The organism is Desulfonema magnum, from assembly GCF_017377395.1.
In the GTDB taxonomy this organism is placed as follows: Bacteria; Desulfobacterota; Desulfobacteria; order Desulfobacterales; family 4be13; genus Desulfonema_C; species Desulfonema_C magnum.
Window position 1 is genome coordinate 7,208,937 of sequence record NZ_CP061800.1, and the last position, 57,671, is coordinate 7,266,607.

At 46.8% G+C, this 57,671-nt stretch carries 47 protein-coding genes, 1 tRNA gene and 1 pseudogene (2 of these 49 cut by a window edge); 25 read left to right on the forward strand and 24 right to left on the reverse strand.

The features are described from left to right. The 3 genes from dnm_RS27640 to dnm_RS27650 all read right to left on the reverse strand — a co-directional run. On the reverse strand, positions 1–1,568 hold the 5' end (the start) of the coding sequence (locus dnm_RS27640) for an FG-GAP-like repeat-containing protein (protein WP_207680104.1). It extends 2,011 nt beyond the left edge of the window; only the first 1,568 of its 3,579 coding nucleotides appear in the window; the start codon lies at positions 1,566–1,568; the stop codon falls past the left edge of the window. A gap of 790 nt (positions 1,569–2,358) precedes the next feature. Then, positions 2,359–3,078: an EcsC family protein gene (locus tag dnm_RS27645; protein WP_207680105.1), complete on the reverse strand. Its 720-nt coding sequence runs from the start codon at positions 3,076–3,078 to the stop codon at positions 2,359–2,361. Positions 3,079–3,285: 207 nt separating this feature from the next. Then, positions 3,286–3,495, reverse strand: a complete 210-nt coding sequence (locus dnm_RS27650) for a hypothetical protein (protein ID WP_207680106.1) — start codon at positions 3,493–3,495, stop codon at positions 3,286–3,288. A gap of 292 nt (positions 3,496–3,787) precedes the next feature. Here dnm_RS27650 and dnm_RS27655 point away from each other — a divergent pair, with 292 nt between their 5' ends. The 10 genes from dnm_RS27655 (at position 3,788) to dnm_RS27700 (ending at position 12,575) form a co-directional block, all read left to right on the forward strand. Continuing rightward, entirely contained in the window at positions 3,788–4,408 is a 621-nt protein-coding gene (locus tag dnm_RS27655; RefSeq protein ID WP_207680107.1) for a hypothetical protein, read from the forward strand. Between the two features lie 28 nt (positions 4,409–4,436). Further along, positions 4,437–5,009: a hypothetical protein gene (locus dnm_RS27660; RefSeq protein WP_207680108.1), complete on the forward strand. Its 573-nt coding sequence runs from the start codon at positions 4,437–4,439 to the stop codon at positions 5,007–5,009. Then, positions 5,006–7,177, forward strand: coding sequence for an AAA-like domain-containing protein (locus dnm_RS27665; RefSeq protein WP_207680109.1), 2,172 nt, complete (start codon positions 5,006–5,008; stop codon positions 7,175–7,177). The genes dnm_RS27660 and dnm_RS27665 overlap by 4 nt, the downstream gene beginning before the upstream one ends. Before the next feature lie 87 nt (positions 7,178–7,264). Beyond that, a complete protein-coding gene (locus tag dnm_RS27670) occupies positions 7,265–10,456 on the forward strand; it encodes an AAA-like domain-containing protein (protein ID WP_207680110.1) in 3,192 nt (1,063 codons plus the stop codon). 25 nt (positions 10,457–10,481) lie between these two features. Next, entirely contained in the window at positions 10,482–10,760 is a 279-nt protein-coding gene (locus dnm_RS27675; protein WP_207680111.1) for a BrnT family toxin, read from the forward strand. Beyond that, on the forward strand, positions 10,744–11,013 hold the full coding sequence (locus tag dnm_RS27680; RefSeq protein ID WP_207680112.1) for a hypothetical protein: 270 nt from the start codon (positions 10,744–10,746) through the stop codon (positions 11,011–11,013). The genes dnm_RS27675 and dnm_RS27680 overlap by 17 nt, the downstream gene beginning before the upstream one ends. Positions 11,014–11,269: 256 nt before the next feature. Continuing rightward, positions 11,270–11,500: a type II toxin-antitoxin system HicB family antitoxin gene (locus dnm_RS27685; protein ID WP_207680113.1), complete on the forward strand. Its 231-nt coding sequence runs from the start codon at positions 11,270–11,272 to the stop codon at positions 11,498–11,500. Further along, positions 11,493–11,705, forward strand: a complete 213-nt coding sequence (locus dnm_RS27690) for a type II toxin-antitoxin system HicA family toxin (protein ID WP_246556121.1) — start codon at positions 11,493–11,495, stop codon at positions 11,703–11,705. Before dnm_RS27685 ends, dnm_RS27690 begins: the two co-directional genes overlap by 8 nt. Positions 11,706–12,129: 424 nt before the next feature. Next, the gene (locus tag dnm_RS27695; protein WP_207680115.1) at positions 12,130–12,333 is read left to right on the forward strand and encodes a type II toxin-antitoxin system HicB family antitoxin; all 204 of its coding nucleotides are present in this window, start codon (positions 12,130–12,132) and stop codon (positions 12,331–12,333) included. Continuing rightward, the gene (locus tag dnm_RS27700) at positions 12,333–12,575 is read left to right on the forward strand and encodes a type II toxin-antitoxin system HicA family toxin (RefSeq protein ID WP_207680116.1); all 243 of its coding nucleotides are present in this window, start codon (positions 12,333–12,335) and stop codon (positions 12,573–12,575) included. The genes dnm_RS27695 and dnm_RS27700 overlap by 1 nt, the downstream gene beginning before the upstream one ends. A gap of 46 nt (positions 12,576–12,621) precedes the next feature. Here the strand turns inward: dnm_RS27700 and dnm_RS27705 are convergent, their stop codons facing one another. Further along, a complete protein-coding gene (locus dnm_RS27705; protein ID WP_207680117.1) occupies positions 12,622–12,978 on the reverse strand; it encodes a hypothetical protein in 357 nt (118 codons plus the stop codon). Positions 12,979–13,142: 164 nt separating this feature from the next. Between dnm_RS27705 and dnm_RS27710 the strand changes: the two genes are divergently transcribed. The 4 genes from dnm_RS27710 to dnm_RS27725 all read left to right on the forward strand — a co-directional run bounded on the left by dnm_RS27710 (position 13,143) and on the right by dnm_RS27725 (position 14,859). Then, a complete protein-coding gene (locus tag dnm_RS27710) occupies positions 13,143–13,607 on the forward strand; it encodes a tetratricopeptide repeat protein (protein ID WP_276571916.1) in 465 nt (154 codons plus the stop codon). 122 nt (positions 13,608–13,729) lie between these two features. After that, positions 13,730–14,155 (forward strand): hypothetical protein, encoded by a 426-nt coding sequence (locus tag dnm_RS27715; protein WP_207680119.1) that lies wholly within the window; start codon positions 13,730–13,732, stop codon positions 14,153–14,155. Then, positions 14,152–14,574, forward strand: coding sequence for an HNH endonuclease (locus tag dnm_RS27720; RefSeq protein ID WP_207680120.1), 423 nt, complete (start codon positions 14,152–14,154; stop codon positions 14,572–14,574). Before dnm_RS27715 ends, dnm_RS27720 begins: the two co-directional genes overlap by 4 nt. 81 nt (positions 14,575–14,655) lie before the next feature. Next, positions 14,656–14,859 (forward strand): hypothetical protein, encoded by a 204-nt coding sequence (locus tag dnm_RS27725; RefSeq protein WP_207680121.1) that lies wholly within the window; start codon positions 14,656–14,658, stop codon positions 14,857–14,859. Here the strand turns inward: dnm_RS27725 and dnm_RS27730 are convergent. Continuing rightward, positions 14,843–15,052: a hypothetical protein gene (locus dnm_RS27730; protein WP_207680122.1), complete on the reverse strand. Its 210-nt coding sequence runs from the start codon at positions 15,050–15,052 to the stop codon at positions 14,843–14,845. The genes dnm_RS27725 and dnm_RS27730 overlap by 17 nt on opposite strands. 167 nt (positions 15,053–15,219) lie before the next feature. On the opposite strand from dnm_RS27730, the gene dnm_RS27735 reads away from it, so the two are divergent. Continuing rightward, complete coding sequence (locus tag dnm_RS27735; RefSeq protein WP_207680123.1) at positions 15,220–15,573, forward strand: type 1 periplasmic-binding domain-containing protein; 354 nt, start codon at positions 15,220–15,222, stop codon at positions 15,571–15,573. Beyond that, on the forward strand, positions 15,527–16,063 hold the full coding sequence (locus dnm_RS27740) for a hypothetical protein (protein WP_207680124.1): 537 nt from the start codon (positions 15,527–15,529) through the stop codon (positions 16,061–16,063). Before dnm_RS27735 ends, dnm_RS27740 begins: the two co-directional genes overlap by 47 nt. 153 nt (positions 16,064–16,216) lie before the next feature. Here the strand turns inward: dnm_RS27740 and dnm_RS27745 are convergent, their stop codons facing one another. Next, a complete protein-coding gene (locus dnm_RS27745; protein ID WP_207680125.1) occupies positions 16,217–16,387 on the reverse strand; it encodes a hypothetical protein in 171 nt (56 codons plus the stop codon). Positions 16,388–16,806: 419 nt separating this feature from the next. Next, positions 16,807–24,015, reverse strand: coding sequence for an Ig-like domain-containing protein (locus dnm_RS31425; protein WP_207680126.1), 7,209 nt, complete (start codon positions 24,013–24,015; stop codon positions 16,807–16,809). 659 nt (positions 24,016–24,674) lie between these two features. Here dnm_RS31425 and dnm_RS27755 point away from each other — a divergent pair. The 3 genes from dnm_RS27755 to dnm_RS27765 all read left to right on the forward strand — a co-directional run bounded on the left by dnm_RS27755 (position 24,675) and on the right by dnm_RS27765 (position 28,365). Next, positions 24,675–25,319, forward strand: a complete 645-nt coding sequence (locus dnm_RS27755; protein ID WP_207680127.1) for a radical SAM protein — start codon at positions 24,675–24,677, stop codon at positions 25,317–25,319. 4 nt (positions 25,320–25,323) lie between these two features. Continuing rightward, entirely contained in the window at positions 25,324–26,013 is a 690-nt protein-coding gene (gene queC, locus dnm_RS27760; RefSeq protein WP_207680128.1) for a 7-cyano-7-deazaguanine synthase QueC, read from the forward strand. Between the two features lie 336 nt (positions 26,014–26,349). Beyond that, entirely contained in the window at positions 26,350–28,365 is a 2,016-nt protein-coding gene (locus dnm_RS27765; RefSeq protein ID WP_207680129.1) for a fibronectin type III domain-containing protein, read from the forward strand. 362 nt (positions 28,366–28,727) lie between these two features. Here dnm_RS27765 and dnm_RS27770 read toward each other — a convergent pair whose 3' ends face one another. The 5 genes from dnm_RS27770 to dnm_RS27790 form a co-directional block, all read right to left on the reverse strand. After that, positions 28,728–29,477, reverse strand: a complete 750-nt coding sequence (locus dnm_RS27770; RefSeq protein WP_207680130.1) for a hypothetical protein — start codon at positions 29,475–29,477, stop codon at positions 28,728–28,730. Positions 29,478–29,961: 484 nt separating this feature from the next. Next, the gene (locus dnm_RS27775) at positions 29,962–30,417 is read right to left on the reverse strand and encodes a type II toxin-antitoxin system VapC family toxin (protein ID WP_207680131.1); all 456 of its coding nucleotides are present in this window, start codon (positions 30,415–30,417) and stop codon (positions 29,962–29,964) included. A 7-nt stretch (positions 30,418–30,424) separates the two neighbouring features. Beyond that, the gene (locus dnm_RS27780; RefSeq protein ID WP_207680132.1) at positions 30,425–30,724 is read right to left on the reverse strand and encodes a hypothetical protein; all 300 of its coding nucleotides are present in this window, start codon (positions 30,722–30,724) and stop codon (positions 30,425–30,427) included. Between the two features lie 641 nt (positions 30,725–31,365). Then, positions 31,366–32,436, reverse strand: coding sequence for an RIP metalloprotease RseP (gene rseP, locus dnm_RS27785; protein ID WP_207680133.1), 1,071 nt, complete (start codon positions 32,434–32,436; stop codon positions 31,366–31,368). 2 nt (positions 32,437–32,438) lie between these two features. After that, a complete protein-coding gene (locus dnm_RS27790) occupies positions 32,439–33,590 on the reverse strand; it encodes a 1-deoxy-D-xylulose-5-phosphate reductoisomerase (RefSeq protein WP_207680134.1) in 1,152 nt (383 codons plus the stop codon). A 422-nt stretch (positions 33,591–34,012) separates the two neighbouring features. On the opposite strand from dnm_RS27790, the gene dnm_RS27795 reads away from it, so the two are divergent. From dnm_RS27795 to dnm_RS27805, 3 genes are all read left to right on the forward strand, one after another. Continuing rightward, entirely contained in the window at positions 34,013–34,222 is a 210-nt protein-coding gene (locus dnm_RS27795) for a hypothetical protein (protein ID WP_207680135.1), read from the forward strand. Between the two features lie 941 nt (positions 34,223–35,163). Continuing rightward, on the forward strand, positions 35,164–39,621 hold the full coding sequence (locus tag dnm_RS27800) for an FAD-dependent oxidoreductase (protein WP_207680136.1): 4,458 nt from the start codon (positions 35,164–35,166) through the stop codon (positions 39,619–39,621). Positions 39,622–39,968: 347 nt separating this feature from the next. Then, positions 39,969–40,118 carry a hypothetical protein gene (locus dnm_RS27805; protein WP_207680137.1) on the forward strand — a complete coding sequence of 50 codons (150 nt, stop codon included), beginning with the start codon at positions 39,969–39,971 and terminating at the stop codon, positions 40,116–40,118. Positions 40,119–40,121: 3 nt separating this feature from the next. Here the strand turns inward: dnm_RS27805 and dnm_RS27810 are convergent, their stop codons facing one another. The 8 genes from dnm_RS27810 to rpmF all read right to left on the reverse strand — a co-directional run bounded on the left by dnm_RS27810 (position 40,122) and on the right by rpmF (position 48,377). Continuing rightward, on the reverse strand, positions 40,122–40,787 hold the full coding sequence (locus tag dnm_RS27810) for a CAAX prenyl protease-related protein (RefSeq protein WP_207680138.1): 666 nt from the start codon (positions 40,785–40,787) through the stop codon (positions 40,122–40,124). A gap of 2 nt (positions 40,788–40,789) precedes the next feature. Continuing rightward, a complete protein-coding gene (locus dnm_RS27815) occupies positions 40,790–42,169 on the reverse strand; it encodes a TIGR03013 family XrtA/PEP-CTERM system glycosyltransferase (protein WP_207680139.1) in 1,380 nt (459 codons plus the stop codon). Between the two features lie 7 nt (positions 42,170–42,176). Beyond that, positions 42,177–43,673 (reverse strand): sensor domain-containing diguanylate cyclase, encoded by a 1,497-nt coding sequence (locus dnm_RS27820; RefSeq protein ID WP_207680140.1) that lies wholly within the window; start codon positions 43,671–43,673, stop codon positions 42,177–42,179. A 348-nt stretch (positions 43,674–44,021) separates the two neighbouring features. Further along, the gene (gene fabF, locus dnm_RS27825) at positions 44,022–45,206 is read right to left on the reverse strand and encodes a beta-ketoacyl-ACP synthase II (protein WP_246556122.1); all 1,185 of its coding nucleotides are present in this window, start codon (positions 45,204–45,206) and stop codon (positions 44,022–44,024) included. Positions 45,207–45,366: 160 nt separating this feature from the next. Then, a complete protein-coding gene (gene acpP, locus dnm_RS27830; protein WP_337833589.1) occupies positions 45,367–45,597 on the reverse strand; it encodes an acyl carrier protein in 231 nt (76 codons plus the stop codon). A gap of 74 nt (positions 45,598–45,671) precedes the next feature. Further along, positions 45,672–46,418, reverse strand: coding sequence for a 3-oxoacyl-[acyl-carrier-protein] reductase (fabG, locus tag dnm_RS27835; protein ID WP_207680141.1), 747 nt, complete (start codon positions 46,416–46,418; stop codon positions 45,672–45,674). A 95-nt stretch (positions 46,419–46,513) separates the two neighbouring features. Further along, positions 46,514–48,175 carry an acyl-CoA dehydrogenase family protein gene (locus dnm_RS27840; protein ID WP_207680142.1) on the reverse strand — a complete coding sequence of 554 codons (1,662 nt, stop codon included), beginning with the start codon at positions 48,173–48,175 and terminating at the stop codon, positions 46,514–46,516. Between the two features lie 19 nt (positions 48,176–48,194). Further along, complete coding sequence (gene rpmF, locus dnm_RS27845; protein ID WP_207680143.1) at positions 48,195–48,377, reverse strand: 50S ribosomal protein L32; 183 nt, start codon at positions 48,375–48,377, stop codon at positions 48,195–48,197. A gap of 310 nt (positions 48,378–48,687) precedes the next feature. Here rpmF and gltX point away from each other — a divergent pair. The 3 genes and pseudogenes from gltX to dnm_RS27855 form a co-directional block, all read left to right on the forward strand. Next, positions 48,688–49,532, forward strand: a pseudogene (gltX, locus tag dnm_RS31480) (glutamate--tRNA ligase); the annotation flags it as partial. A 39-nt stretch (positions 49,533–49,571) separates the two neighbouring features. After that, a complete protein-coding gene (locus dnm_RS31485) occupies positions 49,572–50,102 on the forward strand; it encodes a hypothetical protein (protein WP_337833627.1) in 531 nt (176 codons plus the stop codon). A gap of 42 nt (positions 50,103–50,144) precedes the next feature. Further along, positions 50,145–50,218, forward strand: a tRNA-Gln gene (locus dnm_RS27855). 334 nt (positions 50,219–50,552) lie between these two features. On the opposite strand, the gene dnm_RS27860 is transcribed toward dnm_RS27855, so the two are convergent. From dnm_RS27860 to dnm_RS27875, 4 genes are all read right to left on the reverse strand, one after another. Beyond that, positions 50,553–52,772, reverse strand: coding sequence for an ATP-binding protein (locus dnm_RS27860; RefSeq protein WP_207680144.1), 2,220 nt, complete (start codon positions 52,770–52,772; stop codon positions 50,553–50,555). Positions 52,773–53,962: 1,190 nt separating this feature from the next. Beyond that, positions 53,963–56,017, reverse strand: coding sequence for a SpoIIE family protein phosphatase (locus dnm_RS27865; protein ID WP_207680145.1), 2,055 nt, complete (start codon positions 56,015–56,017; stop codon positions 53,963–53,965). A gap of 407 nt (positions 56,018–56,424) precedes the next feature. Next, on the reverse strand, positions 56,425–57,009 hold the full coding sequence (locus dnm_RS27870) for a nucleotidyl transferase family protein (RefSeq protein WP_207680146.1): 585 nt from the start codon (positions 57,007–57,009) through the stop codon (positions 56,425–56,427). Between the two features lie 23 nt (positions 57,010–57,032). Beyond that, a protein-coding gene (locus tag dnm_RS27875) for a response regulator (RefSeq protein WP_207680147.1) crosses the window boundary here: on the reverse strand, positions 57,033–57,671 show its 3' portion. Its footprint extends 210 nt past the window's final position; 639 of the gene's 849 nt are visible here — the last part of the coding sequence; the start codon falls outside the window, past its right edge; its stop codon occupies positions 57,033–57,035.

The following is a 57,671-nucleotide window of genomic DNA, read 5'->3' on the forward strand; positions in this document are numbered from 1 at the left end:
TTCTTTGTGTCATAATCAAACACTTCATCAGTTTTCAACGCATTTGTTCCCGCTTCGATAAGAAAGGAACTGTTATCCTCACCGCCATCACCCGCGACCAGAATATAAGTATGACTGTCATTGGCATCCTGATCGGTAACTGTGAAATCACCCACAACCGTGCCTCTGGACAGTTCTTCGCTCACGCTGTTTTTATCCAGAGTGATATCGGTCGGCGGATCATTCACATCGTTCACAATGATGGTAAATGTGTCTTCAAAGTCACCGCCGTTGTTGTCATCTGTTTTCACACGAATATGAAAGCTCTTTTCTGCTTCATAATCAAATTCTGTGAGGGTTTCCAATGTATTATTGTCGTCATTAATTCTGAAAAAACCGTTATTTTCGCTGCCGGAACCGGATACCAATGTGTAAAAATGGATATCATCTCTGTCAGGATCGTCAGTGCTGAAGGTTCCCACTTCAGTGCCTGCTGGCTGATTTTCATCCACGCTGGTTCCGTCAAGGGTGATGCCCGTAGGATCATAATTCGCATCCGTGATGGTGATGGTGAAAAATTTCTCCGTGGAATAGTCTGTGCTGTCTGTGGCTTTCACACGGATGCTGTAACTGCTCTGTATTGAGCGATCAAAAATTTTGGCTGTTTTCAGCTTGTCATCCCCGGGATCAATCTTGAAGGAAATGTTGTCATTGCTGCCTGTGCCGGATACCAGAACATAGGTATGGGTATCCTCGCTATCAGGATCATCTGTGGAAAAGGTTCCGACAATGGTTCCGATCTCCCGCCCCTCTGATACTCTGTTGCTGGTCAGGAAAATCGTCGTCGGCGGATTGTTTCCTTCCCCGGTGACATGGATCGTGAATTCTTTTTCATAAAACAGCCCGCCGCTGTCTGTTGTTCTTATCTCAATGTCATAAGTATTCTGCACAGACGCGTCAAATTCACCATCAAAGAATAACGCATTGCCACTGATTCGGAAGTCAGTGTCACCGGAGATAAGGGTGTATTCATGGGTGTCTCCGGTGTCAGGATCTTCGGTGCTGAGGAGAGCAATGGGTGTTCCTGTATCATGATCCTCTGTGACACTCGTATTGTTCAGAATGATATTTGTCGGATTATGATTTTCTGATTCAATTGTTGTTGTTGTGGTCGGCTCAGACGTTGTTGTCGTCGTTGTCGTCGATTCAAGCGTTGTCGTCGTTGTCGTCGATTCAAGCGTTGTCGTCGTTGTCGTTGGTTCAGGCGTTGTTGTCGTTGTTGTTGGTTCAGGCGTTGTTGTCGTTGTTGTTGGTGGTTCAAGCGTTGTCGTCGTGGTCGTTGTCGTTATTGAAGAACAAGGGGGACACTCTAAGCATGCATTTGCAAACGGTGTTCCTTGGGCTTCAGAACATGGAATCCAGGATCCCATAAGGTTACATACCGATTGCACACCATCAACACAACCGCATTCTCCTGGCGAACATGCATAAGCTCCATCTCCCGCACCAAATAGCAGAATCATTGAGATACTCACAAACAGAACATTTATGAGACGTATGTTCGTCCTGATAACAGATAATATTTTCATCGTTTTCCTCCTTTAAAAGACAGATCACTTCTTTTAGGTTTTTTGGAAATAAAATTTTTTGCCGGACAGGGTTTACAACCCTGTTCGGGATATTTTTGGATCACCTTTTGCAGGACGGGATTCTTTTCCGGACGGGGTTCACAACCCCGTCCGGAAAAAATATGAAAGTTTTGCAATTTTTTTCTAACACCTAACACTTAACACCTAACACGCTTTCATATAAAATTATGTCCTGTCTGAATTAATATAACATTTTTATCCCCAATTCAAGAGTTTCATTAAAAAGTCGGAAGGATTCTTTTAAAAAATATAACCCTCTGTGAACATTTGGGAAAAGGAGATATCTGATGATACACAGAAAGACACTTTTTCTTACATGCTATTTTTTTCTGTTCCTAGTTCCGCGTTTAGGCGGTGTGACACCGCCTAAACGCGGGTATGTTTCATTTTCAGCAGATAAAAAAGTTTTCGGGCTGTGACAGGACGGACGGGGCAGAAACCCGGCTTTTTCCCGCAGGGAGAGTGCTCCGTCCGGGAAAAAAAGCCGGGTTTCTTTGCAGAAAAAAAAGTTTTCGGGCCGTCACAAGGCAGACGGGGCAGACGGGGCAGAAACCCGGCTTTTTCCCGCAGGGAGAGTGCTCCGTCCGGGAAAAAAAGCCGGGTTTCTTTGCAGAAAAAAAAGTTTTCGGGCCGTCACAAGGCAGACGGGGCAGACGGGGCAGAAACCCGGCTTTTTCCCGCAGGGAGAGCGCTCAATGTATCAGGTTAAGGATGTAACATCCTGATTTTATTAAAACTGATCGGGCGACGGCCGAAAGACAAAACCTTTATTTTCGGGCGTTCCGGAATCATAAAAATTTCTGGTGGTGTTCCAATTGGTGAACTGAAGATAGTCATGCTTGTAATACGCTTCAGCAGCGTCAAGCAGACCGCTTGCGACCCATCCGTTGATTCCGGCACTGACGATGCCGCCTACGATGGGAATCCATTTTGTGCCGACTTTTGCCGATAATTTTGCAGCAAGCTTGCCCGCAACTTTGGCAAGCACTTTCTGCATGGCTTTTGAACTGCCTTTTAACGCTGTTTTGGAGACTATCTTTGCACCGGCTTTCATGGCGTAGGGAACTGATTTTTTACCAGCTATTTTTATGCCGACTTTTCCTGCCGCAATGCTGTCAACAGCATCGGCAGCTCCGCACCATACCGCAAGAATATTGGGGATGTCGTTTCTGTAATCCACTTCCTTTCCGAGAATGTATCCCACACCATAGCAGGCGCGTCCGGCCATTGACATCAGGTAGGCAATATCACCGGCTTCGAGTGCGAGAGCCCAGGGTCCTCCGCTTAATCCGGTAAGTCCGCCCACAGCGCCTACTTTGGCGACACTTTTTGCTCGCCAATCCGGCAGACTATGTTTCCGAGCGTCATATCGGAGTTTCATTCTGTCCGAGCTGTAATCCACCATCGCCATTTTTTTAATACCCTCAGCAATCACATTATCTAATGCCATTTTTATTCCTCCTTTACAGTTATTGTTCTCTCTCATGCTTTCAATATCTGTTGCCCGCTGATGAGTGCTTTTTGCGGTGGCGGAGAAAAAAAATTTTAGGAGGAAACTGTTTATTGCTGGCGATAAAAAAAACGGCGAGGACAATATGTTGTCCTCGCCGTTTTTGAAAAATTGAATTTGAGTGTTTTCCGAACTTCTCAGATTCAATCAGTACATCTTATGAAGAATATCATCAAGAAGATCGGCTGCTGCTGAGGTCGCTCCTTTTTTCACAGCTGCTTTTGAGATATCCTTCCCTTCTATCATTGCCCACAGACCGGCCATTATGGCTGTGGTGGCAATATGCACCCCATGCAATACAAAGTAAGCTTTGACAGCAGCTAACGCACCTGCACCGAGAATAAGCGGATGTGGCATTTTTTTCTCCTTTACATTGAAAGAGTTGTAAAATGTTTTTCTCATTTCCAGAGATTCGGCTTTCAAAAGGGTAAGCCGGGCAACCGGATTTTTTTGCGATGCAGGGAGATGATTTTTTTGAATGATGCCTTAAAAAGCTTGATTTTTTCGCTTTTTTTCATTATTAAAAAATGGAAGGCTGTCTGTTTCGCATGGTTCAAATTGAGAAATCACGCGGGAGCAAAAGGAAATACTTATTCATTGCTAAAACACCTATGAAATCGGCTTTATATAATGAAAGGAGAATGTCTCTATGAAATCAGATTCATCAGATATTTTGTCGTCACTAAAAAATCTGACACCAGATGAGTGGGACAGGCTGAGGCTGCGGCTTTGGAAGAGATTCGGAGGGCAGCTTCGCAGCATACCGGAAGCTCCGAGTCCTGACGACCTTCTTCATGACGCTGTTGTGGATCTTTCAGAAGAAAGAAGGCATTGCAAATTGGACAAAGTCAGTCTGCTGAACTGTCTGTTCGGTATTGTCAGAAGCAAGGTCAGCCATATTCAGGCGCAGTGGCAAAGAAATTTGGAAAAAAATCAGCAGACTGTCCCCATAGACGCTGAAAAACCCGACACACAGCCGCTTGCGGATTTTTATGGCAGACCGGCGGGACAAAATGATCCAAAGGAAGGATTTTCTCCTGAATCATCGGCAACATCAGAGTTGTATGATGACATACGCTCTCTGACAGAGGATGATGAACTGCTCAGGCAGATGGTGGAATATCGCTATAATCATCAGGATGACAATGCTCCCAAAGCACAGGAAATTGCCGACGCTCTGGGAGTGCCGGTCAGGGAAATTTACAATGCAAACAGACGACTGAAATCACTGCTGATAAAATTTAAACAAAGATCGGAACAGGAAAAATAATCAAACCTGATTCTCAAAGGAGGATATCATGTCTTTGAAACCAAATAAGATCAACCCTGATGCCCTTGCATGGCTGGAAAATTTTTCCGAGGAACTGGACGCTGATCCGGATATCATTGATGCCATGCCCATAGAAAATGTGCGGGAAGAATTACGCAAAATGGGCGCTGATGTCGGAGGATTTCATGCAAAGATGAAAAAAACGCTTGAGAAGCAGGTGAGCCTCTCGGATCGTCTGATAACGTGGATATCTGAGTTATGGGAGCCGCTCTGGGCAGGACAGCTTGTGACTGCTGATGATATTCCCAAACAGGAGCATTCTTTTGCAACAGAAGCGGAAGGTGAGATAAAAATTATCTGTGACTGGGAAAGCCAAGATGACGATACCCCGGCTCATATTCATCTGTCATGGGAAGCTGATTTCCCCGCGGATACCACATTATGGGTCAGGTTTGTCAATCCCGAGACACAGGAAATCCGTTATCAGGCTTGTTTGGGGACGGATCTGCTGGGGGATGAAATTTTCAAGAGCGATGAACTGGGGTTTGACCCTTCGCAAGAAAAATGGGCAATATCCCTTATGCTTACGGAGAAGGAATGATGTTTCACTTTGCATATCCGAACAAAGGCAGGGGAAAGGAATTTATTGGCTGCGGAAGATATGTGGCGTTGTCATACGAAAATGTGCCGGAACAGGGGTACAAACCTGCAAAGCCGGATAGTAAAAACATTGCAAATATCACAACGGCCGCATCATTGCTGGCTCCGGATTCATTGCATACAGGCAGGGGAATATATGAGATAAAAGATATCCAGGATGAAATCTACAGAGGCGATTCCCAGGACCTCGCATATCTGCTCGCGCTGATAAGCCGTTCCAGATCGGTCAGATCGGAGATTCCGAATGATATCTGGTGTACCGGAAGCATTGATATCAAAGATGGAAAATCTCCTTTCCTGGATGCTGTGACACCTTCGGGATTTGATGTAAAACTGAACGCATTCCTGTCTCCGGAAAATCCGGACAATTTATTTATTGTGCCGGTGTCAAATATTCAGCCGGGCCATGAGATACTTTTCAGGGAGAAAAATATCAATATGGTTTCGCTGGCTCAGTTCCGGGAGCATAGACTGTCGCTTCAGCACCCTTGCGAAAGAAAAACAGTTCTGACGGTTCACGGACATGAACTGAATTTGCTGACTGATCTTATTTTTCTTTCAGACGGAGAGAATATGTCTGACAACGGACTCCGGGTGGCACTGATTTATAAGAGACAGGCACAGCCGGATGAACATCTGCTGACGCTGCTTGAAAAGCATCTGGCTGAGGCCGGGCACCGGGTGTTCATTGACCGGCATATGAAAATCGGCGATGAATGGGAAAAACAGATTACATATGAGCTTAAAAATGCCGATGCTGTGGTGATTTTGCTTTCACCGATGTCCATATATAGTGAGATGCTGGCCTATGAGGTGGATATTGCTCATAAGACAGCGCTGGAGAGAGGAGGGAGGCCGAAACTGTTCCCGGTTCGGATTAATTTTGAAGACCCGCTCCCACAGGAATTGGCCAACAAACTTGCCCCGTTGCAATATGCGCTTTGGCGGGATTCTGACGATGATATGCCATTGGTCTGTGAGCTGCTGGACAGGCTGCCGCATCCTCCGGTCCCGTTGGAGATGATCGGCGGTGCCGTGCCTCTGGATTCCAAATTTTATGTGGTGCGCCAGGTGGACGAGGATTTTCAGACAGCATTGTCGCGGCGTGATGCGGTTGTGCTGCTCAAAGGCGGACGCCAGGTGGGGAAAACTTCTTTGCTGGCACGCGGATTGCAAAAAGCCCGTGATGCAGGTGTGCAGGTGTTGCTGACCGATTTCCAGAGATTTATTGATTCACAATTGGAAACCCTGGAATCCTTTTTTTTTGCTGTGGGAGAGATGCTCGCAGATCAGCTCGGAACAGATGTTTATCCCCGGGACACTTGGAAAACGCATCGTGCTCCGAATATCAACTTTGAAAATTATTTTCGTCAGCATATTCTTGGCAATACTCAGAAGCCTCTGCTGTGGGCAATGGACGAGGCGGACCGGCTGTTTCATTGCAGTTTCGGAAGCGAGATATTTGCCATGTTCCGGACCTGGCACAATGAGCGTGTGCTGAATCCGGGCGGAGCATGTTCCCGGCTCACCCTAGCCATTGCTTATGCCACCGAAGCCTATCTGTTTATCAAGGATCAGAATCAGTCCCCTTTTAATGTGGGAACCAAGCTGGTTCTGGATGATTTCAGCTTTAATGAGGTTGCAAATCTGCATAAGCGTTATGGTTCGCCCCTGATGAATGAGGAATTGAGAATTTTCTATCAATTGGTCGGAGGACAGCCTTATCTTGTCCGTCGCGGGTTGAATGAAATTGTGAGTCAGGATATGCGCTTTGATGAATTTGTGGCTAAAGCGGATGATGAATTTGTATCCAAAGCGGACCAGGATGATGGCGTATTTGATGACCATCTCCGGTGTATGCTGATGCTTCTCAATCGTGAGCCGGAGTTGAGCGATATTGTAAGCAAAGTAATAGTGGGAGAACCCTGCCCGGATTACGACTCATTTTACCGGCTTCGCAGCGCGGGCATACTCCGAGGAGATTCCAAAAATGATGTCCGATTGCGTTGCGAGATTTATTTGAAGTATTTGGGAAAACATTTGAGAAAAGTGGAAACGAAGAAATCTGGATCGGGTTTCTGGAAAAGACTGTTTTCTTTTGGCGGATAAAAAAAGCGGTATTGAAAAGTTGCCTTTAGGCCGCTTTTGCTTTCAGCTCCGACATTGATGTCGGGTCAAAGGAAAAACTGACTGACCATGAACATATCTGTTTTTATGTCGCCGGCGGCAATCTCAGAGAGGATGCCGCGTCAGGCAGATACGGACTTGTATGATGCCCTGAAAAATGGTGAATTTTGTTATGTGCTGACCAGCCGCCAGATGGGTAAAAGCTCGCTCATGGTGCGGGCTGCCCATCGTCTGCGGGAAGAGGGGGCGGCTGTGGTGATGCTCGAACTTTCGAGTATAGGTAACAATCTCAGTGTGGAGCAGTGGTATGACGGTCTGATGGTGAATTTCGGAAGGGAACTGAACCTGAACGACCAATTGGAAGCGTTTTGGGACAAACACCGGCATCTCGGTCCCCTGCAACGCCTGATGGAAGCGATTCACCGGGTTATATTGCCGCATTGCCAGGGGCCGGTTGTGATTTTTCTTGATGAGATTGATGTGGTGCAGAGTCTCCCTTTTTCCACGGACGAGTTCTTTGCCGGAATTCGGCAATGTTACAATGCTCGAACCCAGGACTCTGAGCTGAAACGTCTGACCTTTTGTTTGGTGGGCGTTGCAACGCCCACCGATCTGATTCAGGATGTATGCCTCACCCCGTTCAATATCGGCACACGGATTGATCTGAACGATTTTACGGCTGAGGAATCCGCACCGCTGGCGACAGGGCTGGGGCGGGATGAAAAAGAGGCAGATGCCCTGCTGAAACGGATTCTTTACTGGACAAACGGCCATCCTTATCTCACCCAGAAGCTCTGCAAGGTGATTGCCCGGGATGAATCTGTGAGCAAACCTGCCAGTGTTGACCGGATTTGTGAGGATATCTTCTTTTCCACCCGCTCCCGTGAGAGTGATACCAATTTGCAGTTTGTCCGGGATCGCCTGTTGCGGGGGGAGGGCGATCCTGCGGCAATTCTGGATTTGTACCGATATGTCCGGGCGCAGAAGAAAGTCCGTGATGATGATACCAATCCGATAATCAGTATTTTGCGTTTATCAGGACTGACCAAGGTGTTTGAAAATTTTCTGTGGGTGCGGAATCGTATCTATTTCCGGGCATTTGACAAAGACTGGATTAAGGCAAATATGCCGGATGCTGAAAAACACAGGCAAAAAGCTGCTTATCGGCGGGGTATGATTCGTACCGCTGCGATTGCTGTGATGGTTATTGCGCTGCTTTTCGGCGGCATGGGCTGGTATCTGGATGGTTATGTGTGGGAGCATGTTGAATATTACAATACTTATGCGAAACGCTATGGAATCATGGAAGGTGTGGGAAAACTCACGGATGAGCAGGTTCGTCACCGGGCGGTGTCGTTTAAGTTTATCCGTAAAGGGCGTTACAATCCGGTTTGGAAAGTTCAGGCTGTGGACAGCAAATGTGAATTAACCCCTCGTCATGGAGTAGGAACTTATCTCCATACACCTACACCATTAGAAATGTCTTTTAAACCATTTCGAGAATGTCAGTGGGAATTTGTCCTCGATTCAGAGGGTAAAATTGTTTATGAAAAAGCATACAATAAATATGCTAAACTGGTCTGGGGTTTGGTTTACTCTCCGCCAGTTGAGGGACAGCCTACCCGTGCCCATTTTGTCGGTCAGGATGGCTTTCCGCAACCCCAGATAAAATCGGCTGCCGAGTTCGTTAAATTTGAGTATTCTGACCAAGGTGATGAGATTGCCAGATACTATGTTGACCGTAAGAATAATCCTCAACCGGGACCTGGCAGAGCTTTTGGCAGATTACAGAAATTTGATGATCAGGGATTAGCGATTGAAGAGACCACCCTTAACAAAGATAATATGCCAATGAATGATGAGGCTGGATATGCAACGGTAAAATACACTTACGATAAACTTGGCAATGCCTTGGAAGCAAACGTGTTTGACAATGCCGGGAAGCCAATTCTTTCAAAAGACAGCTTTCACCAACTCACTGCCAAATACGATGACCGGGGGAATCAGCTTGAAGTGACTTATTTTGACACCGAAGGCAAGCCGATGCTTCACAAAGAAGGCTTTCACAAACGCGCTGTCAAATACGATGACCGGGGAAACCAGACTGAAGATGCTTATTTTGACACCGATGACAAGCCGAGGCTTAACAATAACAGCTTTCACAAATCCACCATGAAATACGATGACCGGGGAAATCCGCTTGAAGTGACTTATTTTGACACCGAAGGCAGGCCGATGCTTCACAAAGAAGGCTTTCACCAAGTCACTGCCAAATACGATGACCGGGGAAATATGATTGAAGTGGCCCATTTTGACACCGAAGGCAAGCCGACGCTTCACAAAAACGGCTTTCACAAAAGCACTGCCAAATACGATGACCGGGGAAATAGAACTGAGACCACAAAATATGACAAATTTGGCAATCAGTTTGAAAAACGATGTTTCAGCGAGACAGGGAATATAATATTGTCTGAAACAGCGTTTTTTGACGAACAAGGCAAGCCGATGCTTCACAAAGAAGGCTTTCACAAAAAGACTGACAAATACGATGACCGGGGAAATGTAACTGAGATCACAGAATATGACGAATTTGGCAATCAGGTTATGAAACACTCTTTCAGCGAGACAGGGAATACAATATCATCCGAAAAGGCGTTTTTTGACGAACAAGGTAAGCCGATGCTTCACGAAAAAGGCTTCTTTCACAAAGTCACTGCCAAATACGATGACCGGAATCAGATCGTCGAATTGGCTTGTTTTGATGCCCAAAGCAAGCCGATGCTTAACAAAGGTGGCTATCACAAATACACTGTCAAATACGATGACCGGGGAAATCAGATTGAATGGGCTTGTTTTGACACCGAAGGCGAACCGACTCTGAATAAAGACGGCTTTCACAAAGCCATCAAAAAATACGATGACCGGGGCAAACAAATTAGAAACACATGGTTCGATACCGATGGACAGCAAATCAAGACAGAAATAGTTGTGGTATCTGTCACACCCGACAGTCAAAGTGAAAGATTAGGCATCAAAGCAGGCGATATTTTTACCCACTATGACGGCAAACCTGTGTCAGATTTCTCTCAGTTTATTGCAACCCGTGATGCAGAACCGCAAGACGGCCCGCCCAGAGAATTGAAAGTATTGCGTAACGGAAAAGAACTGACCTTTATGCTCTCCCCCGGCAAAATCGGCGTTCAGCTTCGGAATCAGGGCATTCCGGCATCCACGCCCTCTGCGGGGAGGCCCGCACCGTAACCATTGAAAACGGATGGTCTGTGTTATGAGATTCGAATTTGACAAGAAAAAAAGCGAAAAACTGAGAAGGAATCCGAAAAGGAAGACAGGATTCGAAGAGGCTGCCGAAATTTGGGAGCATCCTTATTATGAGGATCAGCGTTCTGATGATCCCGAACAGTTCCGTGTGATAGGATGGATTCGGGGCAGATTATACTCGGTAATTTATGAACTCAGAGAAGATGAGGAGGGAGAATATTATCACCTCGTGACACTTTGGAAGTCAACCGGACAGGAGAAAAAGCTTTATGAAAGAAACTTATAAGACAAATATCCCGTCGGCGGACGAAATCGCCGACATGGCTGACAGTGGAGAGGATATTTCCCGTTTTTTCACCAACAAAGGGAAGATGAAATATCCCGCACAGCGGATCAGCATGGATTTTCCGGCCGACATGCTGAAAGAGCTGGATGACATTGCGACAGAACTGAACCTCAGCCGGCAGGCTGTCATTGTGGCATACCTTCGCCATGCTCTGGATCAGCATTATATGGCTCAGAAATACCGTCGCTCTTAAAAGAAGGCTGAATATCATGCGGTCGGGGAAGGGCATCCCGGCATCCACGCCCTCTGCGGGGAAGCAGACACCGTAAGCATTAAAAAGTCTGAAAATTTCAGTTTCATACTCGTTACGAGGCCCTGCCTCATTCACCGGCAAAGCCCCGGAATCACAACTTTGCAGGACGGGGTTTGCAACCCCGTCCGAAATGTTTCCCCGGGGGGACTGGTCTCCCGGCGATTAACAAACTGAACATATAGAAAGGGATATAATAATGAAAAGAGAATTTTTTGTTTTTATTGAAAAAGATGAGGACGGATTTTTTGTCGGAGAAGTGCCGCAGCTTCGCGGGTGTTATTCCCAGGGGCGGACATTGGACGAACTGATGAAAAACATCACCGAGGTCATTGAAATGTGCATTGAGGAGGAACAGGACACGAACATTAACTCCGCTTTTGTGGGGATTCAGAAGGTGCTGATAGATGACAAAACTGCCCATGTTTAAATCACACGAAATCATTTCAGCCTTGCAAAAGGCCGGGTTTGTTCCGATCCGGCAAAAAGGAAGTCACGTCCGGCTCAGACATGATGACGGGCGGTTGGTGACAGTTCCGTCTCATTCCGGGAAGGATATCGGGCGGGGGCTGCTCAGAAAAATATTGCGTGACGCTGAAATGAATTCGGATGATCTGTTGAAATTGCTTGACTGAGCAATCAGGGAGACATCAGCAAAGCCCCGGAATCAATTCCAGGGCTGAAAGCGAAAGCAGACTGGAGCCAGCTACAATGCGCTTTAATCGTTACACTGCACACCCAACAAATTGAAAGTGAGACGCAACGGAAAATATCTGACCTTCATGCTCCCGCCCGGCAAAATCGGCGTTCAGCTTCGGAATCAGGGCATCCCGGAATCCACGCCCGCTGCGGGGAAGCCCGCACCGTAACTTTTTGACAGAAATGATAATAATGACCTAACTTTTTCCAAAAAGGCGGATAAAATGCGAATAACTGACAGCGTTCCGGGAAAGCCGGTTTAGGAGACAATCACGCAGGACAGAAGATGATTCTCTGTCCGAAAAATCTGCAAATCGCACAGATCGGAAACTTTGCAGCACAAAATAAAGGAGAAACCCCATGGAATTGAAAATCGTGATCGAACCTGACGAAGACGTGTTCGTGGCATACTGTCCCCAGTTGCCGGGATGCGTGAGCTACGGCAAAGACGAGGCCGAAACAATTCGGAATATCAGAGAAGCGATTGATCTGTATTTACGCCCGATTCCCCGTTTTTTTGAAAAACTGCCCGAAAATGCGAAAATTTTGGAGATTGCCGTCTGATGGGAGAAAAAACGCCGAGAGTCACCGCGGATGTGATTATCCGTGTATTGAAGAAAGCAGGTTTTGTAAAAGCTGACCAGTCAGGCAGTCATCAGAAATGGTACAATCCTGAAACAGGGAAACAGACAATTGTCGCCTATCATCGCGGAGAAATTATCCGCCCGAAGACCTTCAGGCGAATTTTGGAAGGCGCTGGTCTGTCTGTCGAAGATTTTGACCGATTATGTGGAAAAAAGAAATAATTTCAGATTCCTTTTTTCCGAAGATATCAGCGGAAACATTAGAAAATTAGCCGCCATGGGACTGGTTTGCCTCAACACCGAACCGCAAGACTGCCCGCCCGGAGTATTGAAAACATTGCATAACGGAAAAGAGCTGACCTTTATGCTCTCCCCCGGCAAAATCGGCGTTCAGCTTGGGAATCAGGGCATCCCGGCATCCACGCCCTCTGCGGGGAAGCCAGCACCGTAAGTACTGAGTGGAAATAATAATAATGACTTCAAAATGTTCCAAAGAAAGGAGGATGACATGCAAATAACAATCAACTTCCCCGACGATATCGGCAGACAGATTCGGCAGTTGCCGGATAAAAGAAAAAAAATCCGAAGTGTCTGGATATCCGGCAACTGACGAACAATTTTTCATTTTGAACTCCGGAAACCGCCGCCCATCTCGGCGAAGTCCTCCGGGTTGCCGGAATCAAAGACGGGGCAAAAGCCGTATTTGAAAAAGCCTTGCAGGATTTCCCTGAAAATGAGAAACTGAAAGAAGCCGCCGGGCGATTCATACCATAAGACAAAGGAATTTAAATTGCTCCTGAAGATGCCCGGCTTTATTTCCGGTTGGGAGTAATTTACGATAGATGGAACAGAAAAGCGGATTGCATAGAAGCCATAAAAACAGCAGTACGTCTCGATCCGCAGAATGCCAATGCTTTGAATTATCTTGGTTATACCTATGCAGATATGGATCAAAATCTTGATGAAGCGGAGCATCTTATTCAAGAAGCCTTAAAACTCAGGCCTGGTGACGGCCATATCATGGACAGTTTGGGATGGGTCTGTTTCAAGAAAGGACTTTATGATAAGTCCTTAGACATTCTGGAGAAAGCTGTCAGCATAGTTCCTAATGATCCGAGCATCTTGGAACATCTTGGGGATCTTCATCAGAAACTCAGCAATGATGAGAAAGCGTTGGAGTTTTATCAGCAGGCTGTGAAAAATGGTGCAAATAACGCTGTCACTAGAAAAATTGAGCAACTGAAAAAACACTGACCTTGTCACCCGCGGCAAAATTGGCATCCGACTCCGGAATCAGGGCATCCCAGGTTCCACGCCCCCTGCGGGAGACATCACCGTAACCACTGAACACAAAGAAAAGCAGAGGTGAGAAAAAAATGACTTCACATACAATCACACTGGAGTTGCCTGAAAGTATTTATATCCGTCTGCAACAGGCGGCCCGGGCAACAAAACAGTCGTTGAACGATATGATTCTCAGAGCCATACAGACGGGGAGTCCGCCTAGCTGGGATGATGTTCCGGCCGAGTTCCAGGCTGACCTGGCCGCATTGGATCGTCTGGATGACCGCTCCCTGTGGCGCATTGCCGGGAGCCGTCAGACCGGAGCGGATTTTGTATGTTATCAGGCTCTGCTTGACAGGAACAGAAACGGGACGATATCAGATGCGGAACGCAGGGAACTGACTGAACTGAGAATTGAGTCTGACCGTCTGATGATACGCAAGGCACATGCGGCCGCCCTGCTTCGATGGCGCGGCCATCAGATTCCGCCCGCAGACAAATTTCAGGTGACGGGGTGAGTACCTATCTTCCGTCAGAATTAAGAGAGCGTCTGGTCGAAGCTGACAATCGGCATTGTGCATACTGCCATACGAAAGAGATAAACACAGGACAGCCCATGACAGTTGACCATGTAATTCCGGAGTCCCGGGGCGGTCTGTCCGAGTTTGGCAATCTCTGTTTCTGCTGTCGGCGATGCAATGAGTTCAAAGGCAGCAAAACAGAAGCCGAAGACCCCGTGACCGGCGAAGTCGTGCTGCTATATCATCCGCGTCGGCAAAACTGGCATGAACACTTTGCATGGGATGAAACCGGTTCCCTGATTGTCGGTCTGACCGCTGTGGAACGAGCAACGGTTCCCGCGCCGAACATGAATGATCTGATCATTGTCGCGGCCCGCCGTCGTTGGGTGAGTGTGGGATGGCATCCGCCTGAGTAGCTACAGTCGTTTCGGATCGGCCATCCGTAGGACAGGTGAAATCTGTCATGCAAGCTATGAGAGGAACTTGTCGAAAGCTTTTTGGAGGAGCTTGCGGAAAAATTTCCGGATGTCCGGTTCGCTGACATAACAGAAAGCCCTGAAAATCCGGATGATCTGTGGATCAATGTCACCGAACCCGAAAATGAGGACAGGGAAATCGAACTGACAGAATTTTTCGGTGACAGGACAACCGATATCCTGATGGATTACAGATATCATATCTTTGTCATGCCGATAAGGTGAAAAAGCTGAAATGACCCGGAATCAGTTCCGGGTCTGAAAGCGCAGGCATCTGACTGAGCGTTCGACTGAGCTCACGCCGAAGTCTCACGTCGAATTCAGGCTGAAGCCAGCTACATGACAGTGCGCTTTGGCGTACTTCCGCTGTCAGCCGGAGGATATTGCTCCCAAAGTCGTTACGGAAACTGTCGTTCACCTCGACAACATCCTTATTTCACTACATTAAAGACCAAGTTTGCAGAAACCAAATAAAAAGAATAGGAGTATGAAAAATGCAAATAACAATCAACTTGCCCGACGATATCGGCAGACAGATTCAGCAGTTGCCGGATGCGGGCGGCCATATACAAAAGGAGATTTACAATGACAATAACAGAGATCATTTCCGAAGTTGTCACTGAGCATTTTGACATTGAATCGGGTCTGAAAAAAATCGCCGTGTTTTCAGAGGAGAACGGGCAGGAAATCCGTCTTATCGAAGTGAATGAGGACGCTCTGGCCACAGGACAGGTCGAACCTTTTGTGTTCGCACCCGGGAAAGAACTGGCGGTTCCCATATATATTGCCGATGTGACACCTGACGAATGGGAAGCCATCTGTGAGGGGAAAATACATCTGCCGGAGGGCTGGCCCCGTGAACCGTTCCGAATCATCGGGAGGGGCGGAAAGCATGAGCGGCTCACTTGCACAGGCGTATGTCAGACAGGCAAAGGCTGATTTTATATGTTACAAGCTGCTGAAGGCCGGCGGTCAGCCGGCTTCCCAGTGGCTTCATTTTTTACAGATGACATTGGAAAAAACAGGAAAAGCCTATCTTGCAGCTTATGGAAGTGATTTGGAACACCTTCGCAGAAGTCATCTGGCATTTGGTCGTTTTATCCGGCTTCTTCCCCGGAACAGAGCCATCCGGAAAGAGCGGAAGATATCTCCCCGCCAGTTGAAATACCACATTGACCGGATACTGCCTCTGGCAGATAAAGTGGAACGTCTGGCCCCGGCGCTCTCCGAGGGGCCGAATGCTGAGTATCCGTGGAAAAATCCGGCAGGTCAGTTAATGACACCCTGTATTTATGATTTCAGAGACATATTGGCAGACTTGGAAAGTGTCAGAGGCAGAAATCTTCTGAAAATTGTGGAAAGAGCGATTCTGAGTATAACGGATTTAGGGGAGGGCCGACCAAGCCCTGTAAGGGCGGCATATTTGTAGTAGTAGCAGATTTGCATGTCCCGACCAAGCCCCGGAGGGGCGGCATATTTGTAGTGGTAAATCATGTTGCGAATATGCCGCCCCCACGGGGCTTTACCGGCCTGGCATGATGAATGCTACAAATATGTCACCCCTACGGGGCTTTACGAGGCTTTACCAGCGTCCCCCAAATCCGTTATAATCAGAAAAGACCTTTTCCGCCCCGAGAATCCGGGCGCATCCGCCGGCATATTCCAGGCTCCCGCGACCGAAAAATATCTCCGGGAGCGAAAATTTTCGGACATTCATTGGCATAATGGTTTCCCTTCTGATGATGATTTTCACAACAATCTTCGGAAGTTTTGTTCAAACTTTCCGGAGGCATGTCATATTTTTTGGGGATGTCAGGCAATATTCGGCAGATCGAGAATCCAAAAAGTTCATATTTCGCGAGATGTGCGACTTAAATGCCACGAACACACAAAGGCACGAAGTCCCGCGAAGGTTCTTTGTCAGCAGATGGAAAATTCAGAAACATTCTCGTCCTTGTTCCCACGCTTCTCGTCATGTGCGGCGGGCGATTCGAGACGCAAAGCGTGGGAACGATACCGCCGAAAACGCTTCCCAATTGCTCTCGGGGGATTGGGAAATCTGCTGAAAACGCGAGCGTTATGAAATATTTCCCATTTCCTGATAAAATGTCTGGGATTTATCAATCCCAGTCAAGCGTTTTGGGGGATTTGGAACTGATTCGGACAAGTTTCTTATTTCTCCGGGATAAAACCATCCTCTCCTCTGTCATCTGCATGATAACCAGAAACATTGTAAAACTGAATCATCCGCAAAAGTTCATTCATATCAATGCGCCAATCCTGGGGGCTGTAGTCTGAATCATGGGGCGCACAATTATAAAGTTCCGCATCCGGCACTTGGGAGTCGGAACACAAAGCATACCCGTCTGCTATTCCGGGGACACCGCAGCAATAGGAACCGTTTGTGTATAATTGGATGACGCGGAGCAACTCTGAAAATCCGATCTTATAATCTGCCGGGTCATAGTCCGCACTGTGATATCTTTCAGAATCGGTCCCTGAGTCAGGCTCCGGATCCGCTGCCTCTTCCACAGTGACGGTGATGAAAGCTTTGCCGGTTTTGGAGCCGTCGCTGACACGGTACATAAATCGGTCTGTGCCGATGAAATCCGAATTGGGTGTGTAAGTGACTGTGACACCGTCCGTGACAGCAACGCCGTTTTCCGGTTCAGCCACATCTGCCACTGTCAGGGGATTTCCCTCGGGGTCTTTGTCATTTGCCAACACCTCGATAATCACAGACGTATTCCCGATAGTTAAAGCTTCATCATCCTGTGTCACTGGCAACATATCAGGATTTACTGTTACCTCTACAAAGGCGTCAGACAGGCTTTTCCCGTCACTGACAGTATAAAAGAACCAGTCCCTCCCGATAAAGTCCTCAGATGGTGTGTAAATGACCTTTTTCTTTCCTTTCATTTTTATATCACCGTAAGCAAATTCGGAAAAAATTTCTTCAATGATCAGATCATCACCGTTGGCATCCCTGTCATTGGCAAGCAACTTGATGATAACAGAGGTATTTTCGGTGGTAACAGCAACGTCATTCAGAGCCACCGGAGGATACGCTTTGCCATCATATTCATAAGCCCCGATATCATACATTGAAACACGGGGTTCCCCGCGCTGATCAGTCGTCAGAATTTTATCTTCGGGGACCTCACTGTCTGCCGCATCAGAAGCAGGACCATTGGCCTGAATTGCATGGGTCAGGGTCGGGCCGCCGTTATCCATCAGCGGAACCAGAAGGGGATCCGTGTCAGACAGATCACTATCCTGCCACCCGCTGGTGCCCGCACTGTCACCGATGAGATTCACGCCATGACTTATGACACTTCCCCTCACATCAGGCCCTTCCAGAATGGCTGTGTTACAGGCAATCAGTGTGTTCTCAACGGTCAGAGATTCAGTTGAATCTTCTTCTCTCGCCCCTTGGCCCTTGGCCCTCGCCGCTTCCACATTGAAAATTCCCCCGCCCTTTCTGGCCTCATTCTCAGCTATGGTGCTGAAGATGATCCGGGCCTTCCCTTCGTTACAAAGCCCTCCGCCCAGGTTTGCGGAATTGCCGCTGACGGTGCTGTTCATCAGGGTCAGAACACCCGCGTTGTAAATTGCTCCTCCCTTGACGGCCGAGTTGCCGGTCAGCGTGGTGCCGATTACCGTGAGTGTTCCTTTATTCAGGATAGCGCCGCCTTCCAGACCCGAGGGGAGAGGATATCCTCCGATTTGTTCATCTATCCAGACTCCGAACCGGGAAACACGGGTATAAATTCCATAATATCCGGCAAGCGCGCACCTTTCCCTCTGGCTGACAATACCGGCCTGTATTGGAGAATTGAGAATTGAGAACTGAGAACTGAGAACTGCAGATTCAGGTGACACCATGAGGGGGCTGCCCATGTCGCCTGTGCATGAATCTTCTGCCACGCCTTCATAGCCTGCCACAAGCATGTTTTCTGTAATCGGATTGTATTCCGGCAAGTTTTCATAATGCCGGGAACCTTCCTCATTGGAAAGAATCGGCACGGAAACCTGAAAGAGTGCTTCAGGATAATTTTCTGAACTGCCGTTGGCATTTCCCCAGCCAATGACTGCTCCGATTGTTCCCGGTTCAGCCATTTTCGAGGGGTCCCCCTGAGCAATCACTTCTGCATAAGTTTGGGATGAGGGTTCAGACAGATGCAGCAGTCCGATATCCGAATCCATTGTGTCAGCATCGTAGTTCGGATGAATGATCACCTCATCCACTTTCATCCGCTCGCCCTCGTGTTCACGGAGATTCTGCGCGCCTAACACCACATCAATACCTCTGGCCTCCAGCCCCTCGCCCCTCGCCCCCGCACACTGAGCACTTGTCAGCACCCATTCCGGGTGAATCAGCGTGCCGCCGCAGAATTGGCCGTCAGAAGCGTCAAGCTCCCGATATACCAGGGCCGCCATCCAGGGCCAGGCTTCCGGTTCCGGTTCGATGTATCTGTCAGATCTCGGGGAGATGTTTTTCCTATTTTCGGCATCTCTGTCAGAAATATACTCATGGCCTGATCCTCCGTTTACAGAATAAAGAGATCCAAATTCCCAGCTCCCTGTTTCAATAATAAAAGGATATTCCCACCAGTCTGAACTATCATAAACATAAAAAAAATTATCTGAAGTCAGGGTTCCGCTGTTGCAAATGGTGAGATTTTCAATTTTCACCTCAGCCCCTTCATGCACATAAAACACCCGTTCTGACCCGCTGGTCTCAAGAATTGTTCCGGCCTCAGGGTCTCCGATGATGTTCAGATGACAGGCAATATCCAGATGGCCTTCCTCACCCAGTTCCAGAACACCCGGGGGAAGGGTGATGGTATCCCGAAAACCGCCTTCAGGAGAGCCGTCCACTGACAGATTCGTGTGAGCAGCCAGAACGGCTTCACGAAGCGACAGTTCTTCATCTTCATCTGTCACATCTTCCAACGTTGTCACAACAAAGGATTCGCCTTTCTTTTCCACGGTCACGAACACAGATGTCTGGGCAGTGCCGTCGTTGTCATCTGTTATTGTATAAATAAATTGGTCCTCGCCGATAAATTCCGGTTCCGGAGTATAAATGACAGTTTCATTATCATAAATTTCCGCAGTACCGTACAAAGGCGCTGCCACCCTTATCAGTCTCAGGGGGTCGTTGTCCGGGTCATTGTCATTCTCCAGAACATTGATGAAAACAGGTTCATCCCAACTGGTCACGGCAGTGTCTTCATTTGCAACCGGCTCCGGAGATTCAAACCTGATCTCAAGCCCCCAGGAAACCAGGATTCCCTCATCATAAGCCCTGTCATCATAAACTTTCAGCTTCCACCGGCCATTCACAGGTTCTCCTCGGAACACATCTAAAGAATCTGTTGGCCGGAAAGTTCCCGTAAAGGGCGCGTCCGCGTTGTGTATGCTGATCTCGGCATTATCATCCAGTTTTGTGTTTCTGAAATTTGCCCTTGTGCCGGTCAGATTTTCAAACAAGGTGATTTTTGTGCCGGAAGGTGAAATCAGACAGGCGCTGATATCTTCAACATAAGGATGCCGAATGTTGAGCCTGACATTCACATCTGTGAGTATCACCTTTTTACTGATCTCAAGTTTTGACCCCACGCCTTTGGCGTTTTCGTCAGGAATGGGCAGGCTGACTTCGCCGCTGTTTATGATAATCACAGGCTGTTCCGTAATTTCCACCGAAGCTTTGGCAAGGGCCTGAGGCCCTCCGTTTACAGAATGTTCCACTGTATTAACCAGTGTCACGGGGGGAGAAATGTTGTCACCGGACAGAAGCAGGTCTTCATCCACTGTCACTTCATAACTGATTTCGATAGTCCTGCCCCGCTTATCCGTCTCCACCGTCCAGGTTATCTGATTCCCGCTGACAGCGTCCGGTTCGCGAGTCGCTGACCAGGGAACATAAGTCATTCCGGCAGGAATCGTATTGACAAGGGTATAAACAAGGGGCGTCCCCTGGATGGTATCTGGCTGAATTTTCAAAGTAAAGTATATCCTATCTCCGGGATGAACAGGAGATTGCAGTTCGCCATTCAGATCAGAAGACGACACCAAAATAACGTCTGAGCTAATCGTCACATCGTTTGCAAGGCGCGAGAAAGTAAACGGCATTGACACAATATTAGCGGAATTCTGATGATCCGTGCCGATTTCGATCCAGCCCTCCTGGGTGCTGCCAGGCTCCAGGTCCGGCGCATCCCATGAGATGCCAACATCAAAGGGCTCATTAAAAAACACCTGATCAGGCACGGAAATATCCGGTTTCCAGGTTCCGGTTTCCAGTTTTGAATCAACAACTGTGATAGCTAAGGTAAACTCATCTTCAGGATTGCCAGACCCTTTCCAGTTCTGGACCAGCACCCAGTAAGTTCCCGGTTCCAAGGGTTCACCTGAGTTGGGAAAGACACAATCCTCCTTCCACGAATTTCCCGAACTCTTGGAACGTTGTTCTGCTGCATTCGGAAGCCCGTCACCATTATCATCAATACCAACATATAAATCCAAATCAGACGCGGTGGAAGAAATGATTTCCACAATAAAGCGTCTGGCACTGTCAGGAACCTCAATTTTCTTGATAAAAACACCGTCATTCAGGTCGTCATAAACCTCGTCATGGGCCGAATCTTCAGGAAGAGAGGCTGTTATCTGTTCAGGCTCACCAAACCAGACATTGCCTGTCAGACTGTCTGTTGAAATGGCTTTCAAACCTTCCAAAGTATAAACGCCCTGATTCCGGCGGGTCTTAATTTCAAGGGACTCCACAGGAGAAATTCCCCCGAGCGGTCGAAACGCCACTGGAAAATGGGCGGGTGAAATTTGAAACTTGAAACTTGAAACTTGAAACTCGGATTCCTGGTCCGTATCTTCGAGTTTCGAGTTTCGAGTTTCGAGTTTCAAGTTTCGAGTTTCAAGTTCAGGAATAAATCTGATTTCGGAAAATACCCATTCGCCATAAGGACATCCGGAAGTTGTTTTGCATTCTGCTTTGATGTCAATTGTCTGTGTTCCTCCCGGCCGGAGGGTAAACTGTGTGGGGCTTACGGTGAGGTTTGCGGCGCCCGGACCTTCTGCTGACACGGTCCAATCTACCGAAACATCCATTGCGCTCTGCAAGGTGCGGGACCAGCTGCATTCCCCCAGACAGTCGGCATATGTCAGACCGGGCAGGTTCAGGGTGGACGCATCCTCCCCGTCATTTTCATCAATTGCTCTGAAGTTGTCCCCGGTTTCATCAAGGACAAAACCTGCACGGGCTGCTCTGCTGACATCAACGCACCCCGCGCCAAGATCAAAAGGGGTTGCCGGCTCATCGCCATCTTCTCCCCGTGCCTTATAATTTTCGCTGACAGCGGTGGTCTTGAGGGCTGACTGAATCTGTGCGGGGGTCCACTCCGGATGAAGGGATTTAAGCAAGGCTCCGAGCCCTGCCACATGAGGGCTGGACATGGAGGTTCCCTGCATGACTTGAAAAAGCTCGCCCTGGTGACCAAATCGGCCCAGGACACCGTTAATTTTAATCATATATTCTGGTGAGACACCGGCCAGAATATGGACGCCGGGTGCGGTGATATCGGGTTTGATGACATTAATCGGTTCATTGGAAAGCTCGTTGATATTGGGTCCCCGTGCACTGAAACCCGCGACAGTATTTGCCGGAATTCGGGGATCAGGAACATAAACAGATTCCCCTCTGGTAAAGCTGATGGTTATCGGATTCGGGGTGCGGGCCCGGGAACCAGGGTCTGGGGGATTTTCGTTGTCCGCGGCCTCTGATGAAGCACTGTGAATCAGAAGTTCCCTGATTTCCGAGCCTGCTTCTTTTGAAATGAGTACAGCAGGAACCGGCCAGGAATAGGAATTAAAGTCATAATTGTTTTCATCGTTATAAATGATAATGGCCCCTGCCCCGCCATCCTGAACAAAATTTCCTTTGGTTGCGGTGTCAATATTTCCCTTCGGACAGAGAACCGCGTCTGTGGATCGGAACGTGCCTGTGGGAAAAGGATGAAGACAGGCTCCGGAGGTGTCTTCTTCGACATCGGCAATGCCTTCGGCATGTACCAGGTTGAAATTGCTGATTCCCCGGGTCGTGGTTGCTCCGTAATAATTCCGAATTTCAATGCCCTGGTCTGACCCGGACTCAGGTTCAGATATTTGAATTTCAATATCACTGAGGTAAAGACGGTTAAAATAACTGGCCCCCACAGAAGTAACCCAGGGCGCATTGGCAGGAGAATCAACAGAATATGCTTTCGGACCGGTGTTCCCGGCTGAAACAGCGACAAAAACCCCTGCTTCGCAGGCGGCAAGCAGGGACAGGGCATCCGGATCCCGCCACGGATCAAAGGCCAGGCTGCTTCCGGCTGAATAATTAATGACATCCACCCCGTCAGCCACAGCTTTGTCTATGGCTGCCACAGAATCTGCCTCAGTGGCACCGCCCGGGGCAAAGACTTTATAGGAAGCAATGTGGGCCCGGGGGGCCATTCCTGAGATCAGGCCCCGGTCAGTACCATATATATCTGCTGAAACATTTTCATTGCCTGCTGCCACAGAGGCGGTGTGAGTTCCGTGTCCCACATCATCCCTGCCTGAAAGAAACAATCCGTCATATTCATCTTCATTCCGAGCCAGATACCCGTCCAAAAAATATTGTATGCCGATCAGCTTGTTATTGCATTTATACCCCTTTGTTCCGTCTGCCGGAGGGGTACACTTTCCCCCCCATTTGGACGGCGGCCGCGGAAAGGTGCCGTCATCTGCAAAACTAGGATGTTCCGGCCATATGCCGGTGTCTATGATTCCCACAATAATGCCCTCGCCTTTGGTTTCAGGAAGGCCGTTGGTTCCGTTGCCATCCCATATTTCCGTGGCATTGACAAACGCGGGAGAAACATCAGTCATCAGGTGAACCGGTCTGTCCTGCTGAACAGAAATCACGCCCGGAAGTTTGGCGATCCGGGCTGCTTCCTCAGGGGTCAGCCGGACAGCCATACCATTATAGGTAACATCATATGTGTAAATCGGTTCGAACGAACGGCCAATGGTCTGTTCCATGGAAGCCATTATTTCATTTTGTTTGTCAGAAAGATATTTGCGATAGGTTTTGCTGGCAGAACTCCGTATATCCAACCGTTTTTTACCTGTCTTGCGGGGAGTTGTGGCAGATAATCCGCTAATGCTTCCCTGGTAAGCAGCCACGGGAGGGTCTGTTAATCGGATAATATACAGTTCAAATTCAGTTTCTTCCTGATTCATGTCAGGTGCGGGATTTGTTTTTGCGTCTGTTGTCCGGTGTGCAAATATCACAAAAAACAGTAGCAGAAACAAACAAATGAAACTTGCTCTTGTCATTTTTTTTCCTATGCCTGAAAAACATAGGTTCATTATTCCGAATAACATACAGATGTTTCCTTTCTTTTGATACTTGATATTCAAGTTTTCTCTGTCATTCCTGGTTTCGCAGGCTTCGGCGTGAGCATTCGAATGAGTTCACGCCGAAGTCTCAGTCGAACGGAACAGGCTTTTTGTCCGAATCGGATCAAAAAACCTGATCATCGAGTTTAACCTATTGAAAATTTATAGTTCCAGAGTCAGTAACAAAAAATTTAAATTTAATCACTGAGTATATAAAAAAAATATTTCTGTAAACAGAATTTTATAGTTGTTCCTCTCTGATAAAAATTATAATATCATATCTGAAATTTATCTTATATCAACAAAAAAAGGATTTCCATGATTTCTGTCAGACAAAAATTGGCATCCCTCACAATAGCTGAAAAGTAAGTACCTAATCATAAGTTTTCGATATTTGCCAGGGGAAGAAACCCGGCTTTTTTCCCCGGAATGATCCGCCGCTCCTGAAGGAAAAACCCGGGTTTCTCCGCCGTCCGTCATGTCTGCCCTGTGACAGGCCGAAAATTTTTCGATCTGCTGAAATGGGTTTTCAGCTTTTATGAAAGATACCCAAAAATCATTTAAATCCTTCAGGTGGTGTTAAAAAAAATACAATTATGTCCCTTTTAGTAAACGAAATATTCTACAGTATTCAGGGGGAATCCCTTTATAGCGGGCGTCCCTGTGTTTTTGTAAGGCTTACAGGATGCAATCTGAGGTGTTCATATTGCGATACACGTTATGCATATCATGAAGGCTCGGAAATGGATATCATGGCAATTCTGGAACAGACAGCCATATATCAATGCCCTCTCATTGAAATTACGGGCGGTGAACCGCTGTTACAGAGCGACACCCCGTTTTTAATTCATCAGCTTCTTGAAAACAGGTATGAAGTGATGATGGAAACAAACGGGAGTTTTGATATCAGCAAAGTTGACAAACGGTGTGTGAAAATTGTGGATGTGAAATGCCCCGCAAGCGGGGAAAGCAGGAAAAATGATCTGGAAAATCTGAAACGGCTTCATCCGGGAGATCAGGTCAAGTTTGTCATCAGTGATCGTGAAGATTATGAATATGCTAAGAAGATTACGGCATCTGAATGCTCAGAAATTGCCATAAATCATATGCTGTTTTCTCCGGTATTGGGAAAAATTCCCCCTGCCGAGCTTGCAAAATGGATACTTGAAGACAGACTTCAGGTCAGGTTTCAGCTTCAGTTACATAAGATCATATGGCCTGAAACAGAAAGAGGAGTATAAAAACATGATAAGACAAAAGGCTGTTGTGCTTTCAAGCGGAGGAATTGACTCCACCACTGTCATGGCCATTGCAAAGCATGAGGGCTTTGAAATTTACAGCCTGAGCTTTTTCTACGGACAGCGCCACGCGTCTGAACTGAACGCTGCAAAAAGCGTGGCCGCCGCCCTCGGGGTTGCAAAGCATCTTGTGATCAGAACGGATTTTCAACCCATTGGCGGTTCAGCCCTTACAGATGACATTGCCGTGCCAAAACACAGAAGCAAAGAGAATATGGCAGAGGAGATTCCGGTTACTTATGTACCCGCGAGAAATACCATTTTTCTTTCTTATGCCCTGGGTTATGCGGAAGTTCTCCGGGCTTCTGACATCTTCATCGGTGTCAACGCGATTGATTACAGCGGATACCCTGATTGCAGACCCGAATATATCGAGGCGTTTGAGCGTATGGCTAATCTCGCCACAAAGGCGGGGGTGGAAGGTATCATAAAAACAAAGATAAGAACGCCGCTTCTTTATATGACAAAAGCCGAAATTATCAGGAAAGGGACCGAACTGGGGGTTGATTATTCTCTCACGCACAGTTGCTATGACCCTTCACCAGAAGGTCTGGCATGTGGTCAGTGCGACAGCTGCATCCTAAGGAAAAAAGGCTTTAAAGAGGCAAACATACAGGACCCGACAGAATACATTTAACCCTTCCCTGAATGCTGTTCTGTAATTCATACTGTTCCCCCTGCTTTCTTCAGATGGGGGACGCCTGTATGACTACACAGACAGACCTTTCGAATAAAATAGGTTATGCTTGGATGATATTTTTCAATGCGTCGGAGATACCTGATCATAAACTTTCGACATAAGACCTCCGAGGTTTTTAACTGATTATAACGGAATTCGGGGGACACAATATGCGGTGTCACGGGGGCGGTTCTTGAGGTCGGCCCGGAAGGGGGGCAGACAGTCTCCCTTCCCGGAACGGACATCGCCGGCATCAGACTCGATGCCGATGATTCCGGAACCTGCGGAGTGACAGTGAGTTCGTTCCGGGGAAATGACCGGGTCTCGTCCGATTCGGAGACGGCCGGAATCGTGGCGGACCTGCCTCTGGAATCGGAGGTCTCGCTCTCGGACGGTCTCACGGTGACCGTCGGGGAGCCGGACGCTGACTATGTGATCATCACAGCATCGGCAGGGGAACACGGAACTGTGAGCCCCTCCGGCAAAGTCGCCGCGGCTCTCGGCGGAGAACAGACCTTCACGTTCACACCCGACACCGGGTGGCATGTGGCGGATGTGCTTACTGACGGCGTGTCCGCGGGAGCGGTCACGGATCACACTTTTTTCAACGTGACTGCCGCTCACACTGTCAGTGCGGTGTTTGAGCCTGACACAGTTCAGGACACGGAGCCTCCCTCCGCGCCGCAAAATCTGACAGCTGAGGAGATTTCCGGGCCCGGGGTCAGGCTCTCATGGGAACCCTCCTCCGACAACACGGGCGTGGAAGGCTACGAGGTCTTCCGGAACGGCGTGTTCCTCGGAACTGTGGCGGAGACATCTTTCACCGACGGCGATGTTGCAGCGGGGACGCTTTATGCTTACACTGCCGAGGCATATGATGCCGCTGGAAACCGATCCGGCCGGAGTGCGCCGGCCTATGCGGCTCCGGGGAACACGGAACCGCCGGCCGTGCCCGGGGGAGTGACGGCACGGGGCATCCCCGCGTCCGAAGGCTCCCGGATCCGTGTCTCCTGGGACCCGTGTTCCGACAACACGGGCGTGACCGGCTACGAGGTCTTCCGGGACGGCGTGTCTCTCGGAACCGTCACGGAGACATCTTTCAGCGACACGGATGTCTCTCTTCTGACACCCTACGCCTACACAGTGAAAGCGTATGATGGCGCGGGAAACCGCTCGGGACAGAGTGAGCCGGCTTCCGTGACCCTGGAAGACACGGAACCGCCGACCGTGCCCCGGGAGATGACGGTCACGGAGATTCCGGATGACGACGGATTTCATTTCCTCGTCACCTGGGACCCGTGTTCCGACAATGTCGGGGTGACCGGCTACGTCATCCGCAACGGGGAGACAGGCGACAGCACATCTGAGACTTTCTATGCGGACAGCGGGGTCACGGCTCTGACGACTTACACCTACACGGCCGAGGCGTATGATGCCGCTGGAAACCGCTCGGGAGAGAGCGATCCGATAACCGTGACAAAAACAGGCGATGTCCCGGTTCCGCAGGTGACCTTCTCGGCCTCGGCGACATCTGTGAGTCCGGGGGAGACTGTCGTTCTCTCATGGGACACATCAGGTGCGGACTCCCGCACGCTCGGGCCGGGCATCGGGGATATCTCCGAAAGCGGGACCGCCGAGGTTTCGCCGGAAGAGACAACAACTTACACGCTCACAGCGTCAGGCCCCGGCGGAACCGTCACGGCCGCTGTGACCGTCGCCGTCCCGGACCGGCACACCGATCTGGAGGTGACGGATGCCGACGTTTCGGACACCGAAACAGATCCCCGGACTCTCGCATTCGCCGGAACCGTGCAGGTCGTGATCGCCAACACCGGAAATCTTTCCCCGGAGGCGGGCTGTGAGGTGACAGTTTTCGAGGACAGCGACCATGACGGGCTTTTCAACGTGTCTCAGGACAATGTGATCGGGAGTGCCCATGTGCCGGAGGTGCCCGGTCCCGGCGACTCGCTCACCGTTCCGGTCCCGGTGAGCGGAACCCTGCTCTTTGCCGACAACCTCATCTTCGCATTTGCGGACAGCGAGAATGATATCCCGGAAAGCGACGAGGAGAACAACATAAGCCACTCCATGGCGGACTGCGAGTTCACGCCGCCGGTGGGAGAATTTGATCCTGAATTGGAGTGGTCTTGGAAAGGGAGTTCGGATGAAGAACCGGATTTCAAAAAAGTTATCTGCGTACCCATTGTTATCAACCTTAATGACGATAACGGCGATGGTCTGACAGATAAAAATGATATCCCTGATCAATACCGTTCGGCACGATTTTTGCATACATTTGTAACTAACTGAATTCATATATCCGGAAAACTGAAATCCCGAAATGTCCGCCGGGCGTTTTTCGGAAACAATTTCTCCAAAATGCGGAAATGCCGGGCATTTCCGTCCGGCTGTGCAAAAATCATGCCGAACGATATTGATCCCTGATATTATATTTCCTGATTATAACGGATTTAGGGGAGGGCACAACATCCTGAAATTACTATATGTCAGAATGGAAAATCTGTCCGTCACGGGGTCCCGGGAACCGGAAATTCAGGATATTTGTTTCCCCGGAAACCGACGTTTTCCGGGAATGTCCGTCCGGCTTCCTGTGAAAACGGAAGGTCGCGCGCAGCCTCCCGAAATCGGAGCCTCCCCTGAATCCGTTATAATCAGTCATTTACAATGCTGTTATTCAGTGTCAGCGTCCCATTCTCTTCAACGTATATTCCAGCTCCGGATCCTCCGTCGCCACCATTTGTTGTTTCCGGTCCCCCACGCGTTTTTTTAACACCGTCACCGCCGTTACCACTAATATTATTGCTCACAGTGCTGTTGTTTAGCGTCAGTGTTCCATTATTCTCAACATATATTCCACCTCCGAACCCTCCGTCTCCACCATCTGTTGTTTCAGAACCGTGAGAACCTTCACCAGCAGCATTAGCTTTTACGCTACATTCATTCAGAGTTAATATACCTCCGTTACCAACGTATATACCACCACCATGTCTGCCATGTTCGCCTGTACTCCAAGAGGCATCGAGTGCTTTTCCATCAGAGATTACAATGTTCTTCATTTCGATAGTCATACCACTGTCAACGTAAAAAATACGGAACTGCGTACTGACTCCGCTACTTCGCTTAACCGTCATCCCGCCCCCGCCGTCAATAGTCAGATTTTTGTCAATCACCAGTTGGTCGCTGGTCAGCGTAACCGTTGTAACCCCGTCCTGAAAGACAATGGTGTCCCCGGACTGCGCATCGGCAATGGCCTGCCGGAGAGAGCCTGCTCCGCTGTCATCCCCGTTGGTTACGGTGATGGTTGCCGCATGAACCGGCATCGCACACACCAGCCCGATGATCAGAACAATTGCAAAAACTGATTTTGAAAATAACATTTGGAAAAGCTCTGAAAAGCGCATGGCAGCATCTCCTTTCTTCCTTTCCTTTTGTTTTGAATAAGTTGTTCGGCCCCTGATTCGCTTGTCCGAACCCTGATTCACCGGATTAAAGGATTTGCAGGATTTGTGTCCGACCTCTGAATTTTCTGAATCCTGGCAAAAGCGGTGATATCAGTGGAACCGAAATCCGGAAAATCCTTTCATCCCTTAATCGGGGTTCGGACAGGCTCACCGGCCCCGGACTCACCTGTCCGAACCCTGATTCACCTGATTAAAGGGTTTGCAGGGTTTGTGTCCGACCTCTGAATTTTCTGAATCCTGGCAAGCGGCGAGACCGGCTGAACCGAAATCCCGGAAATCCTTTCATCATGGTTCAGACTATTAGCATAAACGGTTCTTTCTTACAAGTGCTGTTCAGTCAGCAGGTTTTTATATTCAGACAATCAGTTGGGATTCCATCTTATCAAGCTTTATGTTTTTTATGATAGCTATTATCCTGATGAATTTACACGTCAAACCAGTCCTCGGACCGGAACATCGGATTCAGATTTTCAATGTCACCGTAGATACTGTCTGCACCCACCAGGACAGATGAATTAATGATTGCGGTACTTGCAAGCATGATGTCAATATTATGTTTTCTCATTTCCTTGCGGCTGAGGTTTTTCTTTTTTCTGAGAAGGGCTTTCAATTCTCCGAAAACAGGCGCAGCCACCTGTTCCACAGGAAGAACAGCATCAAAGTCACGAAGCAGAGAATCAATCGTATTTCTGATACAAATTTTTTTGTCAGCCGGGGCATTAAAGAAACTATATTCCAGTTCGTACAGCACAAGAACGGAAATCTGAAGCATATCCTCATCTCTGAGCAGTGAAATTTTTCTGTGTATCGCTTTATGGTGTTTTTTACGTCCGTCATCATACAGAACATTCACCGCATCCGAATCTAACAGATACTTCATATCTTTTTTACTCCTCATCGTGCCTGAATGTGAAATCTTCCCTGAATTTCTCAGAACATTCACGAACATAGTCACCGGCCCCCCTCAGCGGCGGATTTTCACATATTTTTTCCGAGAATTTCGCCCATCGGCCTTTTTCTCCGCATGTCCGGTCAGAAACCGAAGTCTTGGCAAAGGCACTCTCATCCGCCGCCTTTTTTTTTCCGATCAGTTCTCTGAGCAGAGACGGTATTGTTGTTCCGGCAAGCCTTGCAGATTTCTCAAGATAGCGATAATCATCTTCTTTGATTTCAATGGTACGGTACATAAATTTTCCTCCTTCTGTGGGTATCAGCCGAAAAAAAGAATCATAAGACCTGTCAGAGAGGATTGCAGGTTCGGTTTTGAAAACATGATTTGGTAATAGTTTGAAAAAAATATTTCTCTCTTTTTTTGTTTTGTAACTGCAATGTAATAATTGTCCGAACCCTGATTCGCATGATGAAAGGATTTACAGGATTTCTACCCGGCCGGCAAGGGTATTTTCATCAGAGAACCCCATAATCCTTTAATCATGGTTCGGACTTTTAAGGCGATTTCCGGAAAAGAACATACCGGCACATTTTTTTCAGTTCGTAGTTCCGCCTTTAGGCGGTGTGACACCGCCTAAAGGCGGAACTACGAACTGGTATATTCATTCTTGGAAATCGTCTAAGGACAAAAGATCCCTTGTTACAAGCGCAGTTCAGTCAGCAGTTTTTTATATTCAGACACTCAGCCAGGTGTTGGGTTTCGTTCCTCAGCACAATCTACGGAACTTTTTTTATTTCCGCCGGATTTGTCAATCCGGCGGGAGTGAAGCAGGGAAAATTTGTCAATTCGGCAGGAGCGAAGCAGGGAAAATTTGTCAATTCAGCAGGAGCGGACCAGGGGAATTTTCGATCTGCTGAGTTTGTTTACTGATGAGTGCTAACTGAAAAATACCCGTGCAATATCGTTATAAAACACAAAGATCATCAGCAAAATCAATACAAAAATGCCGACCTGCTGGGCGATTTCCCGCATCTTTGTATTCACGGGATGCCCTATTAGCAGCTCAATAAAAAAGAAGACCAGATGGCCCCCGTCCAGAACCGGTATGGGAAGAAAATTGAGAACCCCGAGGCTGACACTGAGAAGCGCAATCCAAAACGCCAACTGGCCAGGGCCTTCCTTAGCAATTTTGCCTGACATCTGTGCAATCATAATGGGTCCGCCCAGATTCTCCTTCGCGGAAATCTTGCCCTGTATCATTTTCACAATACTGACAATTGTCAGTTTTGCAATATCATACGTCTGAACCAGGCTCGCGGAAAGGGCCTGAAACGGATTTAAATCTTTGAAAACAACCTCATGGGAAGAAGTGATTCCGATCACATGCCGTTCGATGTCCTCACCAAATATATTTTTGGTTGTTGTGAGTCTGGGGATGATATTCACGTCAAAAACCGAATCTCCCCGCTGCACAGACAACGCAAGCTCTCTGCCCCTGCTTTCAGAAATAATCCCTGACATGTCTTCCCAGGTGTCAATCTTAATTTCATCAATGGCAAGGATCGTATCTCCTTTTTGCAAGCCTGCCTGGTACGCGGGGGTCCCCTCACGCACCTCTCCGATCAGCGCTTTTGATACAGGGATACCCGATACTTGAAAAATTCCGAAAAAAATAATCACTGCCAAAAAAAGATTAAAAACAGGACCCGCGGCAACAATCAGCATCCGTCTGAAAACAGATTTATGGGTAAACGAAAGCGGAATATCAGCAGGATCAATTTTAGCGTCAGGTTCCTCACCCACCATTTTGACATATCCCCCGAGCGGAATGGCAGATATGCGATAGTCTGTAATGCCTGCGGTTTTGCCAAACAACCGGGGGCCGAATCCGAGTGAAAATTTTTCAACCCCGACACCGCACGCTCTGGCAGCCAGAAAGTGGCCCAGTTCATGAAAAAAAATAAGAATGCCCAAAACAACGACAAATGAAAAAATTGTTGTAATCATGATTAAAATAACTCTTTTTCTATGTCGGATCTGACCCGGTGATCTGCTTCAAGAATATCAGAAATTTCCGGATGTTTTACAATATTATGCCGATCCATTGCGGTTTTAATGATATTTGGTATATCTGTAAATGATATACGGTGATTTAAAAAAGCATATACAGCCACTTCATTTGCGGCATTCAGCACTGCGGGAAGGGTTCCGCCCACGTCACAGGCTTCAAACGCCAGGGCCAGACAGGGAAATTTTTCCATATCCGGCTTCTGAAAGGTCAGCCCTTTCATGTTTGCAAAATCCGGTATGGGCTGTTTTAACGGAAGACGTTCCGGCCATGAGAGCGCGTATGCAATGGCCCCTTTCATATCCGGGATGCCCAGCTGGGCAATCACAGACCCGTCCTTGTAAGACACCATGGAATGAACAATGCTTTGCGGATGAACAACAACCTCAATTTCCTCCTGTGAAACACTGAAAAGCCATTTTGCTTCGATAACCTCAAGCCCTTTGTTCATCAGGGTGGCAGAATCAATGGTGATCTTCTGCCCCATCTGCCATGTGGGATGCTTCAGCGCATGTTCCGGTTTTATATCGGTAAATTCATTTCCCGGTTTGTTTAAAAAGGGGCCTCCGGAGGCAGTAAGCAGTATTTTATCCAAATCTGCTTTTCGCTGTCCCGCGAAACATTGGAAAATGGCACTATGTTCACTGTCAACAGGAAGAATCTTTATACCCTTTTCCTCAGCCTGTTTCATCACGATCTCACCGGCCATGACAAGGGTTTCCTTGTTTGCCAGAGCAATATCTTTTCCCGCGTCTATGGCGGCCAGTGTGGGCATCAGTCCGGCCGCGCCCACCACCGCGGTGACTATGATGTCAACAGAAGAATGTATTGCCGCGGCCCTGTAGCCTTCATCTCCGTATAATATTTCAACGCCTGCGTTTGCAGGAAGGATATGTTTCAACTCAAGGGCACGCTGTTCATCAAAGACCACGGCGATCTCAGGATGAAACTGCCCAATCTGTTTTGCCAGCAGCGGGACATTGCTCTTTGCAGCAAGTGCTTTGACAGCAAACCGCTCCGGGAACATTTCCACGATGTTAAGTGTGTTGCAACCGATAGAACCGGTTGATCCGAGTATGGAAAGATATTTCATAATTTGCAATAAAAAAATGTTTAAGCATCTGGAAGTATGCGTTTTTTAATTAATATTCAGTTGATTATAAGTTGAACACTCAGGCGATTTTGCCGGACGGGGTTGCAAACCCCGTCCGGCAAAATCGCCTGATGCGTATGGGGCAGAACCCCATCCCCGCATTTTATAAATAGAGAAGTCTTTTTATTGGTGTTCCTTTAAGCAACTTTTTTCAGTTGTATCAGTCGGATTTCATTTCCTAAAGATATATACCTCTTTCATATGCCTGAATCGTTACGAGATGTCAAATAATAAAGAAAAACAAAGTCTGATTCCTCCCTTCTTTTCTCTACAGGGATTTTATGTAAGAAGAGGAGATGATAAGAAGGGAATTTCAATGTGTTTCTTATCCGATTTCCCTGTGCTTTTTGCAGATTTTCACAATGGCTTCATATAAGAACAAAAGCTCCCTGCTTTCCAATATCAGTAGATGGAAAGTTCATACACATACTTCGTTCCCACGCTTCGCGTGGGAACGCCTTTCGGATGCTTCGTGTCCTGCGATATGCGGACTTGCTCCCGTGTCAGGCGGATTCGGGACGCGAAGCGTCCGCGCTGCATTCCCACGCGAAGCGTGGGAACGAGATTGTTGACGAGATTGCTAAAAATTTTTCCATTTACTGAATATCAAAAAATTATACCATGTATATCCCTACAACGACACATTTTTCAGGGTGTGTCCCACCTTTTACACACCCGAAAAAAATTAGCCACAAAGCCACAGAGAGACTTCGTGAAAATTTGTGTCTTCATGCCTTCGTGACAAAAAAACAGCCGGTTCCGCTTTTCACACATCCGAAAAAATCAGACACAGAGACTTCGTGAAACTTCGTGTCTTCGTGGCAAAAAAACAGCCGGTTCCGCTTTTCACACATCCGAAAAAATCAGACACAGAGACTTCGTGAAACTTCGTGTCTCCGTGCCTTCGTGGCAAAAAAAAACGGCCGGTTCCGCTTTTCACACATCCGAAAAATCAGACACAGAGACTTCGTGAGACTTCGTGAGACTTCGTGTCTTCGTGCCTTCGTGGCAAAAAAACGGATGTGTCCCGCCTTTCACACATAAAACCTGTCCTTGTGTAAAAGGTGGGACATACCCATTTTTCATAATCCGCACTTTCAGGGCTGAATATTTTAGAATGGTTCCAGTTCCGGGCCGTTGGCCCGAGCTGTGATAATTCACCCCTGCAGATTGGAATTGAAAACTTTATGCCGCATTTCCCCTGATAAATATGTAATCCAAACATAAGTATTCAAAACAAACAGTTACAGAAATAATACCTCTGTGATAGTCCCTTCTGTTTTCTATCACGATGATAAGCTGTCGAAAATAATCTTTATTAGACCTATCTCAAAAATATTATTTTTATAAATCAGTAACTTTAAATTAATTTCTCAGCGGAAATCCGAGACTAAAGGTTAAATTTTATTGACAAGCTCATTTTCACAGGTTAGAAATTTTAGTTTATTTTGTTTTTAAAAAAATTTAATTTAGCAGATATATCATTACAAATTTTTATCAGGAGAATGAAACAATGTCTAAGGATATAATTGGGTCAGTACTGGTTGTGGGAGGCGGAATTGCCGGGATGCAGTCTGCCCTGGATTTGGCTAATTCGGGATATTATGTTCACCTTTTAGAAAAGTCATCATCCATTGGCGGAGTGATGTCGCAGTTGGACAAGACATTTCCCACCAATGACTGTGCCATGTGAATTATCTCTCCTATACTGGTCGAGGTCGGCCGGCATTTGAATATCAACCTGATCACCTGTGCAGAAGTTGAAACGGTTGAAGGAACAGAGGGAAATTTCAATGTTTTTATAAACAAGGCACCGCGTTATATTGATCCTTCCAGATGTACCTCCTGCGGCGACTGTGCGGAGGTATGTCCTGTGACATTACCCAGTGAGTTTGATGAGGGATTTGCCGACAGAAAGGCAATTTATAAAAAATACGCTCAGGCCATACCAGGGGCCTTTGCCATACAGAAAGCTGACAAGGCCCCCTGTCGTCTGGCCTGTCCCGCTGGCCTGAATGTTCAGGGATATGTGCAGATGGTGGGGCAGGGAAAATACGAAGAGGCATTGAAAATTATCATGAACGATCTGCCTCTGCCCAGTGTACTCGGGCGAATTTGTCCCCATGAATGTGAAAAAGCCTGTCGGCGGTGTGAAGTTGATGAACCCGTGGCTATCCGGGACCTCAAACGACTGGCTGCGGATCAGTTTGACCCCAGGGATGTGAAAATTGACTGTCTGCCGTCCAGACAGGAAAAAGTGGCAATCATCGGTTCCGGCCCGGCAGGACTTTCCGCGGCTTATCACCTTGCCCGAAAAGGTGTTTTGTCAACTATTTTTGAATCTGCTCCCAAGGCAGGCGGTATGTTGCGGGTGGGAATTCCTGAGCATCGGCTTCCCAGCAAGGTTCTGGACCAGGATATCGAGGTGATCACCAATCTTGGTGTGGAAATCAGAACCAGCACACCCATCGGCCCGGGACTGACTGTGGATGATCTTTTCAGTCAGGGATACAAGGCGGTATATATTGCTATTGGCGCACACAAAGGGCTCAGTCTGGGGATTCCGAACGAAGACACAGAAGGGGTTCGCCAGGGCGTTGATTTCTTACGCGAAGTAAATCTGTCCGGCAAAGCAGATGTTGGAAAAAAAGTGGTCATCATCGGCGGCGGGAACGTTGCCATTGATGTGGCCCGCTGTGCGGTCAGGCTGGGTGCCGAGGAAGTCAGCATTGTTTATCGCCGGACCCGTGCTGAAATGCCGGCATGGGAAGAGGAAATCCATGCCGCAGAAGTCGAAGGTCTCAAAATCACATACCTTTCAGCACCTCAGGAGATATTGGTACGGGATGGCAACGTCGCGGGTATCCGATGTATCCGCATGGAACTGGGCGAGCCGGATGCATCCGGCCGAAGAAGACCGGTTCCCATCCCGGGAAGCGAATATGACATTGAGACAGATCAGGTGATTCCGGCCATCGGACAACGCCCGGATCTTTCCCCTGTTGAGAATGTGACAGATCTGAGTTTTTCCAGGTGGGGAACCACGGAAGCAGATTCGCTTACTTATGCGACAGGCCGTGAAGGAATTTTTGCAGGCGGGGATGTGCAGACCGGGCCGGCAACTGCCATTGAAGCCATTGCCGCAGGACGGGAGGCTGCCGAATCCATTGTCCGCTATATAGACGGACAGGACATGGCACAGGGCCGGGAGATTGTTCCCAAAGAAAACCCGGATTACCGTCCGATCCCGAAAAATGAGCCAGTGCATGCCCGGGCCCAAATGCCCGAACTTCCTGCTGAACAGCGTAAAAGCAATTTTCAGGAAGTGGAACTGGGCTATGATGACGAAGCAGGCCGGGCCGAAGCCGCACGATGCCTGAACTGCGGTTACTGTTGCGAATGTTTCCAATGTGTCGAAGCATGTGGTTCCAAAGAAGCCGTGTCAATGATAACCCATATGCAGCAGCCCGAGACCCTTGAACTGAATGTCGGCTCTGTTATCCTGACACCTGGTTTTGAGGCATTTGATCCGTCAAAATTCGATTCTTATAACTATGCAACTCATCCCAATGTCATCACTTCCATGGAAATGGAGAGGTTTCTCTCGGCTTCCGGGCCCACACTGGGGCATCTTGTCAGACCGTCGGATCACAAGGAACCCAAGAAGATCGCCTGGTTTCAATGCGTGGGATCCAGGGATATGAACCGATGTGATAATCCTTATTGCTCCTCGGTCTGCTGCATGTACGCCATCAAAGAGGCGGTCATTGCCAAAGAACATGCCGGAGATGATCTGGATTGCGCGATATTTTTCATGGATATGCGGACCCATGGCAAGGACTTTGAAAGATATTATGAGAATGCCAAAACACAGGGGGTCCGCTTTGTGAGAACCCGGGTTCACAGTATTGACTCGGTTCAGGGCAGCGATGATCTTTCGGTGCGATATATCACAGAGTCCGGTGAGCTACAGACGGAGATATTCGACCAGATTGTTCTGTCCGTGGGATTGCAGATACCGCCGGAGATTGTTGAGATGGCAAACAGACTCGGGGTTGAACTGACCGAGGGCAATTTCTGCAAGACCAAAACCTTTGAGCCGGTGGAAACCTCTCGAAAAGGAATATTTATCGCGGGTGCGTTCCAGGGTCCCAAAGATATTCCCCAGTCCGTGGTGGATGCCAGCGCGGCTGCTTCCTCTGCCGGAGAGATACTCAGTTCTGCCAGGAACACCCTTACCAAAACCAAAGCGCCTGTACCTGAGACCAATGTGATCAATGAGCGTCCCCGGATAGGCGTGTTTGTCTGCAAGTGCGGTATCAATATCGCCGGCGTGGTGGATGTCCCGAGTGTGGCCGAATATGCGAAAACCCTTCCGTATGTGGATTATGTCATGGACAATCTCTACACCTGTTCCCAGGACACTCAGGAAACCATGACCCAGATTATCAAAGAGAAAAATTTAAACCGTGTGGTGGTGGCCGCGTGTACGCCCAAGACCCATGAGCCACTGTTCCAGGAGACCCTGATCAATGCCGGTTTAAACAAGTATCTGTTTGAAATGTGTAATATTCGGAATCAGGATTCATGGGTTCACAAAAACAATCCCGATCTTGCCACGAAAAAGGCAAAGGACCTGGTGCGAATGGCTGTGTCAAAGGTCGCGCTCATGGAACCGCTCGCAGAAGCCGAACTTGATGTGAACCAGACTGCCATGGTTATTGGCGGCGGAATTGCCGGAATGTCAGCAGCGAAGAGTCTTGCCCTTCAGGGATATGAAACCCATATTATTGAGCAGAGTGGTCAGCTCGGGGGTCAGGCTTTAAGTCTTTTTCATACGGTAGAGGGGGATGATATTCAGGAAAAGCTTGTTGCGCTTACAGATGAAATTGAAAAAGATGAAAAGATTCATGTGCATCTTGATACCAAGCTTACCTCGGTTGATGGTTTTGTGGGGAACTTTAAATCAACGCTTTCCTCCAACGGAAAGGATGAGCTTCTCGAATACGGCGTAGCGGTTCTGGCAACCGGCGCCTCTCCTCTGAAACCTTCGGAATACAGCTATGGCAAGGATTCCCGGATCATTACCAGTCTGGAACTTGACAAGAAATTTATTGATAAGGATGCATCCTTAAAGGACCTTGAATCTGCCGTATTTATCCAGTGCGTCGGCTCAAGGGAGCCTGAACGCCCCTATTGTTCAAGGGTCTGCTGTACGCATTCCATTGAAAATGCCCTGGAGTTAAAACGCCTGAATCCGGATATGAATATTTATATTCTCTACAGGGATATCAGAACATACGGTGAGCGGGAATATCTGTATAAACAGGCCCGGGAAGAAGGGGTTATCTTTGTGCGGTATTCTGTTGACCACAAACCGGAAGTTGTCATTGAGGATGACGGCAGGCTTTTCGTAACTGTTACGGATCATATTCTGGGGTGTCCTCTGAAGATCGAGACAGGATTGCTCACGCTGGCATCGGCCATTGTGCCGAACAAAGTGGACGAGGTCTCGCAGTTTTTCAAGGTTCCGTTAAATGACGACGGCTTTTTTGTGGAGAAACACGCCAAACTGGGACCCTCTGACTTTGCCACGGACGGTGTTTTTCTCTGCGGACTGGCCCATTATCCCAAACCCATTGATGAGTCTGTTGTTCAGGGTAAAGCAGCCGCGTCCCGTGCTGTCACGCTTCTGGCCCGGAAAAACATCCATACCAGCGGCACAGTGGCTCAGACCAATCCTGCAATATGCAGTTCCTGCGGAGTCTGTGTCTCCATCTGTCCGTATTCGGCTCCGTCTTTTATTGACGCGGAAGCCCGTTTCTTTCCCGGAAAAGCAGAGATTAATCCTGTCCTGTGCAAAGGGTGCGGTTTATGCGTGGCATCCTGCCGGTCAGGTGCGATCCGTCTGAAGGGATTTGACAACGATCAGATACTGGCGCAGATATTTGCAACGGCTGAAGCTGTCTGACAGGTTTAAAATCGGAGGAGTGCCAAAGTTGTAAGTACCCGATCAAAAATTTTTTTATATCTTTTTTTCCGTGAACAGCGGAGAAACCCGGGTTTTTCCTTCAGGGCCGGCGAATCATTCCGGAAAAAAAAGCCGGGTTTCTTCCCTGGACAGATATCGAAAACTTATGGTTAGGTACTTATTTTGGCATGTCTTCCGGTGTCAGGAATATTAGCAAAAAGTTAGTTTGCCGGACAGGATTTGCAGCCCCGTCCGGCAAATATCCCCTCTGCAGATGACCAATCTTCATCTTGGAGATTCCGATCTGAAATTTTCATCAGTAGACAGAATATGACGGAATTGAAGGTGTGGGCCAGGGAGAAAAGGACGGCGCGGAGTGTATCATCGTATTTGTTTCATGTATTCCGTCCGCTGTGTCTGATATAATACCTAAAAATTTTAAAGGATTTCAGGTGGCCATTGAGGAAACTGGCGAACTGGGAGTATTGGATTTATAATCATCACCAAAGGGCCCAGGTTCCTGTGACAAGCACATAAATCCCCAGCCCCAGATTGCTCACCCCGTGAGCAACCACACAGTTCCACAGGTCCCGTTTCCAATAAATCAGACCGTTGAGGAGCGCGCAGTAAACCGCAGCAGCGAGCCATTCAGGATGTGCCAGGGTAAATAACACCACCACCCATAAAAAAGAACCAGGGGTGAATTGTCCGATCTCCTGATTTTCCCAGTCCTGGGAAATTACCCAGCGCATCAGGAATCCCCGCCAGAACAGTTCCTCTGCAATAGGCACAACAAGAACCAGTCCGATGAGGCGTATCCCCACAAATCCCCGGCAGACAGCAGGATTCGGGAGAGACTCAAACGGATTAAAAGCGGCCCGCGGTTTTGGTATGAGCCAGTCCGGCAAATATCTTATCACATACTGCTCCGCCCCCAGACCACTCAGCCATATCCAAAGGACAATCCCTGCCAACCCGACACTTACGCCTGCAATCACATTCCTATGCGGACGTATCAGTTGCCGGGTGATCAGGATGTATCCTGTCACAGTTCCGACCACCAGCACCACAGCGGCGTACAACCACGGATAATAACTCGGAAACGCCGGGGGAATCTGCGTCAGAATCACATACAAGGCAAAAGGTAAGACATAATAAGCAGCCACAATCAGCGTCCTTTGCTAAATAAAACTTCTCTGATAGTCAGAAATACAATCAGCAAATCCAAATACCAGGAAAAATGTTTTACATAATACAGATCATATTTGAGCTTTTCCCTGCTGTCCTCAAAACTGTCTCCGTAAGGATAATTTACCTGGGCCCATCCGGTCAGACCGGGACGCACAACGTGGCGCAGGTTGTAGTAAGGTACAATTTTTTCCAACTGGCTGACAAAAACAGGCCGCTCCGGCCGAGGCCCGACCAAGTCCATGTCCCCCTTGAAAATATTGATAAACTGGGGAACTTCGTCCAATCGGATTTTGCGGGTCAGCATCCCGAGCCGTGTTATTCGGGGATCATTTTTCTGAGCAAAAGCCGGCCCAATCATTTTCTCGGCATCCTGACACATAGACCGAAATTTAAGCAGGCGAAACGGCTTGCCGTTAAGCCCCACCCGTTCCTGTTGAAAGAATACGGGCCCCGGGGATTCCAGCTTAATTAAAATCGCAACCAAAACCAGAATCGGCGAGAGAAAAGTCAGCAGAATAAACGATACTATCATTCCCTGGGTTCGTTTGGCAAATCCATGAATGGACGTATAAAAAAAACCGGTTTCAAAAATAAACCAGCTCGGTTTCAGAAATTCATCTATGATGATCTTACGTTTGATTTTTTCATAAAACGTAAATCCCTCCTCAATACGAATATTTTTCACTTTGCACCCGAGCAGTTCATACACCGGCAGTTTTCCTCGCCGCTCCCGCAATGTCACCACAATACTGTCAATCGTATGTTCCTGAACGATTTTTTGAACATTTTCCATGAGTCCCAGCACAGAAACCCCCTCTGTTTTGGTGGCCACCTGAGCTTCCTGGGAAGTAACAATACCCACGATCTCATATCCTCTGAATCTTTTTCTGTGAGATTCCTTAATGATTTCCCGGGCCTGGGTCGTCACCCCCACAATCAGAATCCGTTCCCGGTTCTTTGTCAGGCCATAAAACACCAGGTAACGAAAAATAAACATACACCCGTAAATCGGAACAAGGGGAAGCAGCAGACGCCAGCTCAACAGAATAACGCTTTTGATAAAGAAGCCCATGGTGGCAATGCTCACAAAGGAGAGTGCAAAAGCGGGAAGAATTCGCTTGATAAGGTCAACAGGATAGATATACTCCATAAAAGAATAGAGGCGGGTAAAACAGAGAGAGAGAATAACAACCAGGGTAAGGACTGAAAATGTAAGATAACCGTACAAACTGCTTAAACTTAGCCATTCAGGAGAGTAGGCCAGAAACGGGAGAATAAGCCCGAAAAACAGATAACAGATAATCATATCTCCGATAATAATGGTAATAGAACCTGATGTGCTTCGTACTGAAAACATATCTTGTTTACTCCTCTGCCTGTTCAAATAGTTTAATACAGTTTCCCCCCATGATTTTTGCCGAGACCAGAGCAGTTTTAGCCATTTCCACCAGTTTTCCGGGGCTGTCCGTATCATCCGGAAATCCGGCCATGCCCCCGCTCAGGGTGAGAGGGGATGACAATTTGACATGCATGTCCTCCGGAATCCCGCACACAGACTTAAAAATACGTTCTCCGACCCTGAGCGCATCTTCTTTCGCAGCACCGACCAGGACAACACCGAATTCCTCTCCTCCGATTCGCCCCACAATATCAATGGGACGAAGGCAGCCTTTGATTCGGTCGGCAATGATACGCAACAGATGATCTCCCATAAGGTAGCCGTAAGTGAGGTTAAAGCGGTTGAGATGATCCACATCAAACACGATGAGTGAAATTTTAGCGTCTTTCATACGCCGCGCCCGGCTCAGTTCTTCATGAAGCCGTCGCCACCAAAGCCCGTAATTATAAGTCCCGGTCAGACTGTCAGTCAGGCTAATATCCTGGAGTTTCTGTCCCGGAACCGATTCTCGGATCATACTGGCAGCAACGTTACAAACTGAATGAACAGCATTTTTCACAGACTCACCGAGCCGCGGTGTTTCATCCGAAAGAAGCAGAATATCACCCTCTATGCTGTCCAGACAGGACAGGGGGATGAGGATAAAGAAATCTTCCTGAAAACAAGTTTTTGAAACAAAAGAGAAATCTTTGCTCCTAAATATCCTGATCTTCAGGGCAGATTTAATCTCTGATTTTTTCAGTTGGAAAAGCAGTTGCTCGTAAACTTCCCGATATTGTTTGGTTTCAACGCCATAGCCCAGAACCAGATCAAAAAAATGGGACTCGGGCTTTTTGAGAAGTATCACGCCTTTTTTTTGGGTTCCCAAAAGATTGGCAGTCAGTTGGAAGATATAATCGAAAACAATCCGCATTTCCCGGAGTGTATGGTATTCCTGAAACATGTTCATCATGTAAAGCTGTGAATCACCTTTACGTCTGCCCGCCAGGGTGTCCGTCCGAATGAGGTATTCGAAGAAACGGTTGAGAATTTCATTTATTATAACTTCCTGTCCGCCCGGGATGTTATGGTTCGGATCCGCAAAATTGATGTTGATTGTGCCGAGGGTCTGGTCGCGAAATTTAATCGGCAGGATCCATGAAGTGTTCGCCTGAGCATTGACCAGATCATCTGAGTCAATCCCAATCCGAGAATCTCCGCTGTGTCCTCTGAGAAAAACAGATTGGCCGCTGGCCGCGACCTTGCCGGAAACCCCCTCTCCTATACGCACGCGGGCCTGTTCAACAATATTATTTTTCAGTCCCCGGGAACTTCGAATCGTAAGTTCTTGAAATTTATTATCAAGCAGCATGACAGAACCGCATTCTGCCCGCGTGACATCCAGAATCACATCCAGCATCAGATCCAAAATTTGAGAAGAAGGAGAGAAGATAACCGATTTTTTGCTTTCTTGCTCACTCATAATAAAATTTTTTTATTTTAATCTTTAGTTTAGCATAGAGAAAATCAGTGATTAGAAAACAGGCATTATCTGACTATTCTCTCTCAGGAATGCTATCGGGGTCGGGGATGCGAAAAGTTCCGGCCAAAATGATTCCGGCCAGAGGCGATATGCGATGCCTGATTTCCAAACCTGTATGAACAGGAATTCATACATCACAGTTTTACCCAATGTTCAAATTTTTTTCCTGCCATTCCTACGGAAAAGAGAATCCGTCGCAAATATCATGGCTTCTCGGTTCCGCAGGAAGAAACAGGTTTATTCCGGACATCGGGTGTTAGGAGTTTCCAGAACAAGAATCGCTTTAATTTACGGACGATATTTTTTCAGCATCAGTGTGGCGTTTGTCCCTCCGAAGCCAAAGGAATTCGTCATGGCGATGTCCACATTCTGCTTTCGGGCAACATTCGGAACATAATCAAGATCGCACTCTTCGCCGGGATTTACGAAATTGATGGTCGGGGGGATAATCCCCTCATGGATTGTCAGTGCCGTGAAAACCGTTTCAATGCCGCCGGCCGCTCCGAGAAGATGACCTGTCATTGATTTGGTCGAACTCACAGGGACTGAATGCGCTTTGTCCTTGAATACGGCCTTGATCGCTCTTGTCTCGTAGAGATCATTCAGCGGTGTTGATGTGCCATGGGCATTGATATAATCAACCATGTCATAAGAAAGCCCCGCGTCATCAAGAGCTGCCTCCATACATCTTATGGCCCCGTTTCCATCCGGAGGCGGGGAAGTCATATGATAGCCGTCTCCGCTCATTCCGTATCCCACGATTTCCGCGTAAATACGGGCACCTCTTTCAAGAGCACCTTCAAGCGTTTCAAGGATAAGAATACCACTTCCTTCGCCGACAATAAATCCGTCACGATCCCGCTCAAAGGGCCTGGATGCTTTTTCCGGTTCGTCATTACGGGTGGAAAGGGCCTTCATGGCATTGAAACCGCCCACGCATGTCGCGGTGATGACAGACTCCATTCCGCCAGTTATCATAGCGTCGGCCCTGCCTGATTTGACAATTTCAAAAGCCTCTCCGACCGCGTGGGTTCCTGCCGCACATGCTGTCGCGACCGAAGCATTGGGGCCTTTGGCTCCGCACTGTATGGAAACAATGCCGGGTGCCATATTTCCTATCAGCATGGGGATCAGAAACGGGCTGACCCGCTTCGGACCTTTTTGGTCAATAATTCTGCTGTTTTCCTCCAGAAATGCAAGCCCCCCGAGACCGCATCCTGTAAAGACCCCTATTCTGTTTTCATTCGCAGTGCTGATCACAAAACCGGAATCTTCCAGGGCCATGCGGCTGGCCGCAACAGCATATGCAATAAATCGCCGCATACGCTTTGCATCTTTTTTAGGAAGAAAATCTCCGGCATGAAAATCTTTTACCTCTCCGGCAATCTTTGTCTGAAAGGCAGACGCGTCGAACCGGGTGATCTCACCTATACCTGATTTACCGGCGCACAATGCACTCCATGTATCGTTCACACCGATACCCAGGGGGTGACAAGTCCCACACCTGTAATAACGACCCGCCTGTTTTTGTTATTTGTCATTTGTCATTCGTCATTCGTTGGTTGTCATTCGTTGGTTATTGTATATCATTTCCTGACTGAAGACTCGTCAGGGTCCAATGGTTAATAACAACTTATGAGTTTTTATTGACATAATCAATGGCATCTTTGACACTGACCAGCTCTTCAGCGTCTTCATCGGAAATATCTATATCAAACTCCTCTTCCATGGACATGATCAGTTCCACAAGGTCAAGTGAGTCTGCGCCCAAGTCATCCACAAAAGAAGCTTCCGGCACGATTTCGCTCATGTCAACACTCAGTTTTTCTGCAATTATTTTTTTTATTTTATCCTCAACGGACATAATAGTCTCCTTTTTTAAAAATTGATAATTGATAATGGAGAATTGATAATTACCAATTATCAATTGTCAATTATTTACATGTACATTCCGCCGTTCACATGAATTGTCTGGCCAGTAATATATGCGGCGTTTTCAGAAGCCAGAAATGCAACTACGGCAGCGATATCTTCAGGTTTTCCGCCGCGCTTCAGAGGAATCCCGCTTAACATTGCGTCTCTTGCTTTCTCCGGAAGTGCCGCTGTCATGTCAGTTTCGATAAAACCCGGAGCAACAGCATTAACGGTAATATTTCTTGACGCGAGTTCGAGTGCGACAGCTTTGGTAAGGCCGATAATTCCGGCTTTTGAAGCCACATAATTCGCCTGTCCGGGATTACCTGAGGCACCGACAACCGAGGCTATGTTCACAATACGGCCGAACCGCTGTTTCATCATGGGTTTTGTCGCGGCCCGGGTACAATAAAACGTACCTTTCAAATTGATATCTATGACATCATTCCAGTCCTTGTCCTTCATACGGACCAGGAGGCTGTCTCTGGTTATACCCGCGTTGTTCACCAGAATATCTATTCTTCCGGTTTCATCAAGTATTCTGTCAAAAAAGCTTTCCACATCTTTTTCTGACGCGACATTGAGGACCGCGCTGGTTGCCATACCTCCCGCGTCTGTTATCAGCTTTTCAGTTTTGGAAGCCTCTTCATCAGCCGGGAAATAATTAAAATATATGTGCGTGTCCGGTCCTGCAAGGGCAAGACAAATCGCTCTCCCAATCCCCCTTGAGCCGCCCGTGACAACGATAGTACGCTGAACTTGTTCCGACATTAATTACCTCTCTGGGATTTGAAATTTGTGATTTGAAATTTGTGATTTGTGATTTGTAACTGCCCAATCCCCAATCACCAAGTCCCAATCACCAATCACCTCTCAAACAAAATATCCGCCACCTTGTCCATATCTTTTATAATATTCCGGTAACTGGAAATCAGTTCGTTATAAAAAACAGAGTCCATGAACTTGGAAATGGTTTTCTGATCAAATGCTCCGGATCCCATCAGGATTTTAAGTACGTTCTGAGCAACCATCTGGGCCACTTCATTTGCAAAAATCCTCGACATGGTTTTGATTTTTTCAGCATTGGGATCATCTGCTTCTTCGAGGCTTATTGCTTTTCGGGCCATGCTTGCGCCGACTTCCACATATGTCATCATATCTGCCAACGCAAACATGATGTATTGCTGCCGGGTCAGTTTGTTATCATGAACCAGCATGATGGTGTGGTTGAGTGCGCTGGCTGCAAGCGCATAAAACCGGGCACCGATATCACCGGTCTCTGATTCTTCCATTTCAGTACAGATATCATTGTAATATTCGCCGTTTGTTTTCCGAGTCTTTTTCCAGCGGAAGGTGCTGATGATATTCTGCTGAATCTCGCTGGTTCCTTCATAGATACAGGTGATTTTTACATCCCTTTTTATCTTCTCCACTTCAAATTCAGAAATGTATCCGTATCCTCCGAGGGCCTGCATGGCCTCATCAACGGCTTTGTTTGCGACTTCCGGGGTAAACAACTTGGCAATGGCACCTTCCACCTGTAAATCTTCTTCGGAAGAATCCAGTCGCAAAGCCACTTCATCCAAATAAGCGGCCGCGGCTTCCAGCCGAACCGCATGAGGAACAACCAGTTTGTGGGTATAGCCCTGTTTTTCCGAAAGCGGGCCTCCGAACTGAATCCGCTCTTTCGCGTAAGGAATGGCAATTTCAAGGGCGCGCTGGCCGGCCCCCAGCGCCATGGAGGCCACCATCAGACGGGTATATCCGAAAACCCGGTTGGCCTGCTTGAGTCCTTTTCCGGGGACGCTTCCGACAAGATTCTCGGCCGGGACAACCACATCTGTAAATGTCAGCGGAGAGGTGTTGGATGCCCGAATACCATGTTTTTCCTCACTTTTGCCGGGAACAAATCCTTGTGTTCCTTTTTCCACAACAAAAAACGAGGGGCCTTCGGGCGTTTTTGCAAGAACGGTGACCAAATCAGCCGCCCCCCCGTTTGAAATGAACTGCTTTGTCCCGTTTATTTTATATGCTGTGATTTCTCCGGCATCATTTAACACCGGTTCAGCCTTTGTCTTAATGGCTGCCACATTGCTTCCGGCTTCGGGTTCGGTCACGGCATAGGCCACAATGGTGTTTCCCTCGGCAATGGCACCGATCCATTTTTCTTTCTGCACCTCAGTGGCACCGACAAGTATAGGATCGGTACCCAGTTGTATGGCAAAAAAAGCCGTGGCAATCCCCAAACAAATCTTGGACATTTCACGGGTTACCGCACAACAATCCTGAGCGCCGCCCCCCATTCCCCCATATTCTTCGGGTATAAAAAGGAGTTGCAGCGCGACATCCGGTCCCAGTATTTCCCGGATCGTGTTTTCTGGGAAAATTTCCTTTCTGTCAAATTCAAGGACCTTTTCCCTGGTAAGGAGCCGTTTTTTTAACTGCCTGACAGTATCTATTACCATCTCTCTTGATTCGGCATCCAACCCTCTGAGAACGGCTCCGTTTTCAGTTTCAACTGCTGCCATGTCTGTTCCCTTTTTTCATTTATGCTTCTTCGGATTCAAGTACAACGCGTCCTTTATAAGTACCGCAGTTTCCGCATATATGATGAGGAAGTTTGGGTTCATTACATTGGGGACAGATGGACAGATTAATACCCGCAATTTTATGATGGGTGCGCCGTTTGTCCCGTCTTGACTTGGATGTTCTACGCTTTGGCACTGCCATAAGTAATCTCCTAACTAAATGTTTTATTTATAAATATTTTATATATTATTCACTAACAGATAAGTTAGATTCTAGTAATTTAAATAGAGCAGATTGTCAAGAGTTTTTCACATTTTTTTTATTTTGTTTTCTTGTATTTTCAGAAATAATATGTTATTAAAAGCGTTTTTGCTAAAACTTGCAACTTCAGCGTCTGTGAAAAATGGTCAGATGGAATATTCTGCTTGCAAAAAAAATTTGGCTGTTTTACTTATTACTAATATAAATCAGGTCTTAACGAGTAATAATCTATATAACAAGGTGAAATAAAATGAAAAAAATTGTAACACGTTTTCCTCCCAGTCCCACGGGCTACCTTCATGTGGGGGGAGCACGAACGGCCCTTTTTAACTGGCTTTACGCCCGCCATACAAAAGGGAAATTTGTCCTCAGAATTGAAGACACAGATATTCAGCGTTCCACCCAGGAATCTGTTGACGCCATATTTGATGCCCTTGAATGGCTCGGCATTGACTGGGATGAGGGGCCTTATTTTCAAACCCGACGGTTTGACATTTATAAAGAATATATACAGAAACTTTTGGATTCGGGTCACGCTTATTACTGTTCCTGCTCTTCTGAAGAAGTGGACGAGATGAGGAAAAAGGCAATGGAAGCGGGAGGAAAACCCAGATATGACGGCACATGCCGGGAAAAAGGGCTTCCCAAAGGGGAAAACACTGTTGTCCGTTTTAAGGCCCCGCTCATGGGAACCACTGTGCTTGAAGATATTATAAAAGGTAATATTGTCTTTCAAAATTCGGAACTGGATGATTTTATCATTGCCCGGAGCGACGGCACGCCCACATATAATTTTGTGGTTGTGATTGATGACATTACAATGGGGATTAACACGGTGATACGGGGGATGATCATGTGAACAACACCCCGAAGCAGATATTGCTTTATAAGGCACTGGGAAGCTCCCTGCCCGCGTTCGGGCATGTTCCCATGGTGCTTGGCAATGACCGGACCCGTCTGAGCAAGCGTCACGGAGCCATGTCTGTCACTGCTTACAGGGAAATGGGATATCTGCCGGATGCCCTGATCAATTATCTTGTCCGTCTGGGATGGTCTCACGGGGATCAGGAATTTTTTACAAGGGATGAACTGATTGAAAAATTCACTCTTGAAAATATCGGGCGCTCGGCCGGGGTGTTTGATCAGGAAAAACTGCTGGCCCTTAATGCGGATCATATCAAGGTCGCGGAACCGAAAAAGCTTATTGCCCCCCTCATCCCTTTTTTAAAAGAAAGAGGAATTGAGGCTGATGATGAGACATATCTTGAAGCGGTCATAAAAACCCTGAATATCCGCAGCAAAACACTGAAGGAGATGGCAGAGGGGGCTGAGTTCTATTTTCAGGATGATATCTCCTATGATGAAAAAGCTGCAAAAAAATTCCTGAAACCAGTTATCCTGGAACCTTTAAGACAATTGGCTACAGAGTTTGAATCTCTTGATCAGTTTGATGAAAAAACCCTTGAGCGCGTGTTTGTAAAGGTGATGGAAGCCGCGGGGCTTAAACTGGGTAAAATTGCACAGCCCGTAAGAGTGGCCCTGACCGGAAAAACCGCGAGTCCGGGAATATTTGAAATCATTGAAGTGCTTGGTAAAACAAAGGTTTTATCACGGCTGAAAAAAGCGGTTCAATTTATTGTGGACAAAAACGAAAATTTATCTTGACTTCACTGATTTTATGATGTACTAACTTTTTCATAAATTCAGTGGGGGATCGTCTAGTGGTAGGACGACGGGTTCTGGCCCCGTTAACCCAGGTTCGAATCCTGGTCCCTCAGCCAGCCAGATTAAAATAAGGGGTTATGGAAATTTATCCATAACCCCTTTTTGTATTTCCACAAAAAATTCGGGGGGCACAATACTTATTTATCCGATTTCAACTTTCCGCCCGGCTTTTCGGATGACAATTTCCGATTTAATATCGTCTCCGAGCAGGCATATACAACAATTATTTCTTTGTCAAAAAAATAAGTATTATGTCCCCCGAATTCCCAAATTTTTTAATCTTAATTATCTCCAGTTCCAAAAAGTCGATATTCCATGAAACATAGGTTGACCTTTTTGGATGCTATAAAAGTCAAAATAAATAGGCAGCTCATTTCCTTAGGAAATTAATCATTTTTCAGCAAATATATTGTTCAAAATCTCAGCTAATTGTGATTTCGTATACGGTTTTGGAACTATCCCGCAAAAACCGTAATCCTCGTAATTTGACATTATGGGATCATTTGAATAACCACTTGAAGCAATGGCTTTAACATTTGAATCAATCTTCAATAATTCAATGATTGTTTTTAATCCTCCCATGCCTCCGGGGACGGTAAGATCAAGAATTACCGCATCAAATGCATCTTCAGTTGTTTGAGCTTTTTTATACATTTTAATTGCCTGAGACCCATCCGCGGAAAAGGCAGTTTTATATCCCATGCTCTTCAGCATTCTCCCAACCATTTTCAAGATGGGTTCCTGGTCGTCCATAACCAGAATTTTGCCTTGACCTTTATGTTTAGCTTCTTTCTGGTCTTTAGGCTCCTTGAAATCATTTAACGAAGTTGGCAGATAAATATTAAAAACCGTTCCCTTTTCAATTTCTGAATATACAGTAATGTAGCCCTCATGCTTTTTGATAATGGAGTATGTGGTAGTTAAGCCAAGACCGCTTCCTTTTTGCTTGGTTGTAAAATAAGGTTCAAATATATTTAAAAGATGCTTCTCAGGTATGCCAATACCTTGATCTTCAATAACAATTTTGACATATCGTCCTGATGGCAGAGGGATACCGCTTTCAGATTCAATGGTCACATTTTCTGTACAGATGGCAATCGCTCCGCCATTTGGCATAGCTTGATTCGCATTGATCACCAAGTTGTTGACGACCTGATTTATCTGACCTTCATCGACTTCAACAGGCCATAAATCTTCCGATAAATTAAAAATACACTTCGATGCTGCTCCTCTGATTGAAAAAATAGCAGCATCTCTTATTATTTTGTTGATATCAGCAACTTTTTTTACGGGCGCACCTCCCTTGGAAAACGTAAGCAGTTGATTTGTCAACCCCTGGGCTTGTTTTGATGATTCCTGTATATCAGTAAGCACCTCGTATAATTCATCATCCTTATTCAAACGGCTAAGTACATATGAAATGTTACCTGTTATAATACCAAGCATATTATTGAAATCATGTGCTATACCGCCAGCTAATGTGCCGATAGCTTCCATTTTCTGTGACTGTCTGAGTTGTTCTTCAAATCGTTTTTTTTCTTTCTCATGTTTTTTACGTTGAGTTATATTTGCAGATACAACTGTTATGTAATCAATCCTTCCATCATCATCAAATATAGGTATGAGTGATGATTCAAGCCAGACTTCATTACCTTCAATATCCTTCGCCGGTGCCTCAAGTACAACTATTTCGCCAGTCTTTTTTACATGTTTCAACTTTTCTGTCATTGCTTTTTGAAATGTTTCAGGAAAAAATTCAAAAGGATAAGGTTTGCCATATACCTCAGCATTATAATCCAGCTTCAGCATTTTAAATCCGTTGGCACTCATGTATTTCAGATTGAAATCAAGGTCCACTATTTTGTGGCAAACTGGAGAATGGTCAAGCAAAGCCTGATTTCTTTTCTGAGCCTCTTTTAGCTTTCGTTTGGCTTCTTCTTTTTCAACAGTGTCGCCTATTAACCGAGCCCAGGCTTTCAACCTCTTTTTGGCTAAATCTATAATGTATTGGGGCCTTGACTGATAAGTCCCTCCAATTTTAACAAGTTCTTCCATATCAACTTCAAATTTTTTAGCCACTTGTTTTAATTGCTCATAATCATTCGGCGGATTGCCATATCCTATATTGATCGCACCGATAACCCTTCCGGCAGAATAAATCGGTTCACAATATAAACAGATTCCGCCCACACACTTAATATCAGTGCTGCACCCTGATTCAATGGCTACTTTGGCTGAATCGTTCCAACAATTTTCATGACAAAGCCATTTACCACATACCAAGGCCTTTTGATTATCATTGGTTTTACAAAGTTGACGGGATGCCAAGTCCAAATACTGACACCAACCAGAGGAGAACATACCAAAGGCATAATCCCCGTTAGCTTCGTAAATAGCCACAGATGTATCAAGCAGATCAATTGTATCTTCGGCGATTTCAGCAAGCAAATCCTTACCAACGGAATCCATGATCAGACGACATGTGTTTAATTCCGTAATATCTCCATAGGTTGGAATATAAGGTGATTTATTTGCATCAAGAAGATCGGCATGATTATCCGAAAGCCATTTAATTTTATTTAATTGATCAGTCCTTGAATTGGTATTCATTTTTACTCCAAATTTGTTTATTGTATTTAGTGATGAATTTGATAACTATTTGTAAGTATTTAAAAATTAAGTGAATCAGATTTTTTGCCAAAGTATTAACTCCCTAGAAGCACATTATTGAGACTCAAATCTTTATTCAATTACAAAAATTATATTTGAAAAATTCGGTGAAGGCTTTTTTTAAGACTTGGAAAAACGCATTATTGCATAAGGACCGAAAATTATGCGTCCGAGGCCGGCCGGAATAATGTTTTCTTCCCGAGCTGCTTATTATAAAAAATAATATCCTCTGACAATATTTTAGGGATTTCCCCTAAAAATAAAATACCCGGAAATGTAGGGGCGGTGGGTTCCGCTTCGCTCCACCCACCCTACATTTTTTGTATCGGGTATGTTATTTATTTTGAATTCCCTTATTGCATTTATCCCAAAAATAAGATAGGTATGACATTTACTGTCAGCAGATCATAACTTTCTGAATACTCAGCTTTTTCATTCCTTACAGTTTCATGGACAGGATGAGAACGCCTCAGTCTGCTGACAGTCAGTGTTCGTTCTTTAAGAAATGAATTTTATCTCTTTACTATGGGCCGGAAGAGAATGCAATATAAATTTTCAGCATCAGAGTAAAAAAATCTGATTTTTTGAAAAATATATATCCTTAACCTTTTGTTTTTATTTTTTTATAAATTATAGAGGATTCCTTAATAACATCCGGAAGGTCATGCGTAAAAAACATTACTCCGTCTGCACAGAAAGACACTTATGCGGATCGGATCGGATCAGACAGTTTGTCATCTTCCATGGAAAACGCATCCCTCGGAAATGAGGAAAACTGAAATATCGCAGTTTCTTTCTTTAGCTGGCAACCAAGCGTAATGTCGCGGCAAGCACACGGAATCAGGCATTGAATGCCTTTGTTTTTCTCTGCTCACAAGTACTCGGAATCAGCCTGGAAAATTTCAGACATATCAAAAAAGCAAAAAACCGGAAAATCTGCCCACAGCAGACTTGTTCCTAAATAAATTCTGACTCAATAAAAAACAGATACTTAAAATGGCAAAAAGCTTCAAAAGCCTTATTTGGGAACACCTCTGATGTAGATGTATGGCGGGTCGGGTGCGGATATGATGATATCCTCTTGTTATTTCAGCATAAAAAATTCAAAAACAGGTGTTTTTCGGGCTTATTTAATGTTCTGTCACCCGTTTTATGATAACAAGCGTCATATCATCCTCCCGCCGGTTGTCACACCACCGGACCACATCAGCCATGATCATCTCCTTCATTGCCTCGGGTTCCTGATGAGCATGTTTTTCAACGATTCTCATAAACCCGTCAATATCGAGCATTTTGCCGTCCGGGTTTTCCGCCTCTGTCAGACCGTCGGTGTAGAGAATGAGAATATCTCCCGGTTCCAGAGAGAACTCGGCGTTTTTTGTGGCTTTGGAAATATCCTTCTTAAAGTTCAGGTAAACGCCCCGGGTTCTGACAAGCTCGCAAGCTCCGGTTTTCTGACGATAAACAAGCATGGAAAGATGCGCTCCCGCGTGCTGGAACTGTCCGCGGCCCAGATATTTAAGTGCCGTGAATGTCATAAAATGGTTTTCATGCAGCCGTTCACTGACATTCATATACAGAATTTCATTGACTCTGACGACAAGACTCCGCGCATCAGTGTCAAAGTTGGCGGTCACTGTGCTGTGAATTGTCTGCGCCATCATCATGATCAGTCCGGGCGTGATGCCGTGCCCTGACACATCGCCGATGGCGAACCACAGCGCACCTGATTTGTCAAAGTTGAAGTCATAAAAATCGCCTCCGACATGTTCTGCCGGAAACATTGTTGCGGCAATCTCAAAATCCGGATGAATATTTTTAGTATTTTCAGGTAATAAAACCGTCTGTATCTTTTTTGCCAGTTCCATTTCACCCCACAAAGCGTTCATGGCATCTGATAATTTTGAGTTTGCCTCCTCAGCCTGTATAAGTGCCTTGTCAACCTCAGCTTTCAATTGCCTGCGCTGAGTAATATCCTGGATAACAGAAATTGTGAAATCCGGTTTTCCCTGATCATCTCTGCTCAGAGAATTTGTCTCATTGACCCAGACGGTCTCTTTGTTCTTGCGAATATAGCGTTTTTCAGTTGAATAAGTGGCAATGTCGCCATTCAGAAGTTGCAGCGACATCTCCTTGTCAACATCCGTATCCTCGGAACTTGTAATATCTGCAAGAGACAGATTCAGTATTTCATCATTGTCATACCCGGTAATCTCACAAAATTTTTGGTTGACGCGGAGACATTTTCCATCAGGAGACAAGTGGGCAATCCCCACGGCAGCCTGTTCAAAGGTGCCACGAAAAAGCGTCTCACTTTCAAAACGTTTTTTAATCAGACGCTCCGAATGTTTGGTGAAATATGCAAGCAGCCGCGTTCCCCCGAGAACAAAAAACAGAATAAGAACAAAAAACGTGGTGGCACCGTGGATAAAGAATGTACGGCGAGCTTCGGCCATCTCGCTCTCCAACGGAACCCGAATCGAAATAATTGCCCTCATGTCCCCCAATTTTTCATAAAAACCGGCTGTATCTCCATAACGTCTGACCAGTTCCTGAGGGGCTGCATCGGGAGTGCCATGGCACCGCATACAACTGGGCTTATTAACTAAAAACGGCAGGGCATAATATAAATATTCTTTTCCATTGAGTTCAACTACTTCTGAATATTCTTTTTGTCCACCGGATTTAAAATTTCTGATAAGGTTCTGTTCAAATTTATCTGCTGTGTTTAAGGGATTCCGAGGATTGTTTGCCGCCAGCTTATAATAAAACTCCGCCATTCCGAGTTTTTCGCGATGTTGGTTATAATAATGGTGAATATTTCTGGTGACATATGAGCCTGATAAAAGTTGCGGAGAAAAATACGCTTCATAGAGATGCTTTTTTTCTTTAAGCCTATATACCTCGGGCTTCTGATGATGGGTGATATAGTTGTGAACCCCCTTTTGTTGCAGCAGCAAGTTCTTAATTTTTTTCTCGGCTTCTGTTATTGCAAAGGATTTGGTTTGGTAATAAAGCAGACCCGTCAGAACACTGCCGGCGACCAGACTGATTACCAGCAGCAATTTCAGCATAATTTTTCTTATATCGCGTCCGTAATCCGAGTGCTGATTATTCTCATCCGGATCACTGATAACTTTATGGTCCTGACTGACCAGCTTTGAATGGTTCTCCTTCTGACTCATTTTATTATCCTTCAATTCATTCCAGTGTGTAACATCAGACGTTGAGCCTCTGAATCTGTTATAAACAACGATAGTAATATGACAAAACAGAAATAAAATATTTCCTGAAAATTCTGCGACTTGATCATGAAGATAAGCGGTCCCCCGAAGGGAGGACTTTTCCTGCCTGATAGGTGGAAACAAGCAGGGATATCCCGAGCCGTTTCAAAATATCGGGAAAGTTTGTCGTATGAATGCTTCATAGCGGCTCTACGGGAGGCGCGGCATTTGCCAAAAACGGATTCCTGCTTTCGCAGAAATGATAAGCTTTTTATTCGAATCGGGTCAAAAACCTGATTGTTGAGTGATAACAGAAAATAAGGAAAAGCTCACAGCCGACAGCAAAACAGTGTTCCTCAGTTTCGATGTTATCGGACACCCCGGGATGACGCGTGAATGTTTTTCAGCCTCTCAGGAATTTTCCATTTTTTTATGAGAACAGACACATTTTCCGGAACCATATGCTCCCATGCCCGGCCGCTAAGGATTCGCTTTCGGATATCACTCGCGCTGATGCCTTTTTTCTCAGGAGGAACCTCCCATAAAACATGGTACTTCAGACCAACTGATTGGAAATAACTGAGCTTTTGTCTGCCCCAGTCATCGTAAATGGTCAGGAAAAACACACCATCCAGGGGTACATAATATTTGTAGCGGTCCGGGAGGTTGATTGGCAAAGGCACAACAGAGAACTCACGCGAATTTAATCCCTCGTCCTCCAGAACCGTTTTGACGAGAATATGACGTTCATAATACGTCAGGGGATTTGCCAGGGGATTGCTTCTGCCCGGATCAGCGGTCTCTTCCAGCGTCAGCATCGGATCCGGATTTGTGATCCCCACGACCATATGCTCACAAAACGATTTCCCTGCCAGAATATATTTGACATGATCATTATGCAGTATCTGAAACCGGCCGTGAATCACGCCTGTTTCATATATCGGCGTTGTCATATTTATCTGCTCCTATTTCTTTTCTAAGGGGATTCCAAGAGTATTTTCTCAAGCTGACCGATTTTTTCCTCCAAATTGCTTTTCATTTCAGGATAAGTCGAGCAGTTGTTCAGAACAAAATAAGCCGTGTCCAGAACATCTCCGAAACGGGGATTTGACGGAAGAGAGGTGATCCTGAGATAGCGATCCAGGGTTCGTGTTCTGTACGTGCCGCCGCTGTCTATGGAAGCTGTCCATATTTTGCTGTCCTCAGCCAGTTCTATTTTTGTCTTTTGTGTTGTCTGTTTCCAATAGCGCAGCGACAGCGTCAGCACTTCGACAATAAGTTCACGGAGCCGGGCTTTTTTAAGCGCTGCTTCGGCTTTTTTCCGCCCCGAGCTTTCCTCTCTCAGCGACGCTTCCAACTGACCACGGAGTTTGGTCAGCTCCGCGTTTGCCTTTGAGAGTTCCTCATTGACCTTTTCAAGACGCTCCTGCTTTTCCCGAACCGCCAAGATCAGACCGAGCTTTTCCATGGCTTTTTCAATGGCCACATCCAATTCTTCCACTCCCACCGGCTTTCGCAGATAATTGACAGCACCCAGTTTCATCGCTTCCACCGCGGTGTCTATGCCTCCGTGACCCGTCATCACAATGCACTGAAGGTCGGGCCGGCGTTCTAT

What these genes read in the sequence shown, in the direction of transcription:
- dnm_RS27795 (WP_207680135.1), top strand. Translation starts at nt 34,013, where the DNA reads ATGGCTTCATATAAGAACAAAAGCTCCCTGCTTTCCAATATCAGTAGA.
- dnm_RS27770 (WP_207680130.1), bottom strand. Translation starts at nt 29,477, where the DNA reads ATGCGCTTTTCAGAGCTTTTCCAAATGTTATTTTCAAAATCAGTTTTT.
- dnm_RS27690 (WP_246556121.1), top strand. Translation starts at nt 11,493, where the DNA reads ATGTTTAAATCACACGAAATCATTTCAGCCTTGCAAAAGGCCGGGTTT.
- dnm_RS27685 (WP_207680113.1), top strand. Translation starts at nt 11,270, where the DNA reads ATGAAAAGAGAATTTTTTGTTTTTATTGAAAAAGATGAGGACGGATTT.
- fabG (WP_207680141.1), bottom strand. Translation starts at nt 46,418, where the DNA reads ATGTCGGAACAAGTTCAGCGTACTATCGTTGTCACGGGCGGCTCAAGG.
- dnm_RS27645 (WP_207680105.1), bottom strand. Translation starts at nt 3,078, where the DNA reads ATGGCATTAGATAATGTGATTGCTGAGGGTATTAAAAAAATGGCGATG.
- rseP (WP_207680133.1), bottom strand. Translation starts at nt 32,436, where the DNA reads ATGATTACAACAATTTTTTCATTTGTCGTTGTTTTGGGCATTCTTATT.
- dnm_RS27680 (WP_207680112.1), top strand. Translation starts at nt 10,744, where the DNA reads ATGAAAGAAACTTATAAGACAAATATCCCGTCGGCGGACGAAATCGCC.
- acpP (WP_337833589.1), bottom strand. Translation starts at nt 45,597, where the DNA reads ATGTCCGTTGAGGATAAAATAAAAAAAATAATTGCAGAAAAACTGAGT.
- dnm_RS27820 (WP_207680140.1), bottom strand. Translation starts at nt 43,673, where the DNA reads ATGAGTGAGCAAGAAAGCAAAAAATCGGTTATCTTCTCTCCTTCTTCT.
- dnm_RS27740 (WP_207680124.1), top strand. Translation starts at nt 15,527, where the DNA reads ATGAGCGGCTCACTTGCACAGGCGTATGTCAGACAGGCAAAGGCTGAT.
- dnm_RS27780 (WP_207680132.1), bottom strand. Translation starts at nt 30,724, where the DNA reads ATGTACCGTACCATTGAAATCAAAGAAGATGATTATCGCTATCTTGAG.
- dnm_RS27790 (WP_207680134.1), bottom strand. Translation starts at nt 33,590, where the DNA reads ATGAAATATCTTTCCATACTCGGATCAACCGGTTCTATCGGTTGCAAC.
- dnm_RS27735 (WP_207680123.1), top strand. Translation starts at nt 15,220, where the DNA reads ATGACAATAACAGAGATCATTTCCGAAGTTGTCACTGAGCATTTTGAC.
- dnm_RS27700 (WP_207680116.1), top strand. Translation starts at nt 12,333, where the DNA reads ATGGGAGAAAAAACGCCGAGAGTCACCGCGGATGTGATTATCCGTGTA.
- dnm_RS27660 (WP_207680108.1), top strand. Translation starts at nt 4,437, where the DNA reads ATGTCTTTGAAACCAAATAAGATCAACCCTGATGCCCTTGCATGGCTG.
- dnm_RS27695 (WP_207680115.1), top strand. Translation starts at nt 12,130, where the DNA reads ATGGAATTGAAAATCGTGATCGAACCTGACGAAGACGTGTTCGTGGCA.
- dnm_RS27870 (WP_207680146.1), bottom strand. Translation starts at nt 57,009, where the DNA reads ATGACAACGCCGATATATGAAACAGGCGTGATTCACGGCCGGTTTCAG.
- rpmF (WP_207680143.1), bottom strand. Translation starts at nt 48,377, where the DNA reads ATGGCAGTGCCAAAGCGTAGAACATCCAAGTCAAGACGGGACAAACGG.
- dnm_RS27715 (WP_207680119.1), top strand. Translation starts at nt 13,730, where the DNA reads ATGACTTCACATACAATCACACTGGAGTTGCCTGAAAGTATTTATATC.
- dnm_RS27840 (WP_207680142.1), bottom strand. Translation starts at nt 48,175, where the DNA reads ATGGCAGCAGTTGAAACTGAAAACGGAGCCGTTCTCAGAGGGTTGGAT.
- dnm_RS27860 (WP_207680144.1), bottom strand. Translation starts at nt 52,772, where the DNA reads ATGAATACCAATTCAAGGACTGATCAATTAAATAAAATTAAATGGCTT.
- dnm_RS27865 (WP_207680145.1), bottom strand. Translation starts at nt 56,017, where the DNA reads ATGAGTCAGAAGGAGAACCATTCAAAGCTGGTCAGTCAGGACCATAAA.
- dnm_RS27755 (WP_207680127.1), top strand. Translation starts at nt 24,675, where the DNA reads ATGTCCCTTTTAGTAAACGAAATATTCTACAGTATTCAGGGGGAATCC.
- dnm_RS27775 (WP_207680131.1), bottom strand. Translation starts at nt 30,417, where the DNA reads ATGAAGTATCTGTTAGATTCGGATGCGGTGAATGTTCTGTATGATGAC.
- dnm_RS31425 (WP_207680126.1), bottom strand. Translation starts at nt 24,015, where the DNA reads ATGACAAGAGCAAGTTTCATTTGTTTGTTTCTGCTACTGTTTTTTGTG.
- dnm_RS27705 (WP_207680117.1), bottom strand. Translation starts at nt 12,978, where the DNA reads ATGAAAAATTGTTCGTCAGTTGCCGGATATCCAGACACTTCGGATTTT.
- dnm_RS27670 (WP_207680110.1), top strand. Translation starts at nt 7,265, where the DNA reads ATGAACATATCTGTTTTTATGTCGCCGGCGGCAATCTCAGAGAGGATG.
- dnm_RS27665 (WP_207680109.1), top strand. Translation starts at nt 5,006, where the DNA reads ATGATGTTTCACTTTGCATATCCGAACAAAGGCAGGGGAAAGGAATTT.
- dnm_RS27675 (WP_207680111.1), top strand. Translation starts at nt 10,482, where the DNA reads ATGAGATTCGAATTTGACAAGAAAAAAAGCGAAAAACTGAGAAGGAAT.
- dnm_RS27650 (WP_207680106.1), bottom strand. Translation starts at nt 3,495, where the DNA reads ATGCCACATCCGCTTATTCTCGGTGCAGGTGCGTTAGCTGCTGTCAAA.
- dnm_RS27815 (WP_207680139.1), bottom strand. Translation starts at nt 42,169, where the DNA reads ATGTTTTCAGTACGAAGCACATCAGGTTCTATTACCATTATTATCGGA.
- queC (WP_207680128.1), top strand. Translation starts at nt 25,324, where the DNA reads ATGATAAGACAAAAGGCTGTTGTGCTTTCAAGCGGAGGAATTGACTCC.
- dnm_RS27655 (WP_207680107.1), top strand. Translation starts at nt 3,788, where the DNA reads ATGAAATCAGATTCATCAGATATTTTGTCGTCACTAAAAAATCTGACA.